The organism is Streptomyces glaucosporus (assembly GCF_039533345.1).
Classification (GTDB): Bacteria; Actinomycetota; Actinomycetes; order Streptomycetales; family Streptomycetaceae; genus Streptomyces; species Streptomyces glaucosporus.
Genome location: NZ_BAAATJ010000011.1, coordinates 114,155 through 171,005, shown reverse-complemented (window position 1 = coordinate 171,005; position 56,851 = coordinate 114,155). Strand labels below are relative to the sequence as shown.

General features: G+C 73.4%; 49 protein-coding genes (2 of these 49 cut by a window edge). 14 read left to right on the top strand and 35 right to left on the bottom strand.

Annotated features, from left to right (window positions below; all coding sequences use genetic code 11):
• The 4 genes from ABD358_RS14445 to ABD358_RS14430 all read right to left on the bottom strand — a co-directional run.
• Positions 1 to 955, bottom strand: partial view of a 3-isopropylmalate dehydrogenase gene (locus tag ABD358_RS14445; protein ID WP_344631386.1) — the 5' portion only. It extends 83 nt beyond the left edge of the window; the window shows 955 of its 1,038 coding nt (coding positions 1–955); the start codon lies at positions 953 to 955; its stop codon lies beyond the left edge, outside the window.
• A 131-nt stretch (positions 956 to 1,086) separates the two neighbouring features.
• Positions 1,087 to 1,218 carry a hypothetical protein gene (locus tag ABD358_RS14440; protein WP_344631385.1) on the bottom strand — a complete coding sequence of 44 codons (132 nt, stop codon included), beginning with the start codon at positions 1,216 to 1,218 and terminating at the stop codon, positions 1,087 to 1,089.
• 369 nt (positions 1,219 to 1,587) lie between these two features.
• Positions 1,588 to 3,219 (bottom strand): L-glutamate gamma-semialdehyde dehydrogenase, encoded by a 1,632-nt coding sequence (pruA, locus tag ABD358_RS14435; protein WP_344631384.1) that lies wholly within the window; start codon positions 3,217 to 3,219, stop codon positions 1,588 to 1,590.
• Between the two features lie 151 nt (positions 3,220 to 3,370).
• Positions 3,371 to 4,297, bottom strand: a complete 927-nt coding sequence (locus ABD358_RS14430; protein ID WP_344631383.1) for a proline dehydrogenase family protein — start codon at positions 4,295 to 4,297, stop codon at positions 3,371 to 3,373.
• Positions 4,298 to 4,489: 192 nt separating this feature from the next.
• Here ABD358_RS14430 and ABD358_RS14425 point away from each other — a divergent pair, with 192 nt between their 5' ends.
• Positions 4,490 to 5,743, top strand: a complete 1,254-nt coding sequence (locus ABD358_RS14425; RefSeq protein WP_344631382.1) for a PucR family transcriptional regulator — start codon at positions 4,490 to 4,492, stop codon at positions 5,741 to 5,743.
• 99 nt (positions 5,744 to 5,842) lie between these two features.
• Here the strand turns inward: ABD358_RS14425 and serA are convergent, their stop codons facing one another.
• From serA to ABD358_RS14395, 6 genes are all read right to left on the bottom strand, one after another.
• Positions 5,843 to 7,432: a phosphoglycerate dehydrogenase gene (serA, locus tag ABD358_RS14420; protein WP_344631381.1), complete on the bottom strand. Its 1,590-nt coding sequence runs from the start codon at positions 7,430 to 7,432 to the stop codon at positions 5,843 to 5,845.
• 267 nt (positions 7,433 to 7,699) lie between these two features.
• Positions 7,700 to 8,698, bottom strand: coding sequence for a ketol-acid reductoisomerase (gene ilvC, locus ABD358_RS14415; RefSeq protein ID WP_344631380.1), 999 nt, complete (start codon positions 8,696 to 8,698; stop codon positions 7,700 to 7,702).
• A gap of 115 nt (positions 8,699 to 8,813) precedes the next feature.
• On the bottom strand, positions 8,814 to 9,338 hold the full coding sequence (gene ilvN, locus ABD358_RS14410; RefSeq protein WP_344631379.1) for an acetolactate synthase small subunit: 525 nt from the start codon (positions 9,336 to 9,338) through the stop codon (positions 8,814 to 8,816).
• Between the two features lie 46 nt (positions 9,339 to 9,384).
• A complete protein-coding gene (locus tag ABD358_RS14405) occupies positions 9,385 to 11,241 on the bottom strand; it encodes an acetolactate synthase large subunit (protein WP_344631378.1) in 1,857 nt (618 codons plus the stop codon).
• Between the two features lie 229 nt (positions 11,242 to 11,470).
• Complete coding sequence (locus ABD358_RS14400) at positions 11,471 to 14,377, bottom strand: putative bifunctional diguanylate cyclase/phosphodiesterase (protein ID WP_344631377.1); 2,907 nt, start codon at positions 14,375 to 14,377, stop codon at positions 11,471 to 11,473.
• A 249-nt stretch (positions 14,378 to 14,626) separates the two neighbouring features.
• On the bottom strand, positions 14,627 to 15,619 hold the full coding sequence (locus ABD358_RS14395) for a 2-hydroxyacid dehydrogenase (protein ID WP_344631376.1): 993 nt from the start codon (positions 15,617 to 15,619) through the stop codon (positions 14,627 to 14,629).
• Positions 15,620 to 15,713: 94 nt separating this feature from the next.
• Here ABD358_RS14395 and ABD358_RS14390 point away from each other — a divergent pair, with 94 nt between their 5' ends.
• The 3 genes from ABD358_RS14390 (at position 15,714) to ABD358_RS14380 (ending at position 18,305) form a co-directional block, all read left to right on the top strand.
• Positions 15,714 to 16,712, top strand: coding sequence for an aldo/keto reductase (locus ABD358_RS14390; protein ID WP_344631375.1), 999 nt, complete (start codon positions 15,714 to 15,716; stop codon positions 16,710 to 16,712).
• Positions 16,713 to 16,902: 190 nt separating this feature from the next.
• Positions 16,903 to 18,087 (top strand): PQQ-dependent sugar dehydrogenase, encoded by a 1,185-nt coding sequence (locus ABD358_RS14385; RefSeq protein ID WP_344631374.1) that lies wholly within the window; start codon positions 16,903 to 16,905, stop codon positions 18,085 to 18,087.
• A complete protein-coding gene (locus ABD358_RS14380; RefSeq protein ID WP_344631373.1) occupies positions 18,087 to 18,305 on the top strand; it encodes a DUF6191 domain-containing protein in 219 nt (72 codons plus the stop codon). The genes ABD358_RS14385 and ABD358_RS14380 overlap by 1 nt, the downstream gene beginning before the upstream one ends.
• A 53-nt stretch (positions 18,306 to 18,358) precedes the next feature.
• Here the strand turns inward: ABD358_RS14380 and ABD358_RS14375 are convergent, their stop codons facing one another.
• The 10 genes from ABD358_RS14375 to ABD358_RS14330 form a co-directional block, all read right to left on the bottom strand.
• Complete coding sequence (locus ABD358_RS14375; RefSeq protein ID WP_344631372.1) at positions 18,359 to 21,403, bottom strand: helix-turn-helix transcriptional regulator; 3,045 nt, start codon at positions 21,401 to 21,403, stop codon at positions 18,359 to 18,361.
• A gap of 68 nt (positions 21,404 to 21,471) precedes the next feature.
• A complete protein-coding gene (locus tag ABD358_RS14370; protein ID WP_344631371.1) occupies positions 21,472 to 21,702 on the bottom strand; it encodes a hypothetical protein in 231 nt (76 codons plus the stop codon).
• Between the two features lie 291 nt (positions 21,703 to 21,993).
• Entirely contained in the window at positions 21,994 to 23,502 is a 1,509-nt protein-coding gene (gene gatB / locus ABD358_RS14365) for an Asp-tRNA(Asn)/Glu-tRNA(Gln) amidotransferase subunit GatB (RefSeq protein WP_344631370.1), read from the bottom strand.
• Positions 23,503 to 23,530: 28 nt separating this feature from the next.
• Entirely contained in the window at positions 23,531 to 23,773 is a 243-nt protein-coding gene (locus ABD358_RS14360; RefSeq protein WP_344631369.1) for a hypothetical protein, read from the bottom strand.
• On the bottom strand, positions 23,770 to 25,272 hold the full coding sequence (gene gatA / locus ABD358_RS14355; RefSeq protein WP_344631368.1) for an Asp-tRNA(Asn)/Glu-tRNA(Gln) amidotransferase subunit GatA: 1,503 nt from the start codon (positions 25,270 to 25,272) through the stop codon (positions 23,770 to 23,772). Before gatA ends, ABD358_RS14360 begins: the two co-directional genes overlap by 4 nt.
• A 5-nt stretch (positions 25,273 to 25,277) precedes the next feature.
• Positions 25,278 to 25,574 (bottom strand): Asp-tRNA(Asn)/Glu-tRNA(Gln) amidotransferase subunit GatC, encoded by a 297-nt coding sequence (gene gatC, locus ABD358_RS14350; protein WP_031505700.1) that lies wholly within the window; start codon positions 25,572 to 25,574, stop codon positions 25,278 to 25,280.
• A 207-nt stretch (positions 25,575 to 25,781) separates the two neighbouring features.
• A complete protein-coding gene (locus ABD358_RS14345; RefSeq protein WP_344631367.1) occupies positions 25,782 to 27,965 on the bottom strand; it encodes a putative bifunctional diguanylate cyclase/phosphodiesterase in 2,184 nt (727 codons plus the stop codon).
• Positions 27,966 to 28,181: 216 nt separating this feature from the next.
• Positions 28,182 to 30,356 (bottom strand): NAD-dependent DNA ligase LigA, encoded by a 2,175-nt coding sequence (gene ligA, locus ABD358_RS14340; protein WP_344631397.1) that lies wholly within the window; start codon positions 30,354 to 30,356, stop codon positions 28,182 to 28,184.
• Between the two features lie 21 nt (positions 30,357 to 30,377).
• Positions 30,378 to 31,391: a methionine synthase gene (locus ABD358_RS14335; protein WP_344631366.1), complete on the bottom strand. Its 1,014-nt coding sequence runs from the start codon at positions 31,389 to 31,391 to the stop codon at positions 30,378 to 30,380.
• On the bottom strand, positions 31,388 to 32,077 hold the full coding sequence (locus ABD358_RS14330; RefSeq protein WP_344631365.1) for an SDR family oxidoreductase: 690 nt from the start codon (positions 32,075 to 32,077) through the stop codon (positions 31,388 to 31,390). Before ABD358_RS14330 ends, ABD358_RS14335 begins: the two co-directional genes overlap by 4 nt.
• A 69-nt stretch (positions 32,078 to 32,146) precedes the next feature.
• Between ABD358_RS14330 and ABD358_RS14325 the strand changes: the two genes are divergently transcribed.
• Positions 32,147 to 34,111 (top strand): NAD-binding protein, encoded by a 1,965-nt coding sequence (locus ABD358_RS14325; RefSeq protein ID WP_425576323.1) that lies wholly within the window; start codon positions 32,147 to 32,149, stop codon positions 34,109 to 34,111.
• A gap of 7 nt (positions 34,112 to 34,118) precedes the next feature.
• Here ABD358_RS14325 and ABD358_RS14320 read toward each other — a convergent pair whose 3' ends face one another.
• Complete coding sequence (locus tag ABD358_RS14320) at positions 34,119 to 34,961, bottom strand: class I SAM-dependent methyltransferase (protein WP_344631364.1); 843 nt, start codon at positions 34,959 to 34,961, stop codon at positions 34,119 to 34,121.
• Positions 34,962 to 35,289: 328 nt separating this feature from the next.
• On the opposite strand from ABD358_RS14320, the gene ABD358_RS14315 reads away from it, so the two are divergent.
• The 3 genes from ABD358_RS14315 (at position 35,290) to ABD358_RS14305 (ending at position 38,336) form a co-directional block, all read left to right on the top strand.
• On the top strand, positions 35,290 to 36,345 hold the full coding sequence (locus ABD358_RS14315) for a tetratricopeptide repeat protein (RefSeq protein WP_344631363.1): 1,056 nt from the start codon (positions 35,290 to 35,292) through the stop codon (positions 36,343 to 36,345).
• Positions 36,342 to 37,430, top strand: coding sequence for a polyprenyl synthetase family protein (locus ABD358_RS14310; protein ID WP_344631362.1), 1,089 nt, complete (start codon positions 36,342 to 36,344; stop codon positions 37,428 to 37,430). The genes ABD358_RS14315 and ABD358_RS14310 overlap by 4 nt, the downstream gene beginning before the upstream one ends.
• Before the next feature lie 114 nt (positions 37,431 to 37,544).
• A complete protein-coding gene (locus ABD358_RS14305; RefSeq protein WP_344631361.1) occupies positions 37,545 to 38,336 on the top strand; it encodes an SDR family NAD(P)-dependent oxidoreductase in 792 nt (263 codons plus the stop codon).
• A gap of 55 nt (positions 38,337 to 38,391) precedes the next feature.
• On the opposite strand, the gene ABD358_RS14300 is transcribed toward ABD358_RS14305, so the two are convergent.
• Complete coding sequence (locus ABD358_RS14300; RefSeq protein ID WP_344631360.1) at positions 38,392 to 38,862, bottom strand: ATP-binding protein; 471 nt, start codon at positions 38,860 to 38,862, stop codon at positions 38,392 to 38,394.
• Positions 38,863 to 39,135: 273 nt separating this feature from the next.
• On the opposite strand from ABD358_RS14300, the gene ABD358_RS14295 reads away from it, so the two are divergent.
• From ABD358_RS14295 to ABD358_RS14275, 5 genes are all read left to right on the top strand, one after another.
• Positions 39,136 to 39,987, top strand: coding sequence for a helix-turn-helix domain-containing protein (locus ABD358_RS14295; protein WP_344631359.1), 852 nt, complete (start codon positions 39,136 to 39,138; stop codon positions 39,985 to 39,987).
• 12 nt (positions 39,988 to 39,999) lie between these two features.
• Positions 40,000 to 40,197: a DUF397 domain-containing protein gene (locus tag ABD358_RS14290; RefSeq protein WP_344631358.1), complete on the top strand. Its 198-nt coding sequence runs from the start codon at positions 40,000 to 40,002 to the stop codon at positions 40,195 to 40,197.
• A gap of 132 nt (positions 40,198 to 40,329) precedes the next feature.
• Positions 40,330 to 40,527, top strand: a complete 198-nt coding sequence (locus ABD358_RS14285; RefSeq protein ID WP_344631357.1) for a DUF397 domain-containing protein — start codon at positions 40,330 to 40,332, stop codon at positions 40,525 to 40,527.
• Positions 40,528 to 40,705: 178 nt separating this feature from the next.
• Positions 40,706 to 41,248 (top strand): MOSC domain-containing protein, encoded by a 543-nt coding sequence (locus ABD358_RS14280; protein WP_344631356.1) that lies wholly within the window; start codon positions 40,706 to 40,708, stop codon positions 41,246 to 41,248.
• Between the two features lie 239 nt (positions 41,249 to 41,487).
• Positions 41,488 to 42,354: an SDR family oxidoreductase gene (locus ABD358_RS14275; protein WP_344631355.1), complete on the top strand. Its 867-nt coding sequence runs from the start codon at positions 41,488 to 41,490 to the stop codon at positions 42,352 to 42,354.
• An 81-nt stretch (positions 42,355 to 42,435) separates the two neighbouring features.
• On the opposite strand, the gene mnmA is transcribed toward ABD358_RS14275, so the two are convergent.
• Positions 42,436 to 43,593, bottom strand: coding sequence for a tRNA 2-thiouridine(34) synthase MnmA (mnmA, locus tag ABD358_RS14270; protein WP_344631354.1), 1,158 nt, complete (start codon positions 43,591 to 43,593; stop codon positions 42,436 to 42,438).
• A 71-nt stretch (positions 43,594 to 43,664) separates the two neighbouring features.
• Here mnmA and ABD358_RS14265 point away from each other — a divergent pair, with 71 nt between their 5' ends.
• On the top strand, positions 43,665 to 44,348 hold the full coding sequence (locus ABD358_RS14265; protein WP_344631353.1) for an N-acetylmuramoyl-L-alanine amidase: 684 nt from the start codon (positions 43,665 to 43,667) through the stop codon (positions 44,346 to 44,348).
• 89 nt (positions 44,349 to 44,437) lie between these two features.
• Here ABD358_RS14265 and ABD358_RS14260 read toward each other — a convergent pair whose 3' ends face one another.
• From ABD358_RS14260 to ABD358_RS14205, 12 genes are all read right to left on the bottom strand, one after another.
• On the bottom strand, positions 44,438 to 45,607 hold the full coding sequence (locus ABD358_RS14260) for a cysteine desulfurase family protein (protein ID WP_344631352.1): 1,170 nt from the start codon (positions 45,605 to 45,607) through the stop codon (positions 44,438 to 44,440).
• 131 nt (positions 45,608 to 45,738) lie between these two features.
• Positions 45,739 to 46,215 carry a Dps family protein gene (locus tag ABD358_RS14255; protein WP_344631351.1) on the bottom strand — a complete coding sequence of 159 codons (477 nt, stop codon included), beginning with the start codon at positions 46,213 to 46,215 and terminating at the stop codon, positions 45,739 to 45,741.
• Between the two features lie 287 nt (positions 46,216 to 46,502).
• On the bottom strand, positions 46,503 to 47,336 hold the full coding sequence (locus tag ABD358_RS14250; protein WP_344631350.1) for a thioesterase family protein: 834 nt from the start codon (positions 47,334 to 47,336) through the stop codon (positions 46,503 to 46,505).
• Positions 47,337 to 47,394: 58 nt separating this feature from the next.
• Entirely contained in the window at positions 47,395 to 48,060 is a 666-nt protein-coding gene (locus ABD358_RS14245) for a trimeric intracellular cation channel family protein (protein WP_344631349.1), read from the bottom strand.
• Between the two features lie 160 nt (positions 48,061 to 48,220).
• Positions 48,221 to 49,342 (bottom strand): ABC transporter ATP-binding protein, encoded by a 1,122-nt coding sequence (locus ABD358_RS14240; RefSeq protein WP_344631348.1) that lies wholly within the window; start codon positions 49,340 to 49,342, stop codon positions 48,221 to 48,223.
• Positions 49,339 to 50,424 carry an ABC transporter ATP-binding protein gene (locus tag ABD358_RS14235; RefSeq protein WP_344631347.1) on the bottom strand — a complete coding sequence of 362 codons (1,086 nt, stop codon included), beginning with the start codon at positions 50,422 to 50,424 and terminating at the stop codon, positions 49,339 to 49,341. Before ABD358_RS14235 ends, ABD358_RS14240 begins: the two co-directional genes overlap by 4 nt.
• A 4-nt stretch (positions 50,425 to 50,428) precedes the next feature.
• Entirely contained in the window at positions 50,429 to 51,382 is a 954-nt protein-coding gene (locus ABD358_RS14230; RefSeq protein ID WP_344631346.1) for an ABC transporter permease, read from the bottom strand.
• Positions 51,382 to 52,386: an ABC transporter permease gene (locus tag ABD358_RS14225; protein ID WP_344631345.1), complete on the bottom strand. Its 1,005-nt coding sequence runs from the start codon at positions 52,384 to 52,386 to the stop codon at positions 51,382 to 51,384. The genes ABD358_RS14230 and ABD358_RS14225 overlap by 1 nt, the downstream gene beginning before the upstream one ends.
• 84 nt (positions 52,387 to 52,470) lie before the next feature.
• Positions 52,471 to 54,135, bottom strand: coding sequence for an ABC transporter substrate-binding protein (locus tag ABD358_RS14220; protein ID WP_344631344.1), 1,665 nt, complete (start codon positions 54,133 to 54,135; stop codon positions 52,471 to 52,473).
• 212 nt (positions 54,136 to 54,347) lie between these two features.
• The gene (locus ABD358_RS14215) at positions 54,348 to 55,118 is read right to left on the bottom strand and encodes an enhanced serine sensitivity protein SseB C-terminal domain-containing protein (RefSeq protein WP_344631343.1); all 771 of its coding nucleotides are present in this window, start codon (positions 55,116 to 55,118) and stop codon (positions 54,348 to 54,350) included.
• Positions 55,119 to 55,345: 227 nt separating this feature from the next.
• Complete coding sequence (locus ABD358_RS14210) at positions 55,346 to 56,125, bottom strand: enhanced serine sensitivity protein SseB (RefSeq protein ID WP_344631342.1); 780 nt, start codon at positions 56,123 to 56,125, stop codon at positions 55,346 to 55,348.
• Positions 56,122 to 56,851 carry the 3' portion of an AAA family ATPase gene (locus ABD358_RS14205; protein ID WP_425576322.1) on the bottom strand. Its footprint extends 14 nt past the window's final position, so 730 of the gene's 744 nt are visible here — the last part of the coding sequence; its start codon lies beyond the right edge, outside the window; the stop codon is at positions 56,122 to 56,124. Before ABD358_RS14205 ends, ABD358_RS14210 begins: the two co-directional genes overlap by 4 nt.

Genomic DNA, 56,851 nt, shown 5'->3' with positions numbered 1-56,851 from the left:
CCGCGTCCTCGATCCGCGTGGCCTCGGACTCGAGACCCAGGTGGCGCAGCATCAGCGCGACGGAGAGGATCGTCGCGGTGGGGTCGGCCTTGCCGGTGCCGGCGATGTCGGGCGCGGAGCCGTGGACCGGCTCGAACATCGACGGGAAGGCGCCGGTGGGGTTGATGTTCCCGGAGGCTGCCAGTCCGATGCCGCCGGTGACGGCGGCTGCCAGGTCGGTGAGGATGTCGCCGAAGAGGTTGTCGGTGACGATCACGTCGAAGCGCTCGGGCCGGGTGACGAAGAAGATCGTCGCGGCGTCCACGTGGAGGTAGTCGGTGGTGACCTCGGGGTACTCCTCGCCGACCCGGTCGAAGATGTTCTTCCACAGGTGGCCGGCGTGGACCAGGACGTTGTTCTTGTGGACCAGCGTGAGCCTCTTGCGCGGCCGGGCCTTGGCCTGCTCGTAGGCGTACCGCACCACGCGCTCGACGCCGTAGGCGGTGTTCACGCTGACCTCGGTGGCCACCTCGGCCGGGGTGCCGGTCCGCAGGGAGCCGCCGTTGCCGGTGTACGGGCCCTCGGTGCCCTCGCGGACGACGACGAAGTCGATCTCCGGGCGGCCCGCGAGCGGGGTCTCCGTGTTGGGGAAGAGCTTCGACGGCCGCAGGTTGACGTAGTGGTCGAAGGCGAAGCGCAGCTTGAGCAGCAGTCCGCGCTCCAGCACGCCGGAGGGGACCGACGGGTCGCCGATCGCCCCGAGCAGGATCGCGTCGTGCCCCTTCAGCCGCTCCAGCTCCGCGTCCGGCAGGGTCTCGCCGGTGGCGTGCCAGCGCTTCGCGCCGAGGTCGTACTCCTGCGTCTGCAGCTTCACGTCCTGCGGGAGGACGGCGGACAGGACTTTCAGGCCCTGGGCCACGACTTCCCGGCCGATGCCGTCACCGGGGATCACTGCGAGGTCGATGCTGCGAGACATGAGGAGGACCTTACCGTTCGTCCCAGAGGATGACACGTGCCGTCCACGATCCGGACTTGAGATACGCCGGACGAGCGTCTTCGCGGGGCCGCCGGCGCCGACTCCGTCCGCGCGGCCCCCGTACCGGGCGGTCAGTGCCCGGTGGCGCCGCCGTTGTCGCGCCGGTCCAGCGCGCGCTGGAGGGCGGCCGCGGCGTTCCTGCGGGCGTCGTCGTCGCGGTTGCGGGCGGTGTGGCGGGCACGGCGGCGTGCGGTCTCGTCCATGATCGAACTCCCTGTGGGAACGGAACCGGAAGGGTGGGGAAGAGAGAAGGCCGGCGCCGTGGGCGGCGGGGGCCGTCGGTGCGGCAGGGGTCGCCTGCGACAGGGGCACCGGGCCTCACCCGCCATCGCTGATGGAGCGGGACGTTCGGCTCCTACCAAAATAAGGGCTGGAAGCTGTGATGTCCCGCCTAATACTTGGCCTTCCTACTATCTGAGACAGCCACTGCTCTGACCTGCGATTTCAGTGCTGTGACCCTGCACACTCCACCCGTTCGGGTGAGCTGCCGGCCGCGGACACGGCGCCGCCCCCGTCCGCGGGGTCCGGACGGGGGCGGCGGGCACGGGCGGCCGGGCGCGTACGCGGAGCGGTCAGCCCATGTGCGGGTAGCGGTAGTCGGTCGGCGGAACCAGCGTCTCCTTGATGGCCCGGGTGGAGGTCCAGCGCATCAGGTTCTGCTTGGAGCCGGCCTTGTCGTTGGTGCCCGAGGCCCGGCCGCCGCCGAAGGGCTGCTGGCCGACGACGGCGCCGGTGGGCTTGTCGTTGATGTAGAAGTTGCCCGCGGCGAAGCGGAGCACCTCGCAGGCGTGGGCCGCGGCGGCGCGGTCCCGGGCGATGATGCTGCCGGTCAGCCCGTACGGGGCGATCGACTCCATCTGCTCCAGCACCGTCCCGTACTCCCCGTCGTCGTAGACGTGCACGGCCAGGATCGGGCCGAAGTACTCCTGCCGGAAGACCTCGCTGCCCGGATCGGTGCAGGTCACCACGGTCGGGCGGACGAAGTAGCCGACGCTGTCGTCGAAGGTGCCGCCGGCGACGACCTCGCAGGCCGGGTCGGACTTCGCCCGCTCGACGGCGGCCTTGTTCTTGGCGAAGGCGCGCTCGTCGATGACGGCGCCCATGAAGTTCGACAGGTCGGTGACGTCGCCCATCGTCAGGCCCTCGACCTCGGCGACGAACTCGTCCCGGAAGCCGTTCTCCCAGATCGAGCGCGGGATGTAGGCGCGGGAGGCGGCCGAGCACTTCTGGCCCTGGTACTCGAAGGCGCCGCGGGTCAGCGCGGTCTTCAGCACCGCGGGGTCGGCCGAGGGGTGGGCGACGACGAAGTCCTTGCCGCCGGTCTCGCCGACCAGCCTGGGGTAGGTCCTGTAGTTCTCGATGTTGTTGCCGACCGTCTTCCACAGGTACTGGAAGGTCCTGGTCGATCCGGTGAAGTGGATGCCGGCGAGGTCGGGGTGGGTCAGCGCCACCTCGGAGACCTCGGTGCCGTCGCCGGTCAGCAGGTTGATCACACCCGCCGGCAGGCCGGCCTCCTCCAGCAGCCGCATCACCGTCACGGCCGCGAAGGTCTGGGTCGGGGACGGCTTCCAGAGGACCACGTTGCCCATCAGGGCCGGGGCGGTGGGGAGGTTGCCCGCGATCGCCGTGAAGTTGAAGGGCGTGATCGCGTAGACGAAGCCCTCCAGCGGGCGGTGGTCCAGCCGGTTCCACACGCCCGGGGAGTTGGCGACCGGCTGCTCGGCCAGGATCTGGCGGGCGTAGTGGACGTTGAAGCGCCAGAAGTCCACCAGCTCGCAGGGGGCGTCGATCTCCGCCTGCTGCGCGGTCTTGGACTGGCCGAGCATGGTGGCGGCGGCCACCGTCTCGCGCCAGGGGCCGGCGAGCAGTTCCGCGGCCCGCAGGAAGATCGCGGCGCGGTCGTCGAAGGACATCGAGCGCCACGCCGGGGCGGCGGCGAGGGCGGCGTCGACGGCGTCCTGCGCGTCCTGCCGGGTGGCGTGGGCGGCGGTGCCGAGCACCGCCTTGTGGTTGTGGGGCTGTACGACGTCGAAGCGCTCGCCGCCGCCCATCCGCTTCTTGCCGCCGATGGTCATCGGCAGGTCGGCGGGGTTCCCGGCCAGCTCCTTGAGCCTGGCCTCCAGACGGGCGCGCTCCGGCGTTCCGGGTGCGTAGGTGTGCACCGGCTCGTTCACCGGCGCGGGGACCTGGGTCACAGCGTCCATGGGCCGTGTCTCCTTCGAAGGTGGGTGGTGTCGTGGGTCCGGCCGGCCGCGGCCGCCGACGCTCGGTTCCCGGCGGCCGGCGGGCGCGGACCGGATCCTCCCGGGGGGTGGCCCCGGGTCCCCGGCCGGTGTCCCGCGCGGCCGCCGCCGCTCAGTTCCGGGTGGTCAGCGAGCGCAGGAAGAACAGCAGGTTGGCGGGGCGCTCGGCGAGCCGCCGCATGAAGTACCCGTACCAGTCGGTGCCGTACGGGACGTACACGCGCATCCGGTGGCCCTCGGCGGCCAGCCGCCGCTGCTCGGCCCCGCGGATGCCGTACAGCATCTGGAACTCGTACTCGCCCGGCTTGCGTCCGGCGCGCCGTGCCAGCTCCTGCGCGAGGGCCACCATCCGGGGATCGTGCGAGGCCACCATGGGATAGCCCTTCCCCGACATCAGGATCCGCAGACAGCGGACGTACGCCCGGTCCACCTCGTGCTTGTCCTGGTGGGCGACGCTCGCCGGCTCCTTGTAGGCGCCCTTCACCAGACGCACCCGGGAGCCCTCGCCGGCCAGGGCCCGGCAGTCGTCCTCAGTGCGGTACAGGCACGACTGCAGTACGGCGCCCGTGGCGGGGAAGCGCTCGCGCAGCTTCGCCAGGATCGCCAGGGTGGAGTCGACCGTGGTGTGGTCCTCCATGTCCAGGGTGACGGTCGTGCCCGCCTCGGCGGCGGCCTCGACGACCGGGAGGACGTTGGCGTACGCGATGTCGTCGCCGCCCGGCAGGGCCTGCCCGAAGGCGGAGAGCTTCACCGACATCTCGGCGCGCTCCCCCAGCCCTCCCTCCGCCAGGGCCTCGGCCAGGGCCAGGTAGGCGTCGCGGGCCCGCAGGGCCTCGGCGCGGTCGGTCACGTCCTCGCCCAGGTGGTCGACGGTGACCTCCAGTCCCTGGTCCGTCAGGGAGCGGATGGCCGCCACGGCCTGGTCGAGGCGTTCTCCGGCGATGTAGCGGTCCACCACGGGACGGGTGACCGGTGCGGCCGAGACGACGCGGCGGATGCTGTCGCTGCGCGAGGCCGCGAGGAGCACGGAACCCAGCACGGGGCACCTCCACGAATGGTTTGTCGACGGTGGGCGAACTGCGAGGAAAGCCACCGTCGAACCTAAGGATCGCTCCGGACCGCCGCCATCGACAGCTGTCACGCTTCCGCGGTCCCGATCTCAGACATCTGTATGACAATGAGGAGGTCGGCGGGGTGCCGCGAACACCGGGAACGGAAGACGGGGCTGGCGATGCGCGAGGACTACCAGGAGCTGATCGACGAGGTGACCGCCCTCCTCGGCACGCCCGCGACCCTGGAGAACCGTGATTTCGGGCTGATCGCCTTCGGCGCCCACGGCGGGGACGGCGACGACGGCGGGGAGGACTCCGCCATTCTGATGGACCCGGTCCGCACCCGCTCGATCCTCCAGCGCCGCTCGACCGCCCGGGTGCGGGCCTGGTTCGAGAGTTTCGGCATCACCCGCGCGGTGGAGCCCGTACGGATTCCCCCGGACCCGTCGGCCGGGGTGCTCCGGGGCCGGATCTGCGTACCGGTGCGGCACGGCGGCGCGCTCCTGGGCTACATCTGGCTGCTGGACGACGGGGCCCTGGACCTGGCCGACCCCCGGCTGGCCGAGGTGCGGGCCGCCGCCGACCGCATCGGCGCGCTCCTCGCCGCCGAGGCCCGTGCGGGCGCACGCCGGGGCGAACTGCTCCACACCCTCATCACCGCGGCTCCCGGACGGCGTGCGGCGACGGCCGAGCTGGCCGGGGAGCTGGGGGCCGTGGCGACCGGGCCGCTGACGGTGGTGGCCGTGGTGCCCTGGGGCGGGGAGGACGGGGAGGGCTCCGGCGAGAGGATCCCCGCCGGAGTCCCCGGCGCCGTCGCCGCCTGCGCGGTGTCCGGGGCGGGCCTCCCCCCGGCGAGGGCGGGGGGAGGTCTGGCCGTCCTCGTCCGGCTGCTCTCGCCCGGCGGCCTCGACCCGGCCCGGGCCGCGGCCGAACAGCTGCTGCGGTCGCCGCACGCCGGCGGCCGCGGCGGCGCCCGGCAGCGCGCCGCGGTGGCGGGGATCGGCGCCCCCTGCGAGGGACTGGCGGGTGTGCCCGGGGCGTGGCGGCAGGCGCTGTCCGCGGCCCGGGCAGCACGCGCGGAGCAGAGGCTCGGCCCGGTGGCGCGGTGGGACCGGATCGGTCCGTACCGGATGCTGGCCCCGCTGACGGCCTCCCCCGACGGTCTTCCCGACGACTCCTCCGCCCGTCTCCCGGACGCGTCGGTGCGGGCCCTGCTGGAACCCGGCCGCCGGGAGATGGCCCGTACGGCCGAGGCGTTCCTCGACTGCGCGGGCCAGGCGGGCCGTACGGCGGCCCTGCTCGGCATCCACCGGCAGACCCTGTACTACCGGCTGGCGCGGGTGGAGCAGCTCACCGGTCTCGACCTGGACGACGGCGAGGACCGGCTGCTGCTGCACATGGCGCTCAAGGCCGCACGGCTGCTCCGGGACTGATCCGGCGGACGGACCCCGAGCCGCTCCCGCACAGCGCGGCGGCCCCGGTGCGGAACACGTCCGTGCCGGGGCCGCCGCGCCGTCCGCCCGTGCGGAGGGTCAGTCCTCCAGGTTGACGTTGCGAGCCGAGGTGGCGCCGATCTCGCCCGCGATCTCGGCCAGCACCGGGGCCGGGATGGTGTCGTCCACGGTGAGGGCGACCAGTGCCTCGCCGCCCTCCTCGGCACGCGAGACCTGCATGCCGGCGATGTTGATGCCGGCCTCGCCGAGGATGCGGCCGATGGTGCCCACCACGCCGGGGCGGTCGGTGTAGCGCAGGAAGGCCATGTGCTCGGCGAGCGCCAGGTCGACGTCGTACTCGCCGACGGCGACGATCTTCTGGACGTACTTCGGGCCGGAGAGGGTGCCGGAGACCGAGACCTCCTCGCCGTCGGCGAGGGTGCCGCGCACCGTGACCACGTTGCGGTGCTCGGGGGATTCCGAGCTGGTGGTCAGACGGACCTCCACGCCGCGCTCCTGCGCGAACAGCGGCGCGTTGACGTAGCTGACCGTCTCCTCCACGACGTCCTCGAAGACGCCCTTGAGCGCGGAGAGCTCCAGCACCTTGACGTCGTGCTGGGTGATCTCGCCGTAGACCTCGACGTCCAGCCGGACGGCGACCTCGCCGGCCAGCGCGGTGAAGATCCGGCCCAGCCGCTCGGCCAGCGGCAGCCCGGGCCGCACCTCCTCGGCGATCACACCGCCCTGGACGTTGACCGCGTCCGGGACCAGCTCACCGGCGAGCGCCAGCCGCACGGACTTGGCGACCGCGATGCCCGCCTTCTCCTGCGCCTCGCCGGTGGAGGCGCCCAGGTGCGGGGTGGCCACGACGTTGTCGAAGGCGAACAGCGGGGAGTCCGTGCACGGCTCGGTGGAGAACACGTCCAGGCCCGCGCCCGCGACCCGGCCCTCCTTCAGGGCCGACAGCAGCGCCTCCTCGTCGACGATGCCGCCGCGCGCGGCGTTGACGATCCGCACGGTCGGCTTGACCTTGTGCAGCGCCTCGTCGCCGATCAGGCCCACCGTCTCGGGGGTCTTGGGGAGGTGGACGGTGATGAAGTCGGAGACCTCCAGCAGCTCGTCCAGGGAGAGCAGCTTGACGCCCATCTGCGCGGCCCGCGCGGGCTGCACGTACGGGTCGTAGGCGACGATCTTCATGCCGAAGGCGGACATCCGCTGCGCCACCAGGACGCCGATGCGGCCGAGGCCGACGACGCCGAGGGTCTTCTCCGCCAGCTCGACGCCGGTGTACTTGCTCCGCTTCCACTCGCCGTTCTTCAGCGCGGCGTTGGCCTGCGGGATGTTGCGGGCGGTGGAGATCAGCAGACCGCAGGCCAGTTCGGCGGCGGTGACGATGTTGGAGGTCGGCGCGTTGACGACCATCACGCCGGCCTTGGTGGCGGCGGAGACGTCGACGTTGTCCAGGCCGACGCCCGCGCGGGCGATGACCTTCAGCCGCCGGGCCGCGCCGATGGCCTCGGCGTCGACCTTGGTGGCGCTGCGCACCAGGATCGCGTCGACGTCGGCGATGGCCGGGATCAGCTCAGCGCGGTCGGCTCCGTTGCAGTGCCGGATCTCGAAGTCCGGGCCGAGTGCGTCGACCGTGGCCGGGGAGAGTTCTTCGGCGATGAGTACTACGGGTTTGCTCACTTCGGTCTTCAGTCCTCACTGGTCCTGGGGCCCCTCCCGCGCCCGGGGGCCGGGGAGGGGGCACGGCCGCGTCCCGACGGCCGAGGGCGGTGGAGGTGGGCAGCCGCGTGGAGACGCACGACGCTGTGAGCCTGTGACGCGCTTGTGTGTCAGTCTATCGGCGAAGCGGCGGCCCCGGTGCGAAAGCGCCGGGGCCGCCCCGCCTCGCCGGCGGGCCGTCCATCCACCCGCGGACGGGGTCGGCGGGAGTCGGGCGGGAGCTCCTGCTCAGTCCTCGTCGCTGACCCAGCTCATGAGCTTGCGCAGCTCACGACCGGTGGTCTCCAGCAGGTGGTCGGAGTCGGCCTTCTTGTACTCGTTGTACTTGGGCAGGCCCGCGTTGTACTCGGCCATCCAGTTCCTGGCGAAGGTGCCGTCCTGGATCTCCGCCAGGACCTTCTTCATCTCGGCCTTGGTGTTCTCGTTGATGATCCGCGGGCCGGTGACGTAGTCGCCCCACTCGGCGGTCTCGGAGATCGACCAGCGCATCTTCTCCAGGCCGCCCTCGTACATCAGGTCCACGATCAGCTTCAGCTCGTGGAGGCACTCGAAGTACGCGATCTCCGGCTGGTAGCCGGCCTCGACCAGGGTCTCGAAGCCCGCCTTCACCAGTGCGGCGGTGCCGCCGCACAGCACGGCCTGCTCGCCGAACAGGTCGGTCTCGGTCTCCTCGGTGAAGGTGGTCTTGATGACGCCGGCCCGGGTGCCGCCGATGCCCTTGGCGTAGGACAGGGCGAGCTGGAAGGCGCCTCCCGTGGCGTCCTGCTCGACGGCCGCGATGCACGGCACGCCGCGGCCCTCCTCGAACTGGCGGCGGACCAGGTGGCCCGGGCCCTTGGGGGCGACCATGCAGACGTCCACACCGGCCGGGGGCTTGATGAAGCCGAACCGGATGTTGAAGCCGTGGCCGAAGAAGAGGGCGTCGCCGTCCTTCAGGTTGGGGGCGATGGACTCCTCGTAGACCTTGCCCTGGATCGGGTCCGAGACCAGGACCATGATCACGTCGGCCTCGGCGGCGGCCTCGGACGGGGTGACCACGCGCAGCCCCTGCTCCTCGGCCTTGGCGCGGGACTTGGAACCCTCGGGGAGGCCGACCCGGACGTCGACGCCCGAGTCGCGCAGCGACAGGGCGTGGGCGTGGCCCTGGCTGCCGTAACCCAGGACCGCGACCTTGCGGCCCTGGATGATGGACAGGTCGGCGTCGTCGTCGTAGAACAGCTCGGCCACTTCGGATATCTCCTTGTTCTTGCTGTACGGGGGTCTTGCCGTACGGGGAGGGGCCGGTGGGCCCTCACCAGGGCCCACCGTATGCCGGTGCGGGCGGGGACGGACCGCGGTCTCGCTATGCGGTCCGGTCCAGGGAGCGCAGCGAACGGTCGGTGATCGAGCGGGCACCGCGGCCGATCGCGATCGTGCCGGACTGGACCAGTTCCTTGATCCCGTACGGCTCCAGCATCTTGAGCATGGCCTCCAGCTTGTCGCTGCTGCCGGTCGCCTCGACGGTGACGGCCTCCGGGGAGACGTCGACGGTCTTGGCGCGGAAGAGCTGGACGATCTCGACGATCTGCGAGCGGGTCTCGTTGTCGGCGCGGACCTTCACCAGAACGAGTTCGCGCTGAACGGAGGACGACGGCTCCAGCTCGACGATCTTCAGCACGTTGACGAGCTTGTTGAGCTGCTTGGTGACCTGCTCCAGCGGGAGGTCCTCCACGTTCACCACGATCGTGATGCGGGAGATCTCGGGGTGCTCGGTGACACCGACGGCGAGGGAGTCGATGTTGAAGCCGCGGCGGGAGAAGAGCGCGGCGATCCGGGCGAGGATGCCGGGGGTGTTCTCCACCAGGACGGAGAGCGTGTGCTTGGACATCGGCGTGGTGTTCCGTTCCTCAGTGTTTCCTCAGTCGTCGGTCGAGTCAGTCGTCGCCGTCGCCGAAGTCGGGACGGACACCGCGCGCCGCCATGACCTCGTCGTTGGAGGTGCCGGCCGCCACCATCGGCCAGACCATCGCGTCCTCGTGGACGATGAAGTCGACCACGACGGGACGGTCGTTGATGGAGTTGGCCTTCTCGATCACCGCGTCGAGCTGGGCGGGGTCCTCGCAGCGGATGCCGACGCAGCCCATGGCCTCCGCCAGCTTCACGAAGTCGGGGATCCGGGTGCCCTTCATGTCCGGGGTGGCCACCGTGTCGGGGCCGGAGTGCAGCACGGTGTTGGAGTAGCGCTGGTTGTAGAAGAGGGTCTGCCACTGGCGGACCATTCCGAGCGCGCCGTTGTTGATGATCGCGACCTTGATCGGGAGGCCGTTGAGCGCGGCGGTGGCCAGTTCCTGATTGGTCATCTGGAAGCAGCCGTCGCCGTCGATCGCCCAGACGGTGCTGTCCGGGCGCCCGGCCTTGGCGCCCAGCGCGGCCGGGACGGCGTAGCCCATGGTGCCCAGGCCGCCGGAGTTGAGCCAGGTGGCGGGCTTCTCGTACTTGATGAAGTGGGCGGCCCACATCTGGTGCTGGCCGACGCCGGCGGTGAAGATCGTGTTCTCGGGGGCCAGCGCGCCGATGCGCTCGATGACCTGCTGCGGGGACAGGGAGCCGTCCTCCGGCAGGTCGTAGCCGAGCGGGTAGGTCTCGCGCCAGCGGTCCAGCTGCCGCCACCACTCGGTGCAGTCGCCGGTGCGGCCCGCCTCGTGCTCGGCGCGGACGGCCACGATCAGGTCGGCGATGACCTCGCGGGCGTCGCCGACGATCGGGACGTCGGCGGCCCGGTTCTTGCCGATCTCGGCCGGGTCGATGTCGGCGTGCACGATCTTCGCGTACGGCGCGAAGGAGTCCAGCTTGCCGGTGACCCGGTCGTCGAAGCGGGCGCCGAGCGCGACGATCAGGTCGGCCTTCTGCAGGGCCGTGACGGCGGCGACGGTGCCGTGCATGCCGGGCATGCCCAGGTGCTGCGGGTGGCTGTCGGGGAACGCTCCGAGCGCCATCAGCGTGGTGGTGACGGGGGCTCCGGTCAGCTCGGCGAGCGTCTTCAGCTCGTCGGTGGCGCCGGCCTTGAGGACGCCGCCGCCGACGTACAGCACCGGGCGCCTGGCCTCGGTGATCAGTCTGGCGGCCTCGCGGATCTGCTTGGCGTGCGGCTTGGTCACCGGACGGTAGCCGGGCAGGTCGGTGGCGGGCGGCCAGGAGAAGGTCGTTCGGGCCTGGAGCGCGTCCTTGGCGATGTCCACCAGGACCGGGCCGGGGCGGCCGGTGGCGGCGACGTGGAACGCCTCGGCGATCACCCGCGGGATCTCGGCCGGGTCGGTCACCAGGTAGTTGTGCTTGGTGACCGGCATCGTGATGCCGCAGATGTCGGCTTCCTGGAAGGCGTCGGTGCCGATCGCGCCGGAGGCCACCTGGCCGGTGATCGCCACCAGCGGGACGGAGTCCATGTTGGCGTCCGCGATGGGGGTGACGAGGTTGGTGGCGCCCGGGCCGGAGGTGGCCATGCAGACGCCGACCTTGCCGGTCGCCTGGGCGTAGCCGGTGGCGGCGTGCCCCGCCCCCTGCTCGTGGCGGACGAGGACGTGGCGCACCCTGGAGGAGTCCATCATCGGGTCGTACGCGGGCAGGATGGCGCCGCCCGGAATGCCGAAGACCGTGTCGGCGCCGACTTCCTCGAGAGAACGGATGAGGGACTGGGCCCCAGTGACGTGCTCGACGGTGACGGGCTGGGGCTGCGCTCCGCCGGTACGGGCCCGCGGCTGCGGGCGGGGGGCCCCGGTGGCCTGCTCGGTCATCGCAATCTCTTCTCGGAGAGTGAGGGTTTGACGCTCGTTGTAGGTGGCTGTGGATGAGTCGCGCTCAGGTGCTCGTGCAACAAAAAACCCCTCGTGCCGTCGGGCAAGCGAGGGGAGCGCGTCGCTGTCGTCCACGGGGTGGTCGTGCCCCGTGTCAGTCGACGCGCTGTCCAAGTACGAGAATTCGGGTGCGCATGGCACCGACAATCCTCCCGTGGTGTGCGAAGTGTCAAGCGGGTGGGACGGACGTCTCACTATTTGAGCGCATCGGAGGGCGCGTCACCGGATCGGGTTCCGCCGTTCCGCGCCTGCGCACGGGCAGCGAACCGGCGACCACCACCGAGCGGCCGGTGACCGCGGCGTGCTGCTCCCCTCCCGTGACCGGGAAGCCTCCCCGGCTCAGGGCACGGCGCAGCCGGTGCTCCTCCAGGGGCTTGGAGAAGGCCGCCCCCTGGGCGTGGGTGCAGCCCATCGACCGCAGGACGTCGGCCTGTTCGGGGAGGTCCACTCCGTCCGCGACGGAGGTCATGCCGAGGTCCTCGGCGATCCTCAGCAGCCCGGAGGTGACTTTGCGCACCCTGGCCGACTCCACGACCCCCTCGGTCAGGGAGCGGTCCAGCCGCAGTACGTCGACGGGGAGCCGGCGCAGGGCGGCGAGGGCTCCGTGGCCGGCCCCGAAACCGTCCAGGGCGACGCCCACGCCGAGCCGGCGCAGTGCGGTGACCCACAACTCCAGTTCGTTCAGGGAGACACGCGGATCGGTGTCGGACAGTTCGACGACCAGCGCCTCCGGAGGCAGCCCGTGCCGGGACAGCAGCGTCTCGACGGTGGCCGGGGTCATGGAGCGGTCGGTGAGGCGGCGTGCGTCGATCCGTACCGACACGGGCACGCGGAAGCCCGCGCGATGGCGCTCGGCGGCCTGCTCGACGGCCCGGCGCAGCAGCCAGTTCTCCGCCTCGGAGATCCCGCCCCCGCCCGCGGAGGGGCCGTGCGGGGGCCCGGCGGACGGGAACGGGACGCCCCGGGCGGAACGCCTGCGGGCCTGGGCCGCGACCGAGGCGATCCGTCCGCTGGAGAGTTCGACCACGGGCTGGTGGAACAGTGCGAACTCGCTCTCGGCCGACGCTCCGCGCAGCCGGTCGGTGGTCAGTTCGGCCCGGCGCACGGCCTCGGCCTGCGGCTGCGGAGCGTACAGCTCGACCCGGTTCTTGCCGGCCTGCTTGGCGCGGTACATCGCCAGGTCGGCGTGGCGCATCAGGACCGCCGGGGTCACGCCGGGCTCGGCGAAGGCCACGCCGATGGAGGCGGCGACCCGCACCTCGCCGCCCTCGACGTGGTAGGGCCGGGAGAGGGTCGTGCGCAGCCGCTCGGCGATCTCCAGCACGCGGTACTCGCGTTCGGCCCGGTCGCACCTGCCGTCGCCCACGATGAGCGCGGCGAACTCGTCCCCGCCGAGCCGGGCGGCGGTGTCGCCGGCGCGCACGGCCTCCTTCAGGCGGCGGGCCGCGTGGACCAGGAGTTCGTCGCCGGCCTGGTGGCCGACGGTGTCGTTCACGGCCTTGAAGCCGTCGAGGTCGATGTAGAGCACCGCCGTGTGCCCCGCCTCCGCGTCGCCCCGGCGCCGTCCGCCGAGCGCCTGGCGCACGCGCTCGGTGAACAGGGCGCGGTTGGGCAGGTCGGTCAGCGGGTCGTGCGAGGCGTTGTGCTGGAGCTGCGCCTGGAGGCGTACCCGCTCGGTGACGTCGCGGCTGTTGAAGATCAGGCCGCCCTGGTAGCGGTTGACGGTGGACTCGACGTTGAGCCAGCGGCCCGAGGCGTGCCGGATGCGGCACTCGATCCGGGTGGAGGACTCCTCGTCGGGCGGGGTCGCGAGGAAGCGGCGCACCTCGTGGAGGACCCTTCCGAGATCCTCGGGGTGGATGAGGGAGGCGAGTTCGGAGCCGACCAGCTTGTCGGGCTCACGGCCGTAGACGCCCGCGGCGGCCGGGGAGACGTACCGCAGCATCCCGGCCGGGGACGCGATCATGATGACGTCGCTGGATCCCTGCACCAGGGACCGGAAGTGGTTCTCCTTCTGGGCCAGTTCCTGGGTGAGGTGGATGTTCTCCAGCAGCATGATTCCCTGCCGCACCACCAGGGCCAGCACGACGGTGCAGCCGGTCAGCAGCACCACCCGGTCGATGGCCCCGCCGTCGCGGACGTTGTAGAGGATGCCCAGGGTGCACACGGCCGCGGCCAGGTAGGGCGTGAGAGCGGCCAGCGACCCGGGCGTCGGGCCGTTCGCCGGCGCGGGCTGCCGGACGGCCGGACGAGCGGGTCCGCGCCGCTCCGCTCCCTCCCGGTGGCTGACCCAGGGGGCGTACGCCAGCAGCAGTGAACCGGCGAACCAGCCCGCGTCGAGGATCTGGCCGGAGGAGTAGTTCTCCCGCAGCAGGGGAGAGGTGAACAGGGCGTCGCAGATCACCGTGAGGGCGAGGGCGCCGATGACGGTGTTGACGGCGGCCCGGTAGGCGGCGGAACGGCGGAAGTGCAGGACGAGGACCATGCTGATCAGCACGATGTCCATCAGGGGGTAGGCCAGCGAGAGGGCCACCAGGGGGAGGGACTCGCCCTGCCAGTACGAGGGGTGGTCGAGGGCCAGGCTCCAGGAGAGGGTGAGCAGCGAACCGCCGATCAGCCAGGCGTCGAGGGCCAGGCGGATCCAGCCCGCCCGGTTGGCGGGGCGCTCGGCCAGCACCAGCAGCCCGATGATGGACGGCGGCGCGAAGAGCAGGAAGCAGAAGTCGGCGGCCGAGGGGCTGGGCACGGGGCGGCTCAGCACGACCTCGTACCAGCCCCACACCCCGTTGCCGAGTCCGGCCATCGTCGAGGAGACGGCGAAGAGGACCCAGGCGGGCCGGAGCGGGCTGCCGGGGTGGGTGCGGACGTAGTGGAAGCAGGAGCCCGCGGCGGCGAACGCCGCGATGCTCAGCCCGAAGTCGCCCATGAACAGCGCCACCGCGGGCGATCCCCAGCCGAGCACCGCGCCCAGTGCGTACGCGCCGCACACGGCGGCCAGGACGAGCCGGGAAGGCACCCCGCCCCGGCGGCGCGCGGTACGGGCCGGGCGGGAGGGGTCCGTTTCCCGGGCGTTCACCGCGCCACCTCCGGGTGCCGCGCCCCGCCCGCACGGGATCCCACGGGTCGTCGTCCTGTCCGGTCGCTGTCGTGTGTCCGGTGGTTCGTCCGGTGGCCGTGCATGTCGCCCGTCCCCCCTCGTGGTCTGGTACACCCCCGACCGGACGATACACCAGATCAGTCACTCAGCGACATAGGTCATCTACCGAGCGTGACGGGGAGGAGGATTGCCGGTACGATCTGCATTTGAGCGTGTTCGGAGCGTGTATCACGCAACCGGACGCTCCGTCCGTCGGCCCCCGTCGTCCCCCTCCGGCTCCTCCCCCGCCACGGCGACGACGTTCTCCAGGGGCTCCCCGGCCGCGAAGCGCCGCAGCTGGGCGCGGAGCAGGCGCCGGGCCCTCGGCGCGAACGCGGAGGTGGGACCGCCGACGTGGGGCGTGATCAGCACACCCGGCGCCCGCCACAGCGGATGCCCGGGCGGCAGCGGCTCGGGGTCGGTGACGTCGAGCGCGGCCCGCAGCCGCCCCGACTCCAGCTCGGCCAGGAGGGCGCCGGTGTCCACGACGGCGCCGCGGGCGACGTTCACCAGCAGCGCACCGTCCTTCATCCGGGCCAGGAAGGAGGCGTCCACCAGGCCGCGGGTGGCCTCGGTGAGGGGAGTGACCAGGAACACCACGTCGGCCTCGGGCAGCAGCCGGGGCAGGTCGGCGTGGGCGTGCACCGGGCCGCGCGGCGCCGTGCGGGCGGTGCGCGCCACGCGGTGGACGGCCGCCGGCTCGAAGGGGGCGAGCCGCTCCTCGATGGCCGCGCCTATGGATCCGTAGCCGACGATCAGCGCGGTCCGGTCGGCGAGGGCCGGGCGGAAGCCCTGCCGCCACTCCCCCGCGTCCTGCGCCCGGACGAAGGCGGGGATACCGCGCAGCGAGGCCAGGGCGAGCGTGAGCGCGAGCTCGGCGGTGCTCGCCTCGTGGACGCCGCGGGCGTTGCACAGCAGCGTGCCCCGGGGCAGTTGCGGTACCGCGGGCTCCATGTGGTCCACACCCGCGGTGAGCGTCTGCACCACCCGCACGTTCGTCATGTGCGCCAGCGGGCGTACGGCGACGGCCTGACCCTTCATGTAGGGGACGGCGTAGAAGACGCAGTGCGCGGGGTCCGCCGGGAACTCCCCCTCGCCGCCCCAGTGGACGTAGCGGAACGATCCCGGCAGAGCACCCATCTCGGCGGGCGGGAAGGGCAGCCAGACGTCTGCGGAAGCCATGCCCGAAGGCTATCCGGAGGCTGTCCGAGGCCCGCCGGAAGCCACCCGTTAGGTTGGGACGGGCCCTGCGGGGGCGAGGAGGGAGCACGTCCAGGTGGAGCGCAGGACTATCGGTGCGGGGGCGCTGGAGGTGGGCGCGATCGGGCTCGGCTGCATGCCGATGAGCTGGGCCTACACCACGTCCCAACAGGACGGCGAGTCCTCGCTGCGCACGGTGCACGCCGCGCTCGACCACGGGGTGACGCTGCTCGACACCGCCGACATGTACGGGCCGTTCACCAACGAGCTGCTGCTCGGCCGGGTGCTCGGCCGGCGCCGCTCGGAGGCGTTCGTCTCCACCAAGTGCGGGCTGCTGGTCGGCGAGCAGCACATCGTGGCCAACGGCCGTCCCTCCTACGTGCGGCGGGCCTGCGACGCCTCCCTGCGGCGGCTGCAGACCGACGTGATCGACCTCTACCAGCTCCACCGCGCCGACCCCGAGGTGCCGATCGAGGAGACCTGGGGCGCGATGGCCGAACTGGTCGCCGCGGGCAAGGTCCGCGCGCTGGGACTGTGCGCCGTGGGCGCGCGGGCGCAGCGGCGGTCGGCCGCCGAACCCCTGTACGCGGAGACGATCCGGCAGCTGGAGCGCGTGCAGCAGGTGTTCCCGGTGAGCTGTGTGGAGGCCGAGCTGTCGGTGTGGTCCCCGGAGGCCCTGGTGTCGCTGCTGCCGTGGTGCGAGGCGCGCGGGGTCGGCTTCCTGGCCGCGATGCCGCTGGGCAACGGCTTCCTGACCGGCACGCTGACGCCCGGCGTCGGCTTCGAGCCCGACGACATACGGGCCCGGCACCCCCGCTTCACGGCCGAGATGATGGCGGCCAACCAGCCCATCGTCGTCGGTCTCCGGCACGTCGCCGCGCGGCACGGCGACGCCACCCCGGCGCAGGTGGCGCTGGCCTGGCTGCTGGCGCAGGGACGGCACGTGGTGCCGGTGCCGGGCACGAAGAAGGAGCGCTGGGCGGTGGAGAACGCGGCGGCGGCCCGGCTGAGGCTCACCGACGAGGACCTGGCGGAGATCGCCGCGCTGCCCCCGGCCCTGGGATCCTGGGACTGAGAGGGGAACTCCCGGCGCTCCTCCGACGTACGGTCGGACGTGGGGGCGCCGGCGGGCACCGCCGCCCGGCACCCCGCAGAACGACACCACCGGCAGACCGACACCACCAGCAGACCGACAGACCGACAGACCGCGGAACGACACAGCAGAACGGCACACCGCCGACCGAGAGTCGTCGAAAGGCGCCCTGATGGTCCGAAGCCCTTCCCTGCCCCTGCGAGCGGCCGCCGCCTCCCTCACCGGACTCGCCCTGCTCGCCTCGGGCTGTTCCTCCGACGGCGGCGGGAACCCCTCCGACCGCACGAGCGCCACCGTCGGCCGGTCCGCCGCCCCCTCGGAGGACCCCTCCCGCACCCCCGGCGCCTCGCCCGCCCCCGCCAAGGGATCGGCGAAGGTCGTGGAGACCGTCGCGACGGGCCTGAAGTCCCCCTGGGGGCTCGCTCCCCTGCCGGACGGCGACCTGCTGGTCTCCTCCCGGGACGAGGGCACGATCCTGCGGGTCGACGCCGACAGCGGCGAGACCACCGAACTGGGCACGGTGCCCGGGGTCGACCCGGGCGGCGAGGGCGGCCTGCTGGGCATCGCCGTCCCGCCCGACTTCGCCGAGAACCGCTACGTCTACGCCTACTTCACCAGCGCCTCCGACAACCGGATCGTGCGCATGCTCTACGAGGAGGACAAGGAGGAGGGCAACCAGCTGGGCGCGCCCAGCACCGTCTTCCGGGGCATCCCCAAGGGCACGATCCACAACGGCGGCCGGATCGCCTTCGGCCCGGACCGGATGCTCTACGCCGGGACGGGCGACTCCGGCGACGAGAGCCTCGCCCAGGACAGGGACTCGCTCGGCGGCAAGATCCTGCGGATGACTCCGGACGGCGAACCCCCGGGCCACGGCAATCCCGAGGCGGACTCGGTCGTCTACTCCTGGGGCCACCGCAATGTCCAGGGGCTGGCCTGGGACGCCGGGAAGCGGCTCTGGGCGGCCGAGTTCGGCCAGAACACCTGGGACGAGCTCAACCTCATCCGGCCCGGCGGCAACTACGGCTGGCCCGAGGTCGAGGGCGAGGCCGGGGAGAAGGGCTTCGTCGACCCCGTGGCGCAGTGGAAGCCCGCCGACGCCTCCCCCAGCGGCATCGCCGTCGCGAACGGCTCGGTGTGGATGGCGGGCCTGCGCGGGGAGAGGCTGTGGCGGATTCCCCTCCGGGGCGGGGAAGCGGTGGCGGACCCCCAGGCGTTCCTGGAAGGTGAGTACGGGCGGTTGCGGACGGTCGTCTCCGACGGCGGCGACGGGCTGTGGCTGGTGACCAGCGAAACCGACTCGCGCGGTACGCCCGGCGAGGACGACGACCGCATCCTGAGGCTGGAGGTCCGCTGATGTTCAACCTGATCGAGGAGCTGTTCGCCCCCGGGCGGCGCCACACCGACGACGAGCGCAGGCGCCTGGAGCACACCCGGGTGGAGGAGGGCAGCCGGGATCCGGGGCGCGGCCCGATCGACCTCGCCTCGGGACGCGTCCTGATACGGCCCCAGCGTCCGGCGCCCGACGAGGAGTCCGCCGCGGCCGGGGAGCCGGCCCCGAAACCGGCGGCCTGACCCGGCGGGGCGTGCGGCACGGGCGCCCTCCCCGCCGCCCGCACGCACGCCCGTCAGGCGACCGCCGCCCGGCCGTCCTCCCCCACCGGAGCCGGCGGCTCCACCAGCCGCAGCCGGTGGGCCATCGCCGCCGCCTCGCCCCGCCCCGAGACGCCCAGCTTCGCCAGGATGTTGGAGACGTGCACACTGGCCGTCTTGGGGGAGATGAACAGCTCCTCGGCGATCCGGCGGTTGCTGTGTCCCGCCGCGACCAGGCTCAGCACGTCGCGCTCGCGGGGGGTGAGGCCGAAGGACTCCACCGGGTCGGCGGGCGGCGCGGCGCAGCCCGCCGTACGGCCGGCGCCGAGGGCGATACGAGCCCGGCCGGCCAGCCGCTCGATGCTCTCGCGCAGTGGTAACGCCTCCAGTCGCACGGCCGTGGCGTGCGCCCGTTCCAGCAGGCCGGCGGCCCGGTCGCGGTTCCCGCCCGCGTCCAGCAGGGCCTCCGCCCAGCGGAGGCGCGCCTGGGCCAGCCGGAAGGGCCGCGGCAGTTCCTCGAAGGCGGCCACCGCCTCGGCCCAGCGGTCCGGGTCGTTCCGCCCCCGGGCGCGCGGCAGTTCGGCGTCCACCAGCAGTCCGTAGGCGGCCCACACCGGCACCAGGCGCGGCAGCCTCCGGGCCGCCTCGTGTATCCGCTCCAGGACCTCGTCCCGCCCCGGTTCCGCGGCGGGCAGGCCGCGCGCGTCCGCCTCCGCCGACAGCGCGGAGTACAGCAGCGGCCAGGCGTACCGCTCGGTGGAGAGCGGGAAGCCCCGGTCCAGTGCCTCCCCCAGCACGCGCCGCGCCTCCAGCGGCCGGCCGCGCGCCGCCGCGATCTCCAGCTCCAGGCGGGCGAGCGGGATCGTGTACTGCGGCTGGGGATCGTGGGTGCCGTGGTGCTTCCACGCCTCCGCCAGTTCCCGGGCCGCCAGGTCGGTGTCGCCCCGGCGGAGGGCGAGATGGGCGCTCTTGATCGCGGCCGACCCGCGGGGCCGGGCGCCGCTCGCCGGTCTGCGCGTGGCGGCCAGCGCGGCGTCGGCCTCCTCCCAGCGGCCCAGGGCGACCAGCGACTCGGCCATGTTGCCCCGGAGCCACGCCCGGGTGTCCTGGAGTCCGAAGCGGTGGGCCACCCGCAGCCCCTCCTCGGCCACCTCCACGGCCTCCTCGGAGCGCCCCGCCCCCTCCAGCGCGGACGCCAGGTTGACGTGGCACCTCCCCATGACGCCGACCTCGCCCCGCTCGACGACGCACCGGACGACCTCCGCCATCTCGGCGAGCCCCGCGTCCACGTCGCCCGAGAAGACCCGCAGGCTGCCCAGGGTGAGCCGGGCGTGCAGCTCGATGCTCCCGGCGCCGACCAGGGAGGCCAGTTCCACCGCGCGCTGTGCGGTGGTGAAGGTCTCCGGTCCGGTGTCGTGGACGGCGCCCCAGGCGGCGGCGAAGGCCAGCACCTCGGCGTGCACCGGGGAGGGCGGCAGTCCGCGCACCAGTTCCCGGGCCCGTTCCAGCTCCTTCCAGCCGTCGCTCTGGCCGGTGCTCTGCGCCAGTTTGGAGCGCTGGGTCCAGAACCAGGCCGCCCGCAGCGGTTCCCGGTCCTCGTCCAGCACCCGCAGGGCGCGTTTGACGACGGCCAGCGCCCGTTTGCGCTCCCCCGAGAGCTGGGCGGCGGTCACCGTGTCGGCCAGCAGGTCCAGGTGGCGCAGCGTCTCGTCGTCGCAGCCGCAGGCCGGGTACGCCTCGGTGTGCTCGAAGGCCGGCAGGGAGCGGCGGACGGCCGGGTCGGCCTCCTCCCACAGCTTCAGTGCCCGGTCGAGCAGCCGCAGCTGCTCGGCGTAGGCGTAGCGGCGGCGGGCGGCGACCGCGGCGTCGAGCACGGCGGGCAGGGCCTTGGCCACGTCGTGCGCCGCGCACCAGTGGCTGGCCAGGCGCGCGGCGCGCTCGTCGGCGCGGACGAGGGAGGGGTCCGTCTCCAGGGCCTGGGCGTAGCGGCGGTTGAGGCCGACGCGTTCGCCGGGCAGCAGGTCCTCCGAGACGGCCTCGCGCACCAGCGCGTGCCGGAAGCGGTAGCCGTCGCCGTCCTGGGTGGGGGCGAGGACGTTGGCGCCGACCGCGGCCCGCAGCGCCTCGATCAGCTCGTCCTCCGGCAGCCGCGCCACCGCGGCGAGGAGGGCGTGCTCCACCGCCGAGCCGCCCTCGGCCGCCGTCCGGACGACCTGCTGGGCCGTTTCCGGCAGTGCCTCGACCCGTACCAGCAGCAGGTCGCGCAGCGATTCGCTGATGCCGCAGGCGGTGCCGGAGACCGTCAGCTCCTCCACGAAGAAGGGGTTGCCCTCGGAGCGTTCGAAGACCCGCTCCACCAGGTCGCGTTCGGGGACCTCGACGCCCTGGATGCCGGCCATCTGCGCCCGCACCTCCTCCCGGCTGAGCCTGGGCAGCTCGATCCGGCGGACGGTCCGCAGGCGGTCCAGTTCGGCGAGGAAGGGGCGCAGCGGGTGGCGGCGGTGGATGTCGTCGGACCGGTAGGTGGCGACGATGACCAGCCGGGCGCGGTCGAGGGAGCGGAAGAGGTACGCCAGCAGCTCGCGCGTGGAGCGGTCGGCCCAGTGGAGGTCCTCGACGGCGAGGAGAAGCGTCCGCTCCCGGGAGAGCGACTCCAGCAGCCGGGCGGTCAGTTCGAACAGGCGGGCCCGGCCGTCCTCGTCGTGCCACTCGCGGGTGGTCTCGCCCAGTTCGGGCAGGAGACGGGCCAGTTCGCCCTCCTGGCCCGCGGCGGCGGCCGTCAGCTCGTCCCCGAGCCTGCGGTGCAGGAGGCGCAGCACGGTGGAGACCGGTGCGAAGGGCAGGCCGTCGGCGCCGATCTCGACGCATCCGCCGACGGCCGTGACCGCGCCGGCCGCGCGGGCGGCGGTCAGGAACTCCTCCAGCAGCCGCGTCTTGCCGACCCCGGCCTCGCCCGCGACCACGACCGTCTGCGGCTCGCCCGTGGCCGCACGGGCGAGGGCGTCGGTGAGGGCGGTCAGTTCGCCTCCGCGGCCGACGAACACCGGGCTGACTCTGGCACTGTCCACGGCGCCGAGCATCGCACAGATATCCGGCGGTGCGGCACCGGGTTTCGCCGGCGCCGGCCGGTCCGCGGGGGCCGCCGGGTTCAGGCGGCCCGGGCCCACCGGCCACGCTCCCCGCCGGCCCTGCCGCCGTGCCCGTCCTGCCCGTCCTGCCCGTCCTGCTCCCCGTTCCGTCCGCCGCCCCGCCCCTCCTCCTCTTCCCCCTGCTCCTCCCGGCGCTGCCGGTGGCGGGCGGCCTCGCACGCGAGGCGTTCCCTCACGGCCTCGTCCCGCAGTTCGGCGGCGCGCAGTTCGTACATCCGGTAGTCGAGCACCTGGGTCCCCCGGGTTGTCGGCGAATCGGTTCCCGTCCGCTGTCCGCGGACGGGTCCAGCCTCGTCTCCCAGGTGGGGCGGCCGCATCGGGACCATGACCGATGTCCGCGGTACGGGGGCCTTAGACCGCGGGGCCCGGGACGCTCTCGTTCCGTCCCGGCGCGGGTACGCGGTCCCCTCCCCCGTCCCGGGCCGTCTGAGGTGCCTTAGACGGCCCGGGTCGGGGGTGGTCCCGAGTACGGCGCGGCCCCGCACCCGGGTGGGTGCGGGGCCGCGGGGGCCGGGCGGGCGTCAGCCCTGGACGCCCAGCTTCTCCAGGATGAGTTCGCGCACGCGGGCGGCGTCCGCCTGGCCGCGGGTGGCCTTCATCACGGCGCCGACGAGCGCGCCGGCCGCCTGCACCTTGCCGCCGCGGATCTTCTCGGCGATCGCCTCGTTGGCGGCGATCGCCTCGTCCACGGCCTTGCTCAGCGCGCCGGTGTCCGAGACGACCTTCAGGCCGCGCTTCTCCACGACCTCGTCCGGCTCGCCCTCGCCGGCGAGAACGCCCTCGATGGCCTGGCGGGCCAGCTTGTCGTTGAGGGACCCCTCGGCGACCAGGGCGCACACCCGGGCGACCTGGGCCGGGGTGATGGGCAGGGCGGACAGCTCGGTGCCCTGCTCGTTCGCCCGGCGGGCCAGTTCGCCCATCCACCACTTGCGGGCCTGGTCGGCCGGGGCGCCGGCGTCGATGGTGGCGGTGATCAGGTCGATGGCGCCCGCGTTGAGGACGGACTGCATCTCGTGCTGGGAGATGCCCCACTCCTCGCGCAGCCGGTTGCGGCGCACGCGCGGCAGCTCGGGGAGCTCGGCCCGCAGCTTCTCCACCCATTCACGCGCGGGGGCGACGGGCACCAGGTCCGGCTCGGGGAAGTAGCGGTAGTCCTCCGCCTCCTCCTTGACGCGGCCGGAGGTGGTGGTGCCGGTGTCCTCGTGGAAGTGGCGGGTCTCCTGGACGATCTTCCCGCCCGCGTCCAGCACGGCGGCGTGGCGCTGGATCTCGAAGCGGGTGGCCCGCTCGACGCTGCGCAGCGAGTTGACGTTCTTGGTCTCGCTGCGGGTGCCGAACGTCTCGGTCCCGTGCGGGCGCAGCGACAGGTTGACGTCGCAGCGCATCTGCCCCATCTCCATGCGGGCCTCGGAGACGCCGAGGGCCCGGATGAGTTCGCGCAGCTCGGCGACGTACGCCCGGGCCACCTCCGGTGCGCGCTCCCCGGCGCCCGTGATGGGCTTGGTGACGATCTCGACCAGGGGGATGCCGGCCCGGTTGTAGTCCAGCAGCGAGTGCGAGGCGCCGTGGATGCGGCCCGTGGCACCGCCGATGTGGGTGGACTTGCCGGTGTCCTCCTCCATGTGGGCGCGCTCGATCTCCACGCGGAAGACCTCGCCGTCCTCCAGCTGGACGTCCAGGTAGCCGTTGAAGGCGATCGGCTCGTCGTACTGGGAGATCTGGAAGTTCTTCGGCATGTCCGGATAGAAGTAGTTCTTCCGGGCGAACCGGCACCACTCGGCGATCTCGCAGTTCAGCGCGAGGCCGATCCGGATGGTGGACTCCACCGCGGTGGCGTTGACCACCGGCAGGGAGCCCGGCAGGCCGAGGCAGACGGGGCAGGTCTGGGTGTTGGGCTCGGCGCCCAGCGCTGTGGAGCAGCCGCAGAACATCTTGGTCCTGGTGCCCAGTTCGACATGGACCTCCAGGCCCATGACGGGATCGTAGGAGGCCAGCGCGTCCTCGTACGACACCAGTTCAGTGACAGTCACGGAAAGCCAAACCTTTCAGGCGCTGCGGTCAGTCGTCGGCGAGGACGTCGTCGATGTCCAGGCGGCGCAGCTCGCGGACGAGGACGGCGGCGTTGGTGAGGACCGCGGCGCCGGAGACGATGGCGTCCAGGAGCTGCAGCTTGTCGCTCTCCCGCCGGGCGAGCTGGACCTGCTTGACGACACCGAAGATGCCGAAGAGCGAGGTGCCGATGGACAGGTACAGGCCGGGCTTGCTCTTCTTGAATCCCTTGGCCTTCTTCAGCGTGCTCACAGTGCGGGTGCCTCCTCCAGGAGCGGGTGGCCCCACCGTGCCTGGAAGGCGGCCTCGACCGCGGCTCCGACACGGTACAGCCGGTCGTCGGCCATGGCGGGGGCGATGATCTGCAGGCCCACCGGCAGTCCGTCCTCGGGCGCCAGGCCGCACGGCAGCGACATGGCCGCGTTGCCCGCCAGGTTGACGGGGATGGTGCACAGGTCCGCCAGGTACATGGCCATCGGGTCGTCGGCGCGCTCGCCGATGGGGAACGCGGTGGTGGGGGTGGTCGGCGAGACCAGCACGTCCACCTGTCCGAAGGCCGCGTCGAAGTCGCGCTTGATGAGCGTGCGGACCTTCTGGGCGGAGCCGTAGTAGGCGTCGTAGTAGCCGGAGGACAGCGCGTACGTGCCGAGCATGATGCGGCGCTTGACCTCGGGCCCGAAGCCCGCCTCGCGGGTGAGGGAGGTGACCTCCTCGGCGGAGTGGCCGCCGTCGTCGCCGACCCGCAGGCCGTAGCGCATCGCGTCGAAGCGGGCCAGGTTGGAGGAGGCCTCGCTCGGTGCGATCAGGTAGTACGCCGCGAGCGCCTTGTCGAAGGACGGGCAGGAGATCTCGACGACCTCGGCGCCCAGCTCGCGCAGCAGCTCCACCGACTCGGTGAAGCGCTGCATCACACCGGCCTGGTAGCCCTCGCCGCCGAACTCCTTCACCACGCCGACGCGCAGCCCCTTGACGTTCCCGTTGCGGGCGGCCTCGACCACCGGCGGGACGGGGGCGTCGATGGAGGTGGAGTCCAGCGGGTCGTGTCCGGCGATCACCTCGTGCAGCAGGGCCGCGTCCAGCACCGTGCGGGCGCAGGGGCCGCCCTGGTCCAGGGAGGACGAGAAGGCGACCATGCCGTAGCGGGAGACGGCGCCGTAGGTCGGCTTGACGCCGACGGTGCCGGTGACGGCGGCGGGCTGGCGGATGGAGCCGCCGGTGTCCGTGCCGATGGCCAGCGGGGCCTGGTACGAGGCGAGCGCCGCCGAGGAGCCGCCGCCGGAGCCGCCGGGGATGCGGGTGAGGTCCCACGGGTTGCCGGTCGGGCCGAAGGCGCTGTTCTCGGTGGAGGAGCCCATGGCGAACTCGTCCATGTTGGTCTTGCCCAGGACGACCACGTCCGCGGCCTTGAGCCGCTTGGTGACCGTGGCGTCGTACGGCGGGATCCAGCCTTCGAGGATCCTGGAGCCGACCGTGGTGGGGACGCCCTCGGTGGTGAAGATGTCCTTGAGCGCGAGGGGGACGCCGGCCAGCGGGCCGAGCTTCTCCCCGCGCGAGCGCTTGGCGTCCACGGCGCGGGCGCGGGCCAGCGCGCCCTCGCGGTCCACGTGGAGGAAGGCGTGCACCTTCTCGTCCACCGCGTCGATCCGGGCGAGGTGGGCCTCGGCCACCTCCACGGCGCTGACCTCGCCGGAGGCGATCCTCTCGGCGGTCTCGGCCGCGGTGAGCCTGGTCAGGTCACTGGTGCTGGTCACGTCGGTCACTCCTCCCCCAGGATCTGCGGCACCTTGAAACGCTGCTGCTCCTGGGCCGGGGCGCCGGAGAGCGCCTGCTCGGGGGTCAGCGACGGACGGACCTCGTCCGGGCGCATGACGTTGGTCAGCGGCAGCGGGTGGGAGGTCGGCGGTACGTCCTCGTCGGCGACATCGGAGACGCGGGCGACCGCGCCGATGATGTCGTCGAGCTGTCCGGCGAAGTGGTCGAGCTCTTCGTCCTTCAGCTCCAGACGCGCCAGCCGGGCGAGGTGGGCGACCTCCTCGCGCGTGATGCCAGGCATGCAGCGATTCCTCGGGGTGAGTGGTGGATCTTTCGGGGCTTCTCGGACTCTTCCTGCGGTCCGCCCCAATCCTATGGCTCCCGGGGCCGTGGACGCACAGCGCTACCACACGCGGCCGCCCGGTGCCACCGCACCGCCCTGTCCGCACCGCCGTTCCCACCGCCGTCCGCGCCGTTCCCGTACCGGCGCGTCGGCCCCTGCCGCGGCCTACCGCGCGGGCTGTCCGTGGGAGCGCCGGGCGCCGCCGTCCCCGCCGGGTCCCGGCAGCGCGGGCGCGGTCCTCTCCGCCGGCGGCGGGGCGCCGTCGCGGGCCCGCAGCCAGGAGGTGGCCTCGGCCGGGGGCATCGCGGCGGAGACCAGCCAGCCCTGCACGGCGTCGCAGCCCAGGTCGCGCAGGCGCTCCCAGGTCTCGTCGTCCTCCACGCCCTCGGCGACGACGAGGAGGCCGAGGGAGTGCGCGAGGTCGACCGTGCAGCGCACGATCTCGGCGTCCTCGGCGTCCACGGCCAGCCGGGCCACGAAGGAGCGGTCGATCTTCAGCTCGCTCACCGGGAGCCGCCTCAGGTGCACCAGCGAGGAGTAGCCGGTGCCGAAGTCGTCCAGGGACATCCGCACGCCGTGCCCGGTGAGCGCGGCCAGGGTGTCCGCGGCCTGCTGGGGGTCCTCCAGGAGGACGTGCTCGGTGATCTCCAGCTGCAGCGCCGCGGCGGGGACGCCGTGCCGGGCCAGGCGGGCGGCGACGGATCCGGCGAAGCCGGGGCTGTGGACGTCGCGGGGCGAGACGTTGACGGCGACCGGCACGGTGAGGCCCTGGGAGCGCCAGCGGGCGACCTGGGCGAGGGCGGTCTCCAGCACGTAGTCGGTGAGGCGCGGCATCAGGCCGGAGGTCTCGGCGATGGCGATGAACTCGTCCGGGGGGACCTTGCCCCTCTCCGGGTGCACCCAGCGGACCAGGGCCTCCAGGCCGGAGACGGAGCCGTCGAAGGCGACCTTGGGCTGGTAGTGGAGCTCCACCTCGCCCGCGTCCAGGGCCCGGCGCAGGTCGCCCAGGAGGCCCAGCCGGTCGGGGGTGTTGCCGTCGCGGGTGGCCTCGTAGACCTCGACGCCGCTGCGGTCGCGCTTGGCCTGGTACATCGCGACGTCGGCGCGGCGCAGCAGGCCCTCGGCCTCGCCGGCGTGGTCGGGGAAGACCGCGACCCCCGCGCTGGCCTCCAGCTCCAGGGTCAGCCCGTCCAGGTCGAGCGGCGAGCCGAGCGCGGAGACGAGCGCGCGGGCGATGCGCTGGGCGCTGGTGGGCGAGTCGGCCAGCGGCAGCAGGACGGCGAACTCGTCGCCGCCGAGCCGGGCCACCTCGGCGCCGTGGGGCAGGGCCGTCCTCAGCCGGTCGGCGATCTGGAGCAGCAGCCGGTCGCCCGCGAGGTGGCCGAGCGTGTCGTTGACCGAGCGGAACCGGTCGAGGTCGATCAGGACGAGGGCCGAGCGGGCCCCCAGCCGGTCGGCCTCGTCCAGGGCGGACCAGGTGCGCTCCAGGAGCCACTGGCGGTTGGCGAGGCCGGTGAGCGGGTCGCGGAGCTGCTCCTCGGCGCGGGCGCGGGCGATCCACAGCGCGGAGTCGAGCGAGATCAGCGGCACGGCGAACAGCGGCAGCAGCAGCGGCGTGTGGTCCGCGACCACGACGATCAGCGGGGAGAGGCCGAGCAGGGCGACGGCGACCAGGCCCTGACGCAGCAGGGCGGCGCGGGCGACGGCGGGCGGCCCGCCCTGCCGCGAGACCGCGACGTACCACTGCAGCCCGCGGGTGACCAGCAGGTAGGCGCCGGCCGCGAGGAGGATCTCGGGGAGGGTGTCCCCGTTCCAGTCGCCGGGCGTCCAGGGGTCCTGCACCGAGGGGCGCGTGCCGGAGGCGGCGAGGCAGAGCGCGGAGGCGCCGATGCCGAGGATGTCCACCGCGCCGTGCCGCAGGCCCTGGCGCCAGCCGTGCCGCCGGGCCGCGGCGACCAGCACCACGACGGCGAGGCTGACCAGGGCGGCGGACGTCCAGCCGTACAGCAGCAGGATGGCCATGGTGAGGGCGGCGCCGGAACCGGTGCCGCCCCACCAGCGGTCGCGGCCGAGCGCCACCAGGTGCCCGACGATGAGCCCGGTGAGGAGGGCGAAGGACCAGCCCTCCACACCGTTCGGGAAGAGCGCGCGCCCTTCGGCGACCGCCCGCCAGAAGCCGAGGGCCAGCACGGCGCCGGCCACGGCGACGACGGCGGGGGACAGCCCGGGCACCTCCAGGGAGACGGCGCGCTGCAGCCAGGGCGCGGTGCCGGAGCCGTCGCCCGGCGGGGCCTGCGGGTGCCCGTGACGGAGCCACTGCCGTCCCCGGTCCCGGGGTTTCTGCTGCATGCGCGTCCCTCTCACAGCCGTCGGTGCCCACGTCACGGCAGGCGCACCCCATCAACAGTAGGGCTCGGACGGCCGTCAGGGCAGTGATCGATCGTGGTTGCCCGAATGCCGACCGGTCGCCCGTGTCCGTCTGATAAGCGCCACGTGGTTCCGTGTCATCACTCGCCAACGACACTTCACCCGAAGGAGTTTGACTGTTCGAAGGATTGTTTCCGCTTACTCCGCGGACGCCTCCGAGGGGACCGTGGCGACCTCCCGCGCCGCATCGGGTCCCCGCTCGAGGAGGACGGCGAACCCGTCGTCGTCCAGGACGGGGACCTTCAACTGCAGGGCCTTGTCGTACTTTGACCCGGGGTTGTCCCCGGCCACAACGAATCCGGTCTTCTTCGAGACGGACCCGGTCACTTTCGCTCCGCGGCTCTGCAGCGCCTCTTTCGCGCCATCCCTCGTGTACGACCGCAGGGTTCCGGTGACCACGACGGTGACGCCCTCCAGCGGACGCGGCCCCTCCTCTCCGCCGCCCTCCTCCTCCATCCGGACCCCGGCGGCCCGCCACTTCTCGACGATCTCGCGGTGCCAGTCCTCGGCGAACCAGGCCTTGAGCGAGGCGGCGATGGTCGGACCGACCCCCTCGGTGGCCGCCAGCTCCTCCTCGGACGCCTCGGCGATCCGGGCCAGCGAGCGGAACTCCCGCGCCAACGCCTCGGCCGCCACCGGGCCGACGTGTCGGATCGACAGCCCGGTGATGATCCGGGCCAGCGGACGCTCCTTGGCGGCCTCGATGTTCTCCAGCATGGCCAGGGTGTTCTTCTTCGGCTTGCCCTCGCGGTTGGCGAAGAGGGTGACGACCTTCTCCTCGCCCGTCTTCGGGTCCCGCTTGGGCAGACCGCTGTCCGGGTCCAGGACGTGCGTCTTGATGGGCAGCAGCTGTTCGAGGGTGAGGTCGAACAGGTCGCCCTCGTCCCGCAGCGGCGGCTCGGCCGGCTCCAGCGGCTGGGTGAGCGCGGTGGCCACCACGTACCCGAAGTGCTCGATGTCCAGGCACTTGCGGCTCGCCAGGTAGAAGAGCCGCTCGCGCAACTGACCGGGGCAGGAACGGGAGTTGGGGCAGCGCAGGTCGACGTCCCCCTCCTTGGCGGGCTTCAGCGCAGTGCCGCACTCGGGGCAGTCCGCGGGCATCACGAACTCCCGCTCGCTGCCGTCCCGCAGATCCGCCACCGGCCCCAGGATCTCGGGGATGACGTCGCCCGCCTTGCGCAGCGCGACCGTGTCCCCGATCAGCACGCCCTTGGCCTTCACCACGTCCTGGTTGTGGAGGGTGGCGAACTCCACCTCGGAGCCGGCCACCGTCACCGGCTCCACCACGGCGAACGGCGTGGCGCGCCCGGTGCGCCCGATGCTCACCTTGATGTCCAGCAGCCTGGTGTTGACCTCCTCCGGCGGGTACTTCCAGGCCACGGCCCAGCGCGGCGCCCGCGAGGTGGAGCCCAGCCGCCCCTGGAGGGGGATCTCGTCCAGCTTGACGACGACTCCGTCGATCTCGTGCTCCACCGAGTGGCGGTGCTCGCCGTAGTGCGCGATGAACTCCCGCACCTCCTCGACGGAGCCGACCACCCTGGCGTGCGGGGAGGTCGGCAGACCCCACTCGCGCAGCAGCTCGTACGCGTGCGACAGCCGGTCGATGTCGAAGCCCTCACGGGCGCCGATGCCGTGCACCACCATGTGCAGCGGGCGCTCGGCGGTGACCCTGGGGTCCTTCTGCCGCAGCGAACCGGCCGCCGCGTTGCGCGGGTTGGCGAACGCCGGCTTGCCCGCCTCGACCAGCCGCGCGTTCAGCTCCTCGAAGCGCTCCATGGGGATGAACACCTCGCCGCGGATCTCCACCAGCTCCGGGATCCGCTCGCCGCGCAGCCGCTCGGGGACGTCCGCGACCGTGCGGATGTTGGGCGTGATGTCCTCCCCGGTGCGCCCGTCGCCCCGCGTGGCGGCACGGGTCAGCCTGCCGTGCTCGTACGTCAGGTTGACCGCGAGGCCGTCCACCTTCAGCTCGCACAGGAAGTGGTAGGGGACGCCGGTCAGTTCGCGCGCGATCCGGTCCGCCCAGCCGTCCAGCTCGGCGTCGTCGAAGACGTTGTCCAGCGACAGCATCCGCTCGCGGTGCTCGACGGAGGTGAACTCCGTCTCGTACGAGCCGGCCACCTTCTGGGTCGGCGAGTCGGGCGTGGCCAGCTCCGGGTACTCGGCCTCCAGCGCCTGCAGTTCGCGCATCAGGGCGTCGAACTCGGCGTCGCTGATGACGGGCGTGGTCACGTAGTACCGGAAGCGGTGCTCCTCGACCTCCTGAGCCAGCCGGGCGTGCCGTTCACGCGCCGCGCTGTCCGGGCTCTTCATCTCCACGAAACCAGCCTCCCGTTACTCAGGGTCGTTTGCGAGGGACCGTGCGGCCCGGACGCAGTGCTCCAGCGCGGCCCGCGCGTACGCGGGGGAGGCGCCCGCCAGCCCGCAGGCGGGCGTGACCACCACCGACCGCTCCAGCAGCTCCGGCGACAGCCCCAGCCTGCGCCACAGCGTCCTGACACCCATGACGCTACCGGCAGGGTCTGACAGTGCGCTCGAGGACCGCTCCACCGCCGCCACGGCGCCCGCGAACAGGGCGGTGCCGCCCTCGACCGCCTCGCCGACCGCCTCGTCGTCACGTTCCGTGAGCAGGGAGAGGTCGAAGGAGATCCCGGCGGCGCCCGCCCGGCGCAGCAGCCCGAAGGGCACTCCGGGCGCGCAGGAGTGCACCACCACGGGGCTGTCCCCGGCGGCCCGCACGACCTCCCGCAGGGCCTGCTCCACCACGGCCCGGTCCACGGCCCGGTGGGTGCGGTAGCCGCTGGCGGTGGGCACCCGCCCGGTGAGGACGGCGGTCAGCGACGGCTCGTCGAGCTGGAGGACCACCGTCGCGCCCGGCACCCGCCGCCGCACCTCGGCGAGGTGCCCGCGCACCCCCTCGGCCAGGGACTCGGCCAGGTAGCGGCAGGCGCCGGCGTCGCCGAGCATCGCCTCCCCGTTGCGCCTCTCCAGCGACGCCGCCATCGTCCACGGCCCGACGGCGGAGACCTTCAGCGCCCCGGTGTAGCCCTGGGTGAACTCCTCCAGGGCGTCCAGGTCCTCGCCCAGCCAGGACCGGGCGCGCCGCGTGTCGCGCCCGGGGGCGTCGCCGACCCGCCAGCCGCTGGGCTCCAGGCGGGCGTACAGCTCCACCAGCAGTCCGGCCGTCCGCCCGATCATGTCGGCTCCGGGGCCGCGCGCGGGCAGCTCCGGAAGGAAGGGGAACTCCTCCAGGATGCCGGTGACGGTCCTCGCCGCCTCCCGGGCGTCGGTGCCCGGCATCGACCCGATCCCGGTGGCGGCGGCCCGCCCCCACACGTGCCCGCTCACGCCGACGGCCTCACCCTCAGGTCGGTGATCTCCGCGTCCCCCGGCAGGTCGAGGGCCGTCAGGACCGTGGTGGCCACCGACTCCGGCGCGATCCACCGCGCCGGGTCGTACTCCCGGCCCTCCTGCCGGTGCACCTTGACCTGCATCGGCGTGGCGGTGCGGCCGGGGTAGACGGAGGTGACGCGCACCCCGTTCGCCTTCTCCTCGGCGCGGAGCGAGTCGGCGAGCGCCTTCAGTCCGTGCTTGCTGGCGGCGTACGCGCCCCAGTCGGGGTTGGCGGTCAGGCCGGCGCCGGAGTTGACGAAGACCACGTGGCCGCGCGCCAGGCGGAGCTGGGGCAGCAGCAGCCGGGTCAGTTCGGCCGGGCCGACCAGATTGACGGCCAGGGTGGCGTTCCAGACCTTGACGGTCAGCTCCCCGACCGCGCCGAGGTCCACGACTCCGGCGACGTGCAGCAGGGAGTCCACCTCGTGCGGCAGCTCCTGGTGGGACAGCGCCCACGACAGCCGCTCGGGTTCGGCCAGATCCCCGACGAGGGTGCGGGCGCCGGGGAAGCGTCCGGCGAGTTCCCTCGCGCGTCCGGCGTCCCGCGCCAGCAGCCACAACTCCTCGCCGCGCTCGCTCAGCCGCTCGGCGATCGCGGCCCCGATGCCGGAGCCCGCCCCGGTGATCACATGCGTTCCCATGGGCCCCATCGTCCCATCCGCCGTTCCCCGTCCGGGCGCGGCGCCGCCCGCCGTGGTCCAATGCGGTCCATGGCCGCCTCCGTCCCTCCTCCTCCCCGCGTCCCCTCCCCCGGCCGTCCCCGCACGCCCGCCTCCGCGGGTCCGCCCGACGGCGGGCGGGCCGTCCCCCGCTCCGGCCACATGGTCGTCTGCGGCGACAACTCCCTGGCCCAGCGGCTGACGCGGGAGCTGGCCTCCGTCTACGGGCAGGCGGTCACCGTCGTGCTGCCCTCGCTGCGCGGCGGCGACCAGGGGCCGCGGATCGCCGCGCTGGTCGGCGACCCGCGGCTGGACGTGCGGGTGGTGGAGGCGCAGGTGCCGGACGACGCCGCGCTGCGCGAGGCGGGCATCGAGCACGCCGCCGCGCTGGCGCTGACCTCGGGCGACGACCAGCTCAACATCCACACCGCGCTCCGCGCCCGCCGCATCAACCCCGGGCTGCGGCTGGTCATCCGGATGTTCAACCGCACTCTGGGCCGCTATCTGGAGAACCTCCTCGACCGCACGATCGCCGCCCGCGTCCCCGGCCTGGACCAGGTGACCGTGGACGCCTCCACCACCGTCCTCTCCGACGCCGACACCGCCGCTCCCTCCCTGGTGGCGGCGGCGGTGGTCGGCAGCGACAAGATCATCCAGGCGGACGGGCTGCTGCTGCGGGCCAAGGAGCGCACCATCGGCACCGCCGACCGCCGCGACCCGCTGTGCACCCTGGCGCTGCTGCCGGACGCCCCGGACTCCGACGAGGGCGACGTCTACGCCGATCCCGAGGACCGCGACGGCCCGGTCCTCCTCCCCGACCCCCGCGGGCTGGAGGGCCTGCCGCCCGAGCGGGGCACGGTGGTGCTGGAGGCGATCACCCGCCGCTCCGGCGGGCCGGGCGTTCCCGCCCGCGTCCCCAGGCTGCCGGTGGCCACCTTCTTCTCCCGGCGGCTGCGCGTCTCCCTGATCACGCTCACCGCCGTGGTGGCGCTGCTGGCCGCGGCCAACTGGTACGTCACCCGCGAACTGCCCCTGCACGCCGCGTACGTCACGCTGCTCAACGTCCTGTCGATCAACGACCCGGCGGTGGACGAGTCCACCGGCGAGCAGGTCCTGCAACTGCTGGGGGCCGTCGCCGGGACGGCGCTGCTGCCGCTGCTGTTCGCCGTGGTGCTGGAGAGCTACGGCACCTTCCGCCAGGCGGCCGCCCTGCCGCCCCCGCCGCGCGGCATCGAGCGGCACGTCGTCCTGCTCGGCCTGGGCAAGGTCGGCACCCGTGTGCTGGACCGGCTGCTGGAGATGGGCATCCCGGTGGTGTGCATCGAGCGCGACCCCGAGGCCCGCGGCATCGCCGTGGCCCGCGCCCGGCGGGTGCCGACCCTGATCGCGGACGTCACCGAGGACGGGGTGCTGGAGGAGGCGGGGATCGCCCGCAGCCGGGCGCTGCTGGCCCTCACCAGCGACAGCGGCACCAACCTGGAGGCCACGCTCTACGCCCGCCAGGTCCATCCCGGGCTGCGGGTGGTGATGCGCCTGTTCGACGACGAGTTCGCCGCCACCGTCTACCGCACCCTGCGCGACACCTACCCCGGCGCCCAGACCCACAGCCGCAGCGTCTCGGCGCTGGCGGCCCCGGCCTTCGCGGGCGCCATGATGGGGCGCCAGGTGCTGGGCGCCATACCGGTCGGCCGCCGGGTGCTGGTCTTCGCCGCGGTGTCGGTGGCGGGCAACCGGCTGCTGGAGGGCCGCACGGTCGGCGAGGCGTTCCGTCCCGGCGCCTGGCGGATCCTGGCCCTGGACACCGCCCCGCCCGACCGCCGCCGCGCCGATCTGGGCGGCTTCTCGCCCGACGGCCCGACGTACACCCTCACCGGCGACCTGGCCTGGCGGCTGCACGACGGCTATGTGCTGGCGGCCGGCGACCGGGTGGTGGTCGCCGCCACCCGCGAGGGCCTGGGCGACCTGCTGGCGGGCGGCGACCCGCGCGGCGCGGACGCCCCGGCGCCCGCGCCGTGAACCGCCGTCACACGGGGCGGCCCGCTCCGGCCGCGCGGTCCGCGGGGCCCCGCGCGGACGCCGGCGCCGGCCGGGTGACGCGGATCTTGGACTGGCCGTGCGGGAGGCGTTCCCAGTCGTCCATGAAGCGCGCCCGGAGGCCGTGGCTGGCGGCGAGGTCGGTCAGCGTCTCGGTGCGGTAGTAGAAGTCCTCCCGCAGCACCTGGTGTTCGCGGCCTTCGGTGCGGTCGAAGGTGAAGTCGAAGAAGCCGCCCGGTGCGAGGATCCGCCCCACGTTCTCCAGGCACTGGTCGATGACGTCCAGCGGCGAGTGGGAGAAGACGCTGTGGGCGTGGACGACGGTGAAGTGCGCGTCGGGCAGGAAGTCGAAGGTCAGGTCGTCGGCGATCGCCAGGTGGGGCAGTTTGGCCTGGAGGCCGTGGCGCACGAGGGTCCGCTCGGCCTCGACGAGGATGTGGGGCGATATGTCGATGCCGTAGTAGTGGCCGGGCTCCAGGTAGTCGATGAACAGCCGGCCGGCCCGCAGGTTGCCGCAGCCGATCTCCAGCATCCGGTCGTCCGGCCTCAGGCCGTGTCCGATCAGGTAGTCGAACTGCATCCGGCCGATCGCCCGCCAGCGCTCCGGCGACGCCCTTCCGCCGACCGCCGCCTCGGGGCTGCGGGCGGCGTCGGAGGCCATCACGGCCCGGTAGTACGCGATGTGGTCGCGGTGCCTCGCCCGCAGCCAGGCGTTGCGGGCGGCCCGGCGCAGGTGGGCGGGGATCCGTTCGGGGTGGTGGAGCGCGTAGCGCGCCTTGTGGGCGAGGCTGGCGCGGTTCCGGGTGAGGCGGGAGGGGAGTGCGGTCCGCATGGGGCACCTCCGTGTCGCTCGGTCGACGAGCCGGTGGCGCCAGTATGGGCGGGAGGCGCCCGGCGTACTTTTCTACTGCTCCGAAGGAGTGCGCCTTCACGTCGCCGGTCCACGCCGCGGAGGCAACCCGTTCCGCTCGGTGTGCGTCCTGTCGCCCGCAGGAGCGGTCGGCGGGATCGCGGCCCGTGGTTCCCGGGTTCCGGCGGCCCGTCCGATCCGCTATACACGTCGTGTATACGCTGTATGTATACACGCATTGCATACGCATGTCGCCGGGCCGGGACGCGGAGGGCTCCGACGTCCGTCCGGCGGCGGAAGGAAAGGCACCATGTACGGCAAGGCATTCGCCCCCGAGTACCAGGGCGCTCTGACCGGACTGTCGGTGAACGCGTCCCTGGCCGACGTGCTGGCGGCGGGCACCGAACGGCTGAGGGCGGCGGAGCGCGAGGGGTCGGCCGCCGAGGCGGCCCGCTCGGGGCTGGCGGTCGCCGAGGCGCACCGCAGGCTGGGGAACGTGGCCGAGGCCGACCGCGCGTGGAAGGCGAGTTACCGCGCCGCCCGCTCGGCCGGGGACACCGCGGCCATGGCGTGGGCGCTGTGGAGCGGCGGCACCCTGGCCCGGCAGCGCGGCGCCCTGGCCCTCTCCTGGCGGCTCCTCTCCCTCGCGGCCGAACTCGGCGAGCGGGGCGGGGACGTCGTGGCGCGCGGCTACTCGCTCGCGGGGCTGGCGGAGACCGGGCGCATCCAGGGCGACTACGAGGCCGTGGGCGCGCTCCACGAGCAGCTCCTGGCCGAGGCCCGGAGGCGGGGCGAGGCCCGGCACACGGTGTGGGCGCTGGAGGGCATCGCGCAGATGCACCGCAACAACGGCTCGTACGACTCGGCGTACGCGCTGTTCGCCGAGGCGGCCGGGATAGCCGAGCGGGCCGACGACCGGCGGGGGCACGCCTGGGCCCTGCGCGGCCTGGCCGACATCCTCTCCGCCCGCGACAAGGACACCGACCGCGCCCTGGAGCTGCTGAGCGAGGCGGAGGCGGCCTGCCGGGAGATGCGCCTGGCCGGCGCGCTCGCCTACAACCACAAGATGCGGGGCAACGTCCTGTACCGCGCCGCCCGCTGGGCCGAGGCCCGCGACCTGTACGAACAGGCCCTGGCGGAGTTCCGGGAGATGGGCGAGCCCAGGGGCGAGGCGCTCGCCCGGCTGGGGCTGGTCAAGTCCCTGGCACGGCTGGGCCGCGACCGCGAGGAGACGGCCGCCGACCTGGCCTCGCTCGCCCGCGACCTGGAGCGGATCGGGTTGCGGCACTCCCGGCGCATGGTGCTGGCCGCGTACGAGGAGCTGGGCGTCGGGCACCGGGCCGCGGGACCGGAGGCCGGACGGTGACGGCGGCGACCGCGGTTCCGGTGGAGGCGGACGGCGTTGCCCCGACGGCCCCGGACGTCCTGGAGCGCTGCCGGCGGCTGGTGGGGCCCGCGCTGGCGGCGGCCGTCGAGCGGCTGCACCCGTGGCCCGCCGAGATGGCCGCGTACTCCCTGGGCTGGTGCGAGGTGGGCGGCGCGCCCGCCCCCGGCGCGACGGGCGGCAAGGGCCTGCGTCAGGCGCTCGCCGTGCTCGGCGCCGAGGCCGTCGGCGCACCGGGCGAGGCGGGTTCGGCGGGCGCGGTGGCGGTGGAGCTGGTGCACACCTTCTCGCTCCTCCACGACGACGTGATGGACGGCGACACGACCCGGCGCCGCCGCCCCACCGTGTGGAAGGCGTACGGAACCGGCCCGGCGGTGCTGGCGGGCGACGCGCTGTTCGCCCTCGCGGTGGAGACGCTGGCCGCCGCGCCGGGAGCCCACGGCCCGGCGGCCGTCCGGCTGCTGGCCGCGTCCCTGACCGATCTGGTGCGGGGCCAGGCCGACGACCTGCTGTTCGAGTCACGTCCCTGGCGGGGCCCCGGCGCGGTGCGGCCCGACGAGTACCGAATGATGGCCGAGCACAAGACGGGAGCCCTGCTGGGCAGTGCCGCCGCGCTGGGCGCCCTGCTCGCCGGGGCCCCCGAGGAGACCGTCGCCACCCTGGACCGGGCGGGCCGGCACCTCGGCGTCGCCTTCCAGATCGTGGACGACGTCCTGGGCATCTGGGGCGACCCCCGCGTCACGGGGAAGCCCGCGCACGGCGATCTGCGGCGGCGCAAGAAGACCCTGCCGGTGCTGGCCGCCCTGAGCACCCCGGAGGGGGCGGCGGGCGGTTTGGCCGCCCGGCGGCTCGCCGGCCTCCTGGAGGGCGCGGACGCCCTCGACCACGACGGTGCCCGCCGGGCGGCGGACCTGGCCGAGGAGGCGGGCGGCCGCTCGGCGGCCCTGGCCGAGGCGCACCGTCACATCGCCGCGGTGCACGCCTGTCTGGAGTCGGTGCCGCTGGCACCGCGACCGCTCGGCGACCTGCGGACGCTGCTGGACTTCCTCCTCCACCGCCGGCTGTGAGCCGCTCGGCCCCGGTCCGGCCCCCACGTGTCCGGTTCCGGTCTTGGCGGCCCGCCCCCGCCGCCCCACCATCGGACGCGGCGGCCCGTCCGGGCCCCGGGAGAGGGGACGCACATGGACTTGGGACTCGGCGGCCGGCGGGCCCTGGTGACGGGCGCGAGCAGCGGACTCGGGAAGGAGATCGCCCGGGTGCTGGCCGCCGAGGGCGCCTCCGTCGTCGTCCACGGGCGGGACGAGGCCAGGACCGAGGCGGTGGCCGAGTCCATCCGGGACGGCGGCGGTGACGCCACCGCCGCGATCGGCGACCTGGCCACGGACGCGGGAGCCGACGCGGTCCGGGACGCGGTCGACGCGAGCGGCGCGCCCGTGGACATCCTCGTCAACAACGCCGGTTCCTACGACATCACGCTGGGTTGGGACACCACGTCCCCCGAGGCGTGGGCCGAGATCTACAACGTCAACGTCATCTCCGGCGTGCGCATGATCCGGCGCTTCGTCCCCGGCATGCGGGAGCGCGGGTGGGGGCGGGTGATCCAGATCGGCAGCCTCGTCGGCCGACTGCCCGTGGCGGGCTACCCGCACTACGTCGCGGCCAGCGCCGCACGGAGCGCCCTCGCCCGGTCCCTGGCACGCGAGTTGAGGCACACCGGGGTGACGTCGAACGCGATCGCGGCGGGGGGCTTCGTCACCCCGCCCGTGGAGAGCATGCTGTTCGAGGCGGGCCGGCAGTACGGCTGGGGCGACACCGTGGAGGAGATCGAGCCGAAGGCGATCGCCGCCTTCGGCCCCAACGACGTCGGCCGTCTCGGCCGCCCCCGCGAATGCGCCGACCTGGTCGCGTTCCTGGCCAGTCCGTGCTCGGGCTATCTGACCGGCGCGGTCCTGCCGCTCGACGGCGGCGCGTAGGCCCGGCCCGTCCCCGGGGCCGGCCCGTCCCCGGGGCCGTCACGCCCCGCGTCCGTCAGGCGGCGGTCGCGGGGACGGGCGGGGTCGGCGGTTCGTCCCAGGCCAGTTCGAACCAGACGGTCTTGCCGCCCGGCCCCGCGGGCCCGCCCCCGGCCGGGCAGCCGCCCCACCGGTCGGCGAGCACGTCGAGGATCAGCAGGCCGCGCCCGCGCTCCGCGTCGGGAGGGGGCGGGGGCGAGACGGGCGCGGGGACCTGCGGGTCGGCGTCCCAGACGCTGACCCGCAGCACCGGGTGCGCCCACTGGAGCCGCACGGCGGCGGCGCGCTCGCAGTAGCGGACGGAGTTGGTGGCCAGTTCGGAGGTCAGCAGCTCGGCGCGGGGCGCCAGTTCGCGCAGTCCGTGCGCGGACAGCACGGCGCGCAGGGCGGCTCTGGCGATCCCCGGCCCGCGCGGGTCGCGGGGGAAGCGCAGCTCGTACTCCCAGGGTTCGGCGAACGGGATCGGCGACGGAAACGGCGTGCTCACGCGGTCCTCCGGTGGGGTGGGTGTCGGTCGCGCCGTGCGATCGCGCCACGGTGGGGGCGCGGGCGGTGGCCTGCCGTTCCGCCCTCCCGGGCATGGGCGAACGGTGCGCTTCCGCTGCACGCCGGGCGGCACGGCGCGGTGGTGCGGGCCTCACCGTAGAGGCGTTTTCATAACGCGTGCTACCAAAGTAATCAGAACGAGTTAACCCTTGGTGATCTCGTGGACCGCCGCACCGGACATCGCACAGACTGTGCGCGGACAGGGAGAAGGCACATGGCACCAAGGCAAACCCCGACGGTCCTCCAGCGGCGGTTCGGCACCGAACTGAGACGGCTGCGCGAGGAGATCGGCATGTCCGCGGAGACCGCGGCCGGCCTGCTGGGAACGAACCGGACGATGATCTCCAACATCGAGGCGGGCCGCTTCGGCATCAGCGAGGAACGCCTGCGTCGTCTGGCGAGCATCTACGAGTGCTCCGACCAGGCGCTCGTGGACACCCTGGCAGGGATGACCGGAGGGCGGAGGGTCCACTGGTGGGAGGAGTACCGGGGCAAGATCCCGCCGGACTTCCTCGACGTGTCCGAGATCGAGCACTACGCGGTGCGGCTGCGCACGGTCCAGACCGCCCACCTCCCGGGCCTGTTCCAGACCGAGGACCACGCGAGGGCGATCTTCGAACTCCTCGTGCCTCCGCTGCCGCGTCTCGAAGTGGAACTGCGCGTGGCGCACCGCCTCGCCCGGCAGGCCGTGGTCACCGGCGACAGAGCCACCCCCTATGTGGGCGTCATCCACGAGGCCGCGCTGAGGATGCAGTTCGGCGGCAGGAAGGTCGCCCGAGCCCAGCTCAACCGCCTGCTGGAGGAGAGCGAACGCGACAACGTCACACTCCTCGTGATCCCGTTCGCGGCCGGCGGGTTTCCGATGGCCGGAGACTCCGTCCTCTACGCGGAGGCGCCGAACCCGCGCCTTGATACCGTGCACATGGACTCGCCCACCGGCGCGGTGTTCATCGACTCTCCAACCCAACTGGCCAATTTCCGGGCACGGTTGGAACTGATCGAGAAAGCCGCGCTGGCTCCCGAGGCGTCGAGGGACTTCATCGGCGCAATCGCCAGAGACCTGTGAGAGGTGCCGTCCATGCCCGAACCCGTGTGGGTCAAGTCGTCCTTCTCCGAAGCGGGCGGCAACAACTGCGTGGAGGTCGCCGCCGACGGCGACGGCATAGCCATGCGCGAGAGCACCGACCCCACCCGCACCCTCACCGCCGACCGCGCCGCCTTCCGCGCCCTCCTGCGCACCGCCAGGGCCGGGGAGCTGGACCACCTCACCAGGTGACTCCCCGGCACCGCTGGCCAACTACCGCGCCCTGCTGGACCTGATCGAGCGGCACGCCTTGCCTCCCGCGCAGTCACGGGATTTCATCCTCTCGATCATCCGCGACGTGTGAGACGTGCGAGAGGAACAGCGGTGTCCGAACTCTCCTGGCAGAAGTCCTCGTTCTCCGGCGGCGGCGGCAACAACTGCGTGGAGGTCGCCGCCGACGGCGACGGCATAGCCATGCGCGAGAGCACCGACCCCGCCCGCACCCTCACCGCCGACCGCGCCGCCTTCCGCGCCCTCCTGCGCACCGCCAGGGCCGGGGAGCTGGACCACCTCACCAGGTGACTCCCCGGCACGGCCGGCACCGCCTTCCGGTCCCCGGGCCGGAAGGCGGTGCCGGCCGAGGCCGCCGGAGCCGGTGGCGTACCTGCGCGGGACGGCCGCCCGCGCCCTCCACGCCACCGGGAACTCCGGCTAGGCTCGCGGCAGGACTTCGCCACCAACGACGAAGGGGGGCCGCTCAATGAGCGGAACGGTCACGGCAGTCAGCAGCAACGGCACGCACTCGTTCACCAAGCCGAACCGGGACAGCATCACGCTGCTCGCCGGGCTCGGGGTGGAGGGGGACGCCCACGCGGGGGTGACGGTCAAGCACCGCTCGCGCGTCGCCAAGGACCCCACCCAGCCGAACCTGCGCCAGGTGCACCTGATCCACGAGGAGTTGTTCGACGAGGTCGGGGAGGCGGGGTTCAAGGTGCGGCCCGGCGAGCTCGGCGAGAACATCACCACCCGCGGCATCGACCTGCTCGGCCTGCCCACCGGCACGCTGCTGCGCATCGGCGGCGAGGCCGTGGTGGAGCTGACCGGTCTGCGCAACCCGTGCCTCCAGATCGACAACTTCCAGAACGGGCTGCTGAAGCAGGTGCTCGGCCGCGACGCGGACGGGAACGTCATCCGCAAGGCCGGGGTGATGGGCGTCGTGCGGACGGGCGGCGTGGTGCGTCCCGGCGACGCGATCGGGGTCGAACTGCCGGACGGGCCGCACCGGCCCCTGGACCGGGTCTGACCCCGGCCGGCCCGGAGGCCGGGACGGCGGGGTTCCGGGAGCAGGCGTCCGGTGCGCGGGGGCGGGGAAGGGCGGTCACCCACGCGGACGCCGGACGGCGTACCTCCGTCCGGCGACGCGCCGGCTCGCGGCGGTGACCGGCGGAACATCGGCGCGGACCTGCTGGTTCCTCCTGCGTGTACCGGGGCGGTGCTCCCGTGCCCGTCCCTCCCCTACGTCACCGCAGCGAGGAAGCATCCATGATCGTCGTCACCGGAGCCACCGGGCAGCTCGGCCGTCTCGTCGTCGCCGCCCTCCTGGAGCGCGGCGTGCCCGCGTCCCGGATCGTCGCCGCCGTCCGCTCGCCGGAGAAGGCCGCCGACCTCGCGGAGCGGGGCGTGCGGGTCCGCGAGGCCGACTACGACCGGCCCGGCACCCTGACCGCCGCGTTCGAGGGGGCGCGCAGGGTGCTGCTGGTCTCCGGCAGCGAGGTCGGCCGGCGGGTCCCGCAGCACCGGGCCGCCGTCGACGCCGCGAAGGCCGCCGGAGCGGAACTGCTCGCCTACACCAGCGTCCTCCACGCCGACACCGCCACCGTCCCGGTCGTGCCGGAGCACCGGGCCACCGAGGAGTACCTGCACGCCTCCGGGCTGCCCCACGTCCTGCTCCGCAACGGCTGGTACACCGAGAACTACGAGCAGGCCGTCCGCCAGGGCCTGGCCACCGGTGTGATCACCGGGGCCGCCGGGGACGGCCGGATCGCCTCGGCCGCCCGCGCCGACTACGCGGCGGCGGCCGCCGCCGTCCTGGCCGACGAGGACGCCTCGGCCCACGCGGGCGCGGTGTACGAGCTGTCCGGCGACACCGCCTGGACGATGGCCGAACTGGCCGCCGCCGTCACCGACGTCTCCGGCACCGAGGTCGTCTACCGGAACCTGCCCGCCGACGAGTACGCCAAGGCCCTCACCGGCGCCGGGCTGCCCGAGGGGACGGCGCGGTTCCTCGCCGACACCGACACCGCCATCGCCGCCGGCGACCTCGGCGACACCCCCGGCGACCTGTCCCGCCTGACCGGCCGCCCCACCACCCCGCTGCGCGACACCCTCGCCGCGCTCCTGAAGGGCTGACCCGCCCCGTCCCGTGTGCGGCGGCCGCACACGGGACGGGAACCGGCGGCCGCCCGGCGGCGACGGCCGTCCCCGGACGCCTCAGCCCCGGACGCCCGCCGCCCCGCGGCGCTCGGTGGCGGCGATGGTGGCCGAGCCGACGACGCGGGTGCCGTCGTAGAGGACGATCGCCTGGCCCGGGGCGACGCCGCGGACCGGCTCGGCGAACGTGACGCGCAGCTTCGCGCCGTCCGGGCCGTCCACCGGCTCCGCCGTCACCGGCGTCTCGCCGCCGTGCGCGCGGAACTGGGCGGTGTAGGCGCCGGGTCCGGCGGGCGGGGCGCCGCACCAGCGGGGGCGGATGGCCGTCAGGGCGACCACGTCCAGGGAGGACGCGGGGCCGACGGTGACGGTGTTGTCCACCGGGGAGATGTCCAGGACGTAGCGCGGCTTGCCGTCGGGGGCGGGGTGGCCGATGCGCAGGCCCTTGCGCTGCCCGACGGTGAAGCCGTACGCGCCCGAGTGGGTGCCGAGCTTGTTGCCCGCCTCGTCGACGATGTCGCCCTCGGAGGTGCCCAGGTGCCTGGCGAGGAACCCCTGGGTGTCGCCGTCGGCGATGAAGCAGATGTCGTGGCTGTCGGGCTTGCGGGCCACCGCCAGGCCGCGGCGCTCGGCCTCGGCGCGGATCTCCTCCTTGGTGGTGGGGGTGTCGCCGAGGGGGAACATGGCGTGGGCGAGCTGCCGCTCGTCGAGCACGCCCAGGACGTAGCTCTGGTCCTTGGCGTCGTCGGCTGCGCGGTGCAGTTCGCGGGTTCCGTCCTCGCGGACCACGATGGTGGCGTAGTGGCCGGTGCACACCGCGTCGAAGCCCAGCGCGAGGGCCTTGTCCAGCAGCGCCGCGAACTTGATCTTCTCGTTGCAGCGCAGGCAGGGGTTGGGGGTGCGGCCCGCCTCGTACTCGGCGATGAAGTCCTCCACCACGTCCTGCCGGAAGCGCTCGGCTAGGTCCCACACGTAGAAGGGGATGCCGATGACGTCGGCGGCGCGGCGGGCGTCGCGGGAGTCCTCGATCGTGCAGCAGCCGCGGGCGCCGGTGCGGAAGGACTGCGGGTTCGCCGACAGGGCGAGGTGGACGCCGGTGACGTCGTGGCCCGCCTCCACCGCGCGGGCGGCGGCGACGGCGGAGTCGACGCCGCCGGACATGGCGGCGAGGACGCGGAGGCGGGGCGCGGGGTTCGGCGCGTGCGGCGTGTCAGTCATAGCGCTCCCAGGGTACGGGGCCGCGCGCGGGCCGGTGGAACCGAACGGGTGATCCGAGCGTTGTGCGGGCCGTGAGCGAGAGAGAGACCCCCGGCCGGCGGGCGGGACGGAAGGGCGGGCCGGTCGGCCGCCGCGCCCTGCTGATCGGCGGCGCGGCGGTGGGCCTGGGCGCCCTCGGCTACGCGGCCCGCGACGACGTGTCCCACCTGTGGTGGCGGGTGCCGGGCGTGAACCGGCCCCGGACGGAGGGCGAGGTGGACCATCCGGGCGCGGAGTGGGTACCGGCGTCCCCGGCGAACTGGCGGCGGGCCGACCGGCCGTACGACTACACCATCGACCGGGTCGTGATCCACGTCATCCAGGGCGGCTACGACGTGGCCCTGAAGGTCTTCCAGGACCCCGCCCACGGCGCCGCCGCCCACTACGTGGTGCGGACCGCCGACGGGCACGTGGCGCAGACGGTGCGGGAGCTGGACGTGGCCTACCACGCGGGCAACCGCGCGTACAACGAGCGGAGCATAGGCATCGAGCACGAGGGCTTCGTGGAGCGCCCCGGCACCATCACCGACGCCACCTACCGCGCGTCGGCCGAGCTGGCCGCGGGGATATGCGACCGGTACGGCCTGCCCAGGGACCGGAAGCACATCGTCGGCCACGCCGAGGTCCCCGGCGCCGACCACACCGACCCCGGACCGCACTGGGACTGGGACCGGTACCTGCGGATGGTCCGGGCGGTGCCCGTCCGCAAGGCCTGAACTCCCCGGTCTCGCGCGGGAATCCGGGAGCACCGGGCGGCGCGGCGGGCGGCGCGCACGCCGCCGGCGCCCGCTCCCGGTGCGGCGGCTCAGCTCAGGCCGGCGCCCCGGGCCCGCTCCACGGCCGGGCCGATGGCGGCGGCCACCGCGTCCACGTCGGCCTTGGTGGAGGTGTGGCCGAGGGAGAAGCGCAGGGTGCCGCGGGCCAGGTCCGGGTCGGTGCCGGTGGCCAGCACCACATGGCTGGGCTGGGCCACGCCGGCGGTGCAGGCCGAGCCCGTGGAGCACTCGATGCCCTGGGCGTCGAGGAGCAGCAGCAGGGAGTCGCCCTCGCAGCCGGGGAAGGCGAAGTGCGCGTTGGCCGGCAGCCGCCCGTCCGGGTCGGGGTCGCCGCCGAGGACGGCGTCGGGCACCGCCTCGCGCACGGCCTCGATCAGCGCGTCGCGCAGGGCGCCGACCTCCCGGGCGAACTCCTCGCGGCGGTCGACGGCGATCCGCGCGGCGACCGCGAAGGCGGCGACGGCGGGCACGTCGAGGGTGCCGGAGCGCACGTCGCGCTCCTGGCCGCCGCCGTGCAGCAGCGGGGTGGGGGACCACTCGCGGCCCAGCAGCAGCGCCCCGGTGCCGTAGGGGCCGCCGATCTTGTGGCCGCTGACGGTCATCGCGGCCAGCCCCGAGGCCGCGAAGTCCACCGGGACCTGGCCGACGGCCTGGACGGCGTCCGCGTGCATCGGGATCCCGGCCTCCCGGGCCACGGCGGCGAGTTCGGCGACGGGCTGGAGGGTGCCGATCTCGTTGTTCGCCCACATCACGGTGGCCAGCGCCACGTCGCCGGGGTTCCGTCCGATCGCCTCGCGCAGCGCGTCGGGGTGCACCCGCCCCAGGGGGTCGACCGGCAGCCACTCCACGAGGGCGCCCTCGTGGTCGGCGAGCCAGTGGACGGCGTCGAGCACCGCGTGGTGCTCGACGGGGCTGGCCAGGACGCGCCTGCGGGCGGGGTCGGCGGCGCGCCGCGCCCAGTACAGGCCCTTGACGGCGAGGTTGTCGGCCTCGGTGCCGCCGGAGGTGAGGACGACCTCGCTCGGCCGCGCTCCCAGTGCGGCGGCGAGCGTCTCGCGGGCCTCCTCCACGGTGCGCCGGGCCCGCCGTCCCGCCGCGTGGAGGGAGGAGGCGTTGCCGGTGAGGCCGAGCTGGGCGGTCATCGCCTGCACCGCCTCCGGGAGCATGGGGGTGGTGGCGGCGTGGTCGAGGTAGGCCATGGTTCCCCGATTCTACGAGCCGCACCGGCGGACACGGGAGCGAGGACCGGCCTGGTCCGGCCGGTCCTCGCTCCTGGGGGCCGCTCCGCCGCGTGTCTCGCCATCACGCGGCAGGCGGTGGTCGTGCGGTCTCAGGCGATCTTGTGCTCGGCCTGGAACATCCAGTGGTGCTTCTCCAGTGCGGCGATGAGCTCGATGAAGATGTCCTGGGTGACCGGGTCCGGCTTCTCGGTGACCTCCATGCGCTCGCGCATCCGGTTCACGACGGCGGCCAGGGCGCCGACCATGACCTCGACGGCCTTGTCGTCCTTGTGCCAGCCGCTCTCCACACCGGTGATGCCCGTGCCGGCGGCGACGCTGGCCGCACGGCCGTCGGGGGCCAGGCCCAGGGCCGCGGCGCGTTCGGCGACGGTGTCGGAGTAGGTGCGCGCGGTCTCCACGACCTCGTCGAGCTGGAGGTGGATGGAGCGGAAGCGGGGCCCGATCACGGTCCAGTGGATCTGCTTGGCCACCAGGGACAGGTCGACCAGGTCGACCAGCGCGCCCTGGAGCGCCTCGCCGACGATCTTGAGGTCCTGATCGGGCAGCGTGCTCTTCACGGCGTACATCCGTTGACCACCTTCGCTTCTCTCGCGGCGCCTGTCGTATTTGACTAGTTTTCGTCCTTTCCTCGGCTACCCACGAGATTCCTCTCCACTCTCATCCGTACGCCTCACACACCGCCCGCACCGGCGGAACGCCGCCGCCGCGCCGGACGGCCCGTCCGACCCGTCCGGCCCACACCGCCGGCGTCCGGCGCACGCCGAAGGCCGCCCCCCGGGGGAATCGCGGGGGCGGCCTTCGGGCGGTGCGCTGTGCGGGCCGGACGGGCCGGGCGGCGGGTCCGGCGGAGGGCTCAGCCCAGCAGGGCGCGGGCGAGCTGGCGGGACTGGGCGACCAGCCGGTCCTCGCTGTCCCAGACCTCGGCGTCCTCCTCCAGGAAGCCGCCGGCCAGGTTGCGGGTGGTGATCGAGACCCGCAGCGGCCCGGGGGCCGGGCGCCGGCGGACGTGGACGGTGAGCTCCACGGTGGGGACCCAGCCCGACAGGCCCAGGTCGAAGGCGGTGGGCGGCAGGGCGTCCACGGTCATCAGCAGGGAGATCGGGTCGGGTTCGCGGCCGTCGGCGAGTCCGAACCAGGCGCGCACCTCGCCGCGTCCGCTGGGCCTGCCCACCGCCCAGCCGACGGTGGCCGGGTCCATCCGCAGGTCGATCTGGTGGGTCATGGGCGGGATCGCCGACGGGTCCATGCCGTCGCGGGCCCCGAGGCAGTGCTCGTACGGCGGGATCCGCGGCGGCTCGGCGCTGGTGCGGACGTCGTCGGGCAGCGCGGCCAGGTCGCCGTAGCAGGCCAGGACGCGGATGCGCTCGACCTCCCGGCCCTCCTCGTCGGTCTGGACGAGGGAGGCGGTGCCGGTGGACAGGGTGCGGCCGGTGCGGACGGTGGAGGTGCGCACGGTCGCCGGGCCGGGGCGGGAGGCGGTGAGGTAGTGCGCGGTGACGGTGAAGGGGTCGGGGTGCGGCAGGGCGTCGCCGAGGGCGCGGCCGACCAGGGCGAGGAGGTAGCCGCCGTTGACGGCGTGCCCGATGGTCCAGTCGGCGGAGAGGTCGGCGTCGTAGACGCCCCCGCCCCGCGGGGTGATGGCCGTGTCGCGGTCGAACGCGCTGGTACCGATGGTTGCCTCGGTCATGGGAGTGCACCCTACAGGCATTTTGTTACCGGTCGGTAGCCGGGGGTCGGCCAGGGCCTCACGCCTCCGCGGCGCCCTGGTCGGTGCTCCCGCTGCGGCGGTGCCAGGCCCGCGGCGCCCGCAGGTTGTAGCGCAGGGCCAGCAGCCTCAGCCCGAAGGCGAGAGCGGCGGACAGGGCGCTGGTCACCGCGTCCAGCAGACCGGTGTGGATCAGCAGCGCCACCGCCGTCGCCCCGACCAGGGCGGGGACGGCGTAGATCTCGCGGTCCCAGCGCAGCAGGGAGGGCACCTCGTTGGCCAGCACGTCCCGCAGGACGCCGCCGCCCGCGGCCGTGGCCAGGCCCATGGCGACCGAGGCGACCGGACCGAGCCCGTACGCGTGCGCCTTGACGGTGCCGGTGACGCAGAACAGGCCCAGGCCCGCCGCGTCGAACACCATCACCGCCCGGTTGATCCGCTCCACCTGCGGGTGGAGGAAGCAGACCAGCGCCGTGGCGACCAGCGGGGTCAGCAGGTAGCCCAGGTCGGTGAGGGCAGCCGGGGGCACGGCCCCGATCAGCACGTCCCGGATCAGCCCGCCGCCCAGCGCGGTGGCCTCGGCGAGCACCGCCATGCCTATGACGTCGAAGTTCTTGCGGACGGCGAGCAGCGCGCCGGAGATCGCGAAGACGAAGATCCCGGCCAGGTCGAGCCAGTGCTGGACTGAGGGGGTGAACAGATCCACCCCCCGGTTGTAACAGGTGCGCCTGCGCCGCCGACGACCGCGCCGCCCGACCCGGCGGCACGGGCCGGGGCGGGCGGCGCGACAGAGGAGCGGACAGAGGAGGGGAAAGGAGAGGGACGGAAGGGGGATCCGGACGCACGGGCCCGGACCGGGAAGCCGCTCAGGTGGCCGAGGCGGTCTCCTTCTCCCCCGGCTCGGCGTCCTTACCCTCGGCGGCGGCCGGCCCGGCGTCCTTCTCCTCGGCGGCGGGGGCCGGGACGACCGTGGCCGCGTTCGCCGCGGGCTTGATCGTGCCGTCCGCGATCTGCTCCGCCCAGTGGCAGGCCACCCGGTGCCCGCCGCCCAGGTCCCGCAGCTCGGGCCGGTCGGTGGCGCAGAGCGTGTCCTGCTTCCACGGGCAGCGGGTGTGGAAGCGGCAGCCGGCCGGCGGGTCCGCCGGGGAGGGCAGGTCGCCGGTGAGCAGGATGCGCTCGCGGTTGTCCTCCACCTCCGGGTCGGGCACCGGCACGGCCGACATCAGCGCCCGGGTGTACGGGTGCCGGGGCTCGGCGTACAGCGTGTCGCTGGGCGCCTCCTCCACCAGCGCCCCCAGGTACATCACCCCGACGACGTCGGAGATGTGCCGCACCACGGCCAGGTCGTGGGCGATGACCACATAGGTCAGGCCCAGGGACTCCTGGAGCTCCTCCAGCAGGTTGATCACCTGCGCCTGGATGGAGACGTCCAGCGCGGAGACCGGCTCGTCGCAGATGATCACGTCCGGTTCGAGCACCAGCGCGCGGGCGATGCCGATGCGCTGCCGCTGGCCGCCGGAGAACTCGTGCGGGTAGCGGGAGAGCGCGTTGGCGGGGAGCCCGACCCTCGCCAGGATCTCGCGGATCCGCTCCCGGCGCTCCTCCTGGTTCGCGCCGATGCCGTGCGCCGCCATCCCCTCGGAGAGGATCGACTCGATGTTCTGCCGGGGGTTGAGGCTGCCCAGCGGGTCCTGGAAGACCATCTGGAGCCGGCGGCGGAAGCGGCGCATCTCCTCGCCCGGCAGCTTCGCCAGGTCGGTGCCGTCGAAGACGACCTCGCCGTCGGTGATGTCCACCAGCCGCAGGATCGCCCGGCCGAGCGTGGTCTTGCCGCAGCCGGACTCGCCCACCAGGCCGTAGGTCTGGCCCGCCTCGACGGAGAGCGAGACCCCGTCGACGGCGTAGACGTGGCCGACCGTGCGCTCGACGAGGAGACCCTTCCTGACCGGGAAGTGGACCTTCACGCCGTTCAGTTCGAGCAGGCTCATGCTCCAGCCTCCTTGTCGGCCGCGCCCGTCGCGCCGGCCGTCCCGGCCACGCCGGCCGCCTCGGCCGCGTCGCTCTCCAGCGCCGTCTCGCGCAGTTCGTCCACTCCCCCGGAGAACACCGGGTTCACGCACCTCACCTGGTGGCCGGGCGTGCGCGGCTCCCTCAGCTCGGGGGTGCCCTGCAGGCACTGGAGGGTGTAGTGGTCGCACCGGGGGGCGAAGGCGCAGCCGTCCGCCCAGGCGATCGTGTCGTTGATGGACCCCCGGATCGGCTTCAGGGGCTCGCCGCGCGGCGCGTCGAGCCGGGGGATGGAGCCCAGCAGGCCGTGGGCGTACGGGTGGGTGGGGGCGTCGAACAGCTCGCGGCGCGCCGCGGACTCCACCACCTTGCCCGCGTACAGCACGTTGACCTGGTCGCACAGGCCGGCGACCACCCCCAGGTCGTGGGTGATCATCAGCAGGGCGGTGCCCTCCTGGTCGACCAGTTCCTTGAGGAGTTCGAGGATCTGCGCCTGGATCGTCACGTCCAGGGCGGTGGTCGGCTCGTCGGCGATGAGCAGCCGCGGCGCGCAGGCCACCGCCATCGCGATGAGCGCGCGCTGCCGCATGCCGCCGGAGAGCTGGTGCGGGTACTCCTTCAGCCGCCGCGAGGGGTCCGGGATGCCCACCCGGTCCAGCAGCGAGGCGGCCTCCTTGCGGGCGGCCTCGCCCTTCATCCCCCGGTGCCGGGCCAGGATCTCGGTGACCTGGACGCCGATGGGCACCACCGGGTTCAGCGAGGACAGCGGATCCTGGAAGATCATCGCGAGCTGGGAGCCGCGCAGATCGCGCATCTTCCCCCGGCTGAGGGACAGCAGGTCGGTGCCGTCGAAGTCGGCCCGGCCGCCGACCGTCACGCCCTTGGAGGGCAGCAGGCCCATCAGGGCCAGCGAGGTGACGCTCTTGCCACAGCCCGACTCGCCGACCAGACCCACCACCTGGCCCTGGTCGACGTCGAAGGACACACCCGACACGGCCTTCACGTCGCGTCGTCCGCGGCCGGTGAAGGTGACGGTCAGTTCGTCCACGGAAAGCAGGGCCATGTGATCAACTCCGCAGTTTCGGGTCGAGGGCTTCCCGCATCGCCTCGCCCAGCAGGGTGAAGCCGAGGGCGGTGATGATGATGCCCAGCGCGGGGTAGACCGCGAGCATCGGTGCGCTGTCGAAGTAGTCCTGCGCCTGGGCCAGCATGACGCCCCACTCGGGCTGCGCGGCGTCCGGGTTGCCCAGGCCCAGGTAGGACAGCGCCGCGGCCTCGATGATGGCGGTCGCCAGGCTCAGGGTGCCCTGGACGATCACCGGGCTCAGCGAGTTGGGCAGCACGTGCCCGATCGCGATGCGCCGCTTGCGCACGCCGAGGGCCTGCGCGGCCAGCACGTAGTCCGCGCCGCCCTGCGCCAGCATCGCGCCGCGCAGCAGCCGGGCGAAGACGGGGATCTGCACCACGCCCACCGCGATCATCACGGTGGTCAGGGACTGGCCCAGCACCGCCGCGACGGACACGGCCAGCAGCAGGGAGGGCAGCGCCAGCATGACGTCGATGACGCGCATCACGACGGTGTCGATCCGGCGTCCGACCTTGCCGCCCAGCACCAGGGCGGCGCCGGAGGCACCGCCGATCAGGGCGCCCACGGTGAAGCCCAGCAGGGTGGCGACGACGCCGACCAGCAGCGTCTGCCGTGCTCCCACCAGCATCCGGGAGAACTCGTCGCGGGCCAGGTGGTCCAGGCCCAGCCAGTTCTCGCCGCGGGGGCCGACGAAGACGTTCTGGTTGGGGAGGACCTCACCGCGCCAGAGCTGCGCGGTGGGGTCGTACGGGGCGACCCACGGGCCCACGATCGCCACCACCACGAACACACTGATGACGACCGCTCCGATGACGGCCATCTTGCTGGCCCGCAGCCGGCGCCACGCCTCGACCCACAGGCTGGCGCCCGCGGAGGTCTCGGTGGCGGCGGTGAGCTCCGCGAGCCGGTCGATCTTGTCGGTCTTGGTGCTCATCAGTGCACCCGCACTCTCGGATCGATGATGCTGTACGCGAGGTCAACCAGCAGGTTGATGACGACGTAGGCCGCCGCGATGAACATGATGAAGCCCACCAGGACCGGGTAGTCGTGCTCGTCGATGGCGGTCTTGATGAACGAGCCGATGCCGCCGAAGGCGAAGACCGACTCGGTGAGCACCGCCCCCGACAGCAGGCCGCCGGTGAGCAGGCCGATGGCGGTCACCACCGGCAGCAGCGCGTTGCGCAGCACGTGGCGGCCGCGCACCGTCGACCGGCTCAGGCCCTTGGACTCGGCGGTGCGCACGTAGTCCTCGCCGAGCACCTCCAGCACACTGGCCCGGGTCATGCGGGTGATGATCGCCAGCGGGATGGAGGAGAGCGCCAGCGCGGGCAGCACCAGGTGCATGACCGCGTCCCAGGCGGCGTCGAACTCCCCGGTGAGGATGCCGTCCAGGACGTAGAAGCCGGTCACCTCGGTGGCGTCGATGCCGGTGGTCTGCCGTCCGAAGCTGGGGAACCAGCCGAGCTGGACGGCGAAGACGGACTTGAGGATGAAGGCCAGGAAGAAGACCGGGATGCAGATGCCCACCAGGGATCCGGACACCGCCGTCACGTCCAGCCAGCTACCGCGGCGGCGGGCGGCGAAGTAGCCCAGCGGCATGCCGACGGCGATGGCGATGAGCATGGCCGCGACGGCCAGTTCCACCGTGGCGGGGAAGGCCCGGGTGAACTCGTCCCACACCGGCCGCCCGGTCTGGGTGGAGATGCCCAGGTCCAGCTCGGAGAGCCGCTTCAGGAAGCGGCCGTACTGGACCCACACCGGCTGGTCCAGTCCGAGAGCGGCCTCGATGCGGGCCTTGTCGGCGGCGGTGGCGCGCTCTCCGAGCATGGCCGCCGCGGGTCCGCCGGGCAGTCGGTTCAGCCAGAGGAACAGCAGAACGGACAGACCCAGCAGGGTCGGTATGAGTTGCAGCAGTCTTCGCGCTACGAGACGCAACACCCCGCGATGCCCCTTTCTTGCTCACAGTCAGGTCCGCCCGGCCACAGGATTGCCGTGGCCGGGCGGACCTGCGCGATCAGGCGTTTACTTGAACGAGACCTCGGCGAAGTTCTCCTGCGTCAGCGGGGAGACCTTCGGCGGGTTGACGTCCTTGGCGAACGCGATGGACGGCGGGGACGAGGAGATCGGGACGCCCGGCAGGTAGTCCACGACGACCTCGTTGGCCTTCTTGTACAGCTCGACCCGCTTGGCGACGTCCGGCTCGCTCTCGGCGGCCTTCATGGCGTCGAAGACCTTGTCGTCGCGGAAGCCCCACTGCTTGTCGTAGCCGGCGAACCAGGTGCCGATGAAGTTGTAGGCGTCGTTGAAGTCACCGGTCCAGCCCAGCAGGTGCAGGTCGCAGGTGCCGTTCTCGGTGGCGTCGAGGTAGGTCGGGGCCCACTTCATGGGCTTGGGGTTGACCTTGATGCCGGCCTTCTCCAGGTCGGCCTTCATCAGCTCGAACATGTCCACCGGGGCGGGCATGTAGGGGCGCGTCACCTCGGTCGGGTAGCAGAAGTCGACCGCGAGCTTCTCCTCGCCGGCCTTCTTCAGCAGGTCCTTGGCCTTGTCGGTGTCGAACGGGTAGGTGGTGACCTTGTCCGAGTAGCCGTCCACGGTGTCCGGCACGAACTGCGTGGCCACCTTGCCGCCCTCGGGCAGCTGGGTCTTGACGACGTTCTCCCGGTCGATCGCGTGCGCGATGGCCTGGCGGACCTCCTTCTTCTTCAGGGCCTTGTTCGCCTCCTGCGAGAAGCCCATGTAGAAGATGTTGAACACGTCGCGGACCGGGACCTGGAAGCCCTCCTTCTCGAGGGTCTTCACGTCCGCGGGGGCGACCAGGTCGTAGCCGTCGATGTTGCCGGCCTGCAGGGCCTGGCGGCGCGCGGACTCCTCGGCGATGGTGCGGAAGACCAGCTTCTTCACACCGGCCTTCTCGCCCCAGTAGTCGTCGAAGCGCTCCAGGGTGACCTCGTTGTTGCCCTTGTCCCAGTCGACGATCCTGAAGGGACCGGTGCCGGCGACCGTACCGGCCTCCTGGCTGTACTTCGGGTAGGTGATGGCGTCGTCCTCGCCGGTCGCCTCCTGCTTCTTGTAGGCGTCGATGGCCTTCGGCGAGTGGATGGCGACGGCCTGGAGGGAGAAGCCGCCCGGCAGGTTGGCGGAGGGCTCGTGCACCTCGATGACGGCGGTGAGCTCGTCCTTCGCGGTGCAGCCCTTGTAGTTGGCCTTGGGGGCGTCCTTGCTCTCGTTCTTGGCGAAGCCACCGAAGATGGTCTGCCAGTAGTACGAGACCGCGCTGTTCTGGTATGTGCCGGTCCAGTTGAACCAGTGGTCGTAGTTCTTGCAGACCGCCTCGGCGGTCAGCTTCTCGCCGTCGTGGAACTTCACGCCCTTGCGGAGGTTGAAGGTCCACTTGGTGCCGGTCTTGTCGCTGTCCCACGACTCGGCGAGACCGCCGACCAGCTTGGTGCCGCCCGGCTCGTGCTCGATCAGGGCCTCGAACGCCTGGCGGGTGACCCGGAACGTCTCACCGTCGCTCGCCAGTGCCGGGTCCAGGGAGGCCGGGTCGCCCGCGGCGCCGAAGACGAAGGTGTCCCCTCCTTCTCCGTCGTCCTTGCCTCGTTCACTGGCGCATCCAGTGGCGATCACACCAACCGCGAGGGCGGCCGCGATCGTCTGGACGACCCTGGAACTGGTTATTCGCATGTTCCACCTCAGGGGGTCGGTGACGGTCAGACTGATGGTCGCCCGAACAGTACTGCGTCCAAACAGCGGTGTGAACTGTCCGCATGTCGGCGATATAGACCTGAGACCATGCCAGGCGAACGGCAACGCCGCAGGTCATCGCGGAGTAACACGGGCGAAACAATGATCCGCGCCACAACCCCACCTGACGGGGCGTCGGGAACCGGGCGACGTCAGTAGGACCGAGGGTATCCGTAACCGTGGCCGGGAGCGGCGGCGGGAGCCGCGCCCTGGTGGGCGTCGCGGTCGAAGAAGGGGCGGGAGTTGGCCCGCAGCCACATGGCGACCGGGTCGTACTCGTCCGACATCGCGACCGTGGAGACCGCCAGTCCGTCGGGCACCGAGGCGACCGAACGCTCCATCATCGACCGCACCGACTCCACCGCCTGCGGGCCGTCGTCGTACAGGTCGAGCCCGATCACCAGGTACGGCGCGCCCAGCGCGGGCTGCACCCAGGCGCGGCGCAGGGTGCGCACGGCGGGGGTGCGGTGGGCGTTCTGGACGAGCTGGGCGTAGAAGTGCGGGACGTCCACGGTCGGTTCGCCGATGCGCAGCGGCCCGGCGGGCAGCCGGTCCAGCCCGCCGGCGATCCGGCGCAGGTCGAGCCAGGGGATGCCGACGCCGCCGCCGGGCGCGTGCGGGTTGAGCCACAGACCCCAGCGGTCGGGGAAGAGGGCGGCGGCGATCTCCCGGCCGCCGACCACTTCGTGCTCCCTGGTCCAGCCGGAGGCCGCCAGCTCCCGGGCGGAGGTCACACAGGGCGCGTAGCCGTGCCCGGCGACCTCCATGTTCCCGTACTGGGCGTCGGGGGAGCCGGCCCGTCCGTGCCACAGCAGCATCCACACCCGGCCCTCGGCGAGGGCGTGCAGCAGCGCTTCGTAGGTGTCGTACCGTCCGGGCGCCACCTGATGCAGCAGCTGATCGACGCTTCCACCCGCGCTCACGTGGGCCGCCCCTTCTCGTACTCCGCGCTCTGTCTTCCTGGTCCTCTGCGGTTCCCCGCGGTCCTCCGCGCTCTCCCGCGGTCTTCCGCACCGGGCCGCGCGCGTCCCGCCCCCGACATCCAACCAGCTTACGGTCCGGACCGGACAGGGCCGGGACCACTCATTCGCCCACCCGTGCGAACACTCGGAACGGTTGTCCGGCCGGGGGCCGCGGCGGGCGTCAGCAGTCAGTACGGCTGCGGATCGCGCGTGTAGAAGGGCCGCACGCACTCCCTCATCCAGTCCACGACCGGATCCTGGGCGGCGTCCAGCAGGACCATCTGCACCGGCCACCGCACCGGCTCCCGGCCCAGCGCCCGGCCCAGGGCGCCGTGCGCCGCGGCCCGCGCCTCCGGGTCCAGCAGGTCCAGCTCCACCCCGACGAACAGCGCGGGCGGGTCGCCCTCGATGCTGGCCAGGCCCCGGCGCGCGGTGCGCACCTGCGGCAGCCCCGCGAACTCCCCGGCCGCCGCGGCCAGGAAGTCCACCGGCTCCTCCTGCCAGTCGGGCTCGAAGAGCCTCACCCGGGCGCCGCTCGCCACGCCCGGCACACCCTCGGCGCCGCCCTCGCGGCACAGCTCGGCCACGGCCGGCGGGGGGATGGGGGCGCCGACGGTGCCCTCGGGGTTGATCACGATGCCGACCTGCGGCGGCAGGCCGCGGGCGAACTCGCGGGCGGGCGCGACGGCGAAGGGCAGGTGCGAGCCGGCGCACTGCAGGAACTGCTGCTCGGAGCTGAAGACCGGGACGTACGGCGCCCCGTCGAGCTGGACGGTCGGCAGGTCCAGGTTGGGGCTGTCCGGGCCGCCGCCCTCGGGCAGCGGCACCCACAGGCTGCTGCGGCCGAGCACCTCCAGCAACCGGGCGCCCGCTCCGGGGACGCCGACCGACGCGGCGAGGGTCTCCTCCAGCTCGTTTCCGGGCCAGCCGCCGCCGTGCCCCGGTCCGTACTGCTGCGGGATGGTCATACCGGAACACTATCCGCACTCCGGCGCCCGGTCCCGTCCCCGCCCCCGCCGTCGTCCCCGCCCCCGTCGTTCTCGTCGTTCTCGTCCCGAACGCCCTCGAAGACGATGCCGCGCAGCGCCCCCGCCGCCGGGCGGTCCAGCAGCACCGCCGAGACGCAGCCGGCGGGCGGCCGCCCCGACTCCACTTCCGCCACCAGGCGCCCCACCGCCCGCCGGTGCCGGGCGAACGCGTACGCCGACACCCCCCGTCCCCGCGCCGCCTGCCCGGACAGCGCCACCTCGGGCGGCACGTCCAGCAGCACCATGTGCAGGGCCCGGCCGCGCCGCCGGGCGTCCCTCGCCAGCCAGCGGCGCACCCAGCTCTGGGTGCCGCAGTCGTGCACCACCACGCCGGCGTCCGAGGCCAGGGCCCGCCACAGCGACAGGTAGTGCGCGGCGCGGACCAGGGGGCGGTAGACGGCGTAGGGCAGCCGGGCGGGCAGCCGCCGCTCCCAGCGCTCCCGCATGTCCTGGGAGTCGATCCGGCGCACCCTCTCGCCGGCGGCCACCACGCGCCGGATCAGGGTGGACTTGCCGCTGCCCGGCAGGCCGGAGACCACCACCCGGTCGCCGGCGGGAAAGCGCAGGACACGCACCCCGGCGGTTCCGCGCAGGTCGCGCCCCCCGGCCCGCGCGGACGCGGGCACCCCCCGGGGCACCGCTCCACCGTGCGCCGTACAAGCACTC

Bases quoted from the DNA above. Each gene is read 5' to 3' on its own strand.
- ABD358_RS14440 (WP_344631385.1), bottom strand. From the start codon at position 1,218: ATGGACGAGACCGCACGCCGCCGTGCCCGCCACACCGCCCGCAACCGC.
- pruA (WP_344631384.1), bottom strand. From the start codon at position 3,219: ATGGACGCTGTGACCCAGGTCCCCGCGCCGGTGAACGAGCCGGTGCAC.
- ABD358_RS14425 (WP_344631382.1), top strand. From the start codon at position 4,490: ATGCGCGAGGACTACCAGGAGCTGATCGACGAGGTGACCGCCCTCCTC.
- ilvN (WP_344631379.1), bottom strand. From the start codon at position 9,338: ATGTCCAAGCACACGCTCTCCGTCCTGGTGGAGAACACCCCCGGCATC.
- ABD358_RS14405 (WP_344631378.1), bottom strand. From the start codon at position 11,241: ATGACCGAGCAGGCCACCGGGGCCCCCCGCCCGCAGCCGCGGGCCCGT.
- ABD358_RS14395 (WP_344631376.1), bottom strand. From the start codon at position 15,619: ATGGCTTCCGCAGACGTCTGGCTGCCCTTCCCGCCCGCCGAGATGGGT.
- ABD358_RS14385 (WP_344631374.1), top strand. From the start codon at position 16,903: ATGGTCCGAAGCCCTTCCCTGCCCCTGCGAGCGGCCGCCGCCTCCCTC.
- ABD358_RS14380 (WP_344631373.1), top strand. From the start codon at position 18,087: ATGTTCAACCTGATCGAGGAGCTGTTCGCCCCCGGGCGGCGCCACACC.
- ABD358_RS14375 (WP_344631372.1), bottom strand. From the start codon at position 21,403: ATGCTCGGCGCCGTGGACAGTGCCAGAGTCAGCCCGGTGTTCGTCGGC.
- gatC (WP_031505700.1), bottom strand. From the start codon at position 25,574: ATGCCTGGCATCACGCGCGAGGAGGTCGCCCACCTCGCCCGGCTGGCG.
- ABD358_RS14345 (WP_344631367.1), bottom strand. From the start codon at position 27,965: ATGCAGCAGAAACCCCGGGACCGGGGACGGCAGTGGCTCCGTCACGGG.
- ligA (WP_344631397.1), bottom strand. From the start codon at position 30,356: ATGAAGAGCCCGGACAGCGCGGCGCGTGAACGGCACGCCCGGCTGGCT.
- ABD358_RS14330 (WP_344631365.1), bottom strand. From the start codon at position 32,077: ATGGGAACGCATGTGATCACCGGGGCGGGCTCCGGCATCGGGGCCGCG.
- ABD358_RS14325 (WP_425576323.1), top strand. From the start codon at position 32,147: ATGGCCGCCTCCGTCCCTCCTCCTCCCCGCGTCCCCTCCCCCGGCCGT.
- ABD358_RS14320 (WP_344631364.1), bottom strand. From the start codon at position 34,961: ATGCGGACCGCACTCCCCTCCCGCCTCACCCGGAACCGCGCCAGCCTC.
- ABD358_RS14315 (WP_344631363.1), top strand. From the start codon at position 35,290: ATGTACGGCAAGGCATTCGCCCCCGAGTACCAGGGCGCTCTGACCGGA.
- ABD358_RS14305 (WP_344631361.1), top strand. From the start codon at position 37,545: ATGGACTTGGGACTCGGCGGCCGGCGGGCCCTGGTGACGGGCGCGAGC.
- ABD358_RS14295 (WP_344631359.1), top strand. From the start codon at position 39,136: ATGGCACCAAGGCAAACCCCGACGGTCCTCCAGCGGCGGTTCGGCACC.
- ABD358_RS14290 (WP_344631358.1), top strand. From the start codon at position 40,000: ATGCCCGAACCCGTGTGGGTCAAGTCGTCCTTCTCCGAAGCGGGCGGC.
- ABD358_RS14280 (WP_344631356.1), top strand. From the start codon at position 40,706: ATGAGCGGAACGGTCACGGCAGTCAGCAGCAACGGCACGCACTCGTTC.
- ABD358_RS14275 (WP_344631355.1), top strand. From the start codon at position 41,488: ATGATCGTCGTCACCGGAGCCACCGGGCAGCTCGGCCGTCTCGTCGTC.
- mnmA (WP_344631354.1), bottom strand. From the start codon at position 43,593: ATGACTGACACGCCGCACGCGCCGAACCCCGCGCCCCGCCTCCGCGTC.
- ABD358_RS14260 (WP_344631352.1), bottom strand. From the start codon at position 45,607: ATGGCCTACCTCGACCACGCCGCCACCACCCCCATGCTCCCGGAGGCG.
- ABD358_RS14255 (WP_344631351.1), bottom strand. From the start codon at position 46,215: ATGTACGCCGTGAAGAGCACGCTGCCCGATCAGGACCTCAAGATCGTC.
- ABD358_RS14250 (WP_344631350.1), bottom strand. From the start codon at position 47,336: ATGACCGAGGCAACCATCGGTACCAGCGCGTTCGACCGCGACACGGCC.
- ABD358_RS14240 (WP_344631348.1), bottom strand. From the start codon at position 49,342: ATGAGCCTGCTCGAACTGAACGGCGTGAAGGTCCACTTCCCGGTCAGG.
- ABD358_RS14235 (WP_344631347.1), bottom strand. From the start codon at position 50,424: ATGGCCCTGCTTTCCGTGGACGAACTGACCGTCACCTTCACCGGCCGC.
- ABD358_RS14230 (WP_344631346.1), bottom strand. From the start codon at position 51,382: ATGAGCACCAAGACCGACAAGATCGACCGGCTCGCGGAGCTCACCGCC.
- ABD358_RS14220 (WP_344631344.1), bottom strand. From the start codon at position 54,135: ATGCGAATAACCAGTTCCAGGGTCGTCCAGACGATCGCGGCCGCCCTC.
- ABD358_RS14210 (WP_344631342.1), bottom strand. From the start codon at position 56,125: ATGACCATCCCGCAGCAGTACGGACCGGGGCACGGCGGCGGCTGGCCC.